Annotated in this window: 47 protein-coding genes and 1 pseudogene (2 of these 48 only partly in view); 38 read left to right on the top strand and 10 right to left on the bottom strand. The window is 45.7% G+C overall.

The window, feature by feature from the left end; all coding sequences use genetic code 11:
- A protein-coding gene (locus MHB46_RS03465) for a DUF6509 family protein (RefSeq protein ID WP_341161620.1) crosses the window boundary here: on the top strand, positions 1-288 show its 3' portion. It extends 12 nt beyond the left edge of the window; 288 of the gene's 300 nt are visible here — the last part of the coding sequence; its start codon lies off the left edge, out of view; its stop codon occupies positions 286-288.
- A gap of 119 nt (positions 289-407) precedes the next feature.
- On the opposite strand, the gene MHB46_RS03460 is transcribed toward MHB46_RS03465, so the two are convergent.
- A complete protein-coding gene (locus MHB46_RS03460) occupies positions 408-770 on the bottom strand; it encodes a hypothetical protein (protein WP_341161619.1) in 363 nt (120 codons plus the stop codon).
- Between the two features lie 255 nt (positions 771-1,025).
- Between MHB46_RS03460 and MHB46_RS03455 the strand changes: the two genes are divergently transcribed.
- The 3 genes from MHB46_RS03455 (at position 1,026) to MHB46_RS03445 (ending at position 6,036) form a co-directional block, all read left to right on the top strand.
- Positions 1,026-1,949, top strand: a complete 924-nt coding sequence (locus MHB46_RS03455; protein ID WP_023988377.1) for a PLP-dependent cysteine synthase family protein — start codon at positions 1,026-1,028, stop codon at positions 1,947-1,949.
- Position 1,950: 1 nt separating this feature from the next.
- Positions 1,951-3,081, top strand: a complete 1,131-nt coding sequence (locus MHB46_RS03450; RefSeq protein WP_069291805.1) for a bifunctional cystathionine gamma-lyase/homocysteine desulfhydrase — start codon at positions 1,951-1,953, stop codon at positions 3,079-3,081.
- Positions 3,082-3,279: 198 nt separating this feature from the next.
- Positions 3,280-6,036: a PHB depolymerase family esterase gene (locus MHB46_RS03445; protein ID WP_341161618.1), complete on the top strand. Its 2,757-nt coding sequence runs from the start codon at positions 3,280-3,282 to the stop codon at positions 6,034-6,036.
- A 140-nt stretch (positions 6,037-6,176) separates the two neighbouring features.
- Here the strand turns inward: MHB46_RS03445 and MHB46_RS03440 are convergent, their stop codons facing one another.
- Entirely contained in the window at positions 6,177-7,094 is a 918-nt protein-coding gene (locus MHB46_RS03440) for a hypothetical protein (RefSeq protein ID WP_341161617.1), read from the bottom strand.
- Positions 7,087-7,239, bottom strand: coding sequence for a hypothetical protein (locus tag MHB46_RS03435; protein ID WP_023988385.1), 153 nt, complete (start codon positions 7,237-7,239; stop codon positions 7,087-7,089). The genes MHB46_RS03440 and MHB46_RS03435 overlap by 8 nt, the downstream gene beginning before the upstream one ends.
- Before the next feature lie 300 nt (positions 7,240-7,539).
- On the opposite strand from MHB46_RS03435, the gene MHB46_RS03430 reads away from it, so the two are divergent.
- The 15 genes from MHB46_RS03430 to MHB46_RS03360 all read left to right on the top strand — a co-directional run bounded on the left by MHB46_RS03430 (position 7,540) and on the right by MHB46_RS03360 (position 33,684).
- Positions 7,540-9,342 carry a vWA domain-containing protein gene (locus tag MHB46_RS03430; RefSeq protein ID WP_272640579.1) on the top strand — a complete coding sequence of 601 codons (1,803 nt, stop codon included), beginning with the start codon at positions 7,540-7,542 and terminating at the stop codon, positions 9,340-9,342.
- A gap of 24 nt (positions 9,343-9,366) precedes the next feature.
- Entirely contained in the window at positions 9,367-12,756 is a 3,390-nt protein-coding gene (locus MHB46_RS03425; RefSeq protein WP_165175448.1) for a tubulin-like doman-containing protein, read from the top strand.
- Positions 12,757-12,759: 3 nt separating this feature from the next.
- Positions 12,760-15,126 (top strand): transcription initiation factor TFIID, encoded by a 2,367-nt coding sequence (locus MHB46_RS03420; RefSeq protein WP_341161616.1) that lies wholly within the window; start codon positions 12,760-12,762, stop codon positions 15,124-15,126.
- Between the two features lie 46 nt (positions 15,127-15,172).
- On the top strand, positions 15,173-16,462 hold the full coding sequence (locus MHB46_RS03415; RefSeq protein ID WP_103047751.1) for a vWA domain-containing protein: 1,290 nt from the start codon (positions 15,173-15,175) through the stop codon (positions 16,460-16,462).
- A gap of 19 nt (positions 16,463-16,481) precedes the next feature.
- On the top strand, positions 16,482-17,135 hold the full coding sequence (locus MHB46_RS03410; protein ID WP_341161615.1) for a beta-mannanase: 654 nt from the start codon (positions 16,482-16,484) through the stop codon (positions 17,133-17,135).
- A 16-nt stretch (positions 17,136-17,151) separates the two neighbouring features.
- Positions 17,152-18,417 (top strand): TRAFAC clade GTPase domain-containing protein, encoded by a 1,266-nt coding sequence (locus tag MHB46_RS03405; protein WP_254351317.1) that lies wholly within the window; start codon positions 17,152-17,154, stop codon positions 18,415-18,417.
- Positions 18,414-21,443 carry a GAP1-N2 domain-containing protein gene (locus MHB46_RS03400; protein ID WP_341161614.1) on the top strand — a complete coding sequence of 1,010 codons (3,030 nt, stop codon included), beginning with the start codon at positions 18,414-18,416 and terminating at the stop codon, positions 21,441-21,443. Before MHB46_RS03405 ends, MHB46_RS03400 begins: the two co-directional genes overlap by 4 nt.
- Positions 21,444-21,670: 227 nt before the next feature.
- Entirely contained in the window at positions 21,671-22,138 is a 468-nt protein-coding gene (locus MHB46_RS03395) for a MarR family winged helix-turn-helix transcriptional regulator (RefSeq protein ID WP_165175440.1), read from the top strand.
- Positions 22,139-22,230: 92 nt separating this feature from the next.
- Positions 22,231-23,613: an MFS transporter gene (locus MHB46_RS03390; RefSeq protein WP_341161613.1), complete on the top strand. Its 1,383-nt coding sequence runs from the start codon at positions 22,231-22,233 to the stop codon at positions 23,611-23,613.
- 80 nt (positions 23,614-23,693) lie between these two features.
- Entirely contained in the window at positions 23,694-24,263 is a 570-nt protein-coding gene (locus tag MHB46_RS03385; RefSeq protein ID WP_250268191.1) for a hypothetical protein, read from the top strand.
- 68 nt (positions 24,264-24,331) lie between these two features.
- On the top strand, positions 24,332-24,481 hold the full coding sequence (gene rpmG / locus MHB46_RS03380) for a 50S ribosomal protein L33 (protein WP_013310116.1): 150 nt from the start codon (positions 24,332-24,334) through the stop codon (positions 24,479-24,481).
- A gap of 203 nt (positions 24,482-24,684) precedes the next feature.
- A complete protein-coding gene (locus MHB46_RS03375) occupies positions 24,685-24,972 on the top strand; it encodes a hypothetical protein (RefSeq protein ID WP_341161612.1) in 288 nt (95 codons plus the stop codon).
- Between the two features lie 17 nt (positions 24,973-24,989).
- Complete coding sequence (locus MHB46_RS03370) at positions 24,990-25,235, top strand: type B 50S ribosomal protein L31 (RefSeq protein WP_013310118.1); 246 nt, start codon at positions 24,990-24,992, stop codon at positions 25,233-25,235.
- A 680-nt stretch (positions 25,236-25,915) separates the two neighbouring features.
- Entirely contained in the window at positions 25,916-29,086 is a 3,171-nt protein-coding gene (locus MHB46_RS03365; protein WP_341161611.1) for an Ig-like domain-containing protein, read from the top strand.
- A gap of 26 nt (positions 29,087-29,112) precedes the next feature.
- Positions 29,113-33,684 (top strand): S-layer homology domain-containing protein, encoded by a 4,572-nt coding sequence (locus MHB46_RS03360; RefSeq protein ID WP_341161610.1) that lies wholly within the window; start codon positions 29,113-29,115, stop codon positions 33,682-33,684.
- A 229-nt stretch (positions 33,685-33,913) separates the two neighbouring features.
- On the opposite strand, the gene MHB46_RS03355 is transcribed toward MHB46_RS03360, so the two are convergent.
- From MHB46_RS03355 to MHB46_RS03345, 3 genes are read right to left on the bottom strand one after another with little or no spacing between them, the layout of a single operon-like run.
- Positions 33,914-35,017: a CobW family GTP-binding protein gene (locus MHB46_RS03355; RefSeq protein WP_165175434.1), complete on the bottom strand. Its 1,104-nt coding sequence runs from the start codon at positions 35,015-35,017 to the stop codon at positions 33,914-33,916.
- A gap of 18 nt (positions 35,018-35,035) precedes the next feature.
- Complete coding sequence (locus tag MHB46_RS03350; RefSeq protein ID WP_165175433.1) at positions 35,036-36,013, bottom strand: TIGR03943 family putative permease subunit; 978 nt, start codon at positions 36,011-36,013, stop codon at positions 35,036-35,038.
- An 8-nt stretch (positions 36,014-36,021) separates the two neighbouring features.
- On the bottom strand, positions 36,022-37,023 hold the full coding sequence (locus tag MHB46_RS03345) for a permease (RefSeq protein WP_235308242.1): 1,002 nt from the start codon (positions 37,021-37,023) through the stop codon (positions 36,022-36,024).
- Positions 37,024-37,257: 234 nt separating this feature from the next.
- On the opposite strand from MHB46_RS03345, the gene MHB46_RS03340 reads away from it, so the two are divergent.
- The 14 genes from MHB46_RS03340 to MHB46_RS03275 all read left to right on the top strand — a co-directional run bounded on the left by MHB46_RS03340 (position 37,258) and on the right by MHB46_RS03275 (position 48,969).
- A complete protein-coding gene (locus tag MHB46_RS03340; protein WP_341161609.1) occupies positions 37,258-38,250 on the top strand; it encodes a CobW family GTP-binding protein in 993 nt (330 codons plus the stop codon).
- On the top strand, positions 38,247-39,371 hold the full coding sequence (locus tag MHB46_RS03335) for a FecCD family ABC transporter permease (protein ID WP_341161608.1): 1,125 nt from the start codon (positions 38,247-38,249) through the stop codon (positions 39,369-39,371). The genes MHB46_RS03340 and MHB46_RS03335 overlap by 4 nt, the downstream gene beginning before the upstream one ends.
- On the top strand, positions 39,368-40,156 hold the full coding sequence (locus MHB46_RS03330; RefSeq protein WP_165175427.1) for an ABC transporter ATP-binding protein: 789 nt from the start codon (positions 39,368-39,370) through the stop codon (positions 40,154-40,156). The genes MHB46_RS03335 and MHB46_RS03330 overlap by 4 nt, the downstream gene beginning before the upstream one ends.
- A 64-nt stretch (positions 40,157-40,220) precedes the next feature.
- Positions 40,221-41,243 carry an ABC transporter substrate-binding protein gene (locus MHB46_RS03325; protein ID WP_165175425.1) on the top strand — a complete coding sequence of 341 codons (1,023 nt, stop codon included), beginning with the start codon at positions 40,221-40,223 and terminating at the stop codon, positions 41,241-41,243.
- A 217-nt stretch (positions 41,244-41,460) separates the two neighbouring features.
- Positions 41,461-42,168, top strand: a complete 708-nt coding sequence (locus MHB46_RS03320) for a metal ABC transporter ATP-binding protein (protein WP_185156274.1) — start codon at positions 41,461-41,463, stop codon at positions 42,166-42,168.
- Positions 42,114-42,962 carry a metal ABC transporter permease gene (locus tag MHB46_RS03315; protein ID WP_341161607.1) on the top strand — a complete coding sequence of 283 codons (849 nt, stop codon included), beginning with the start codon at positions 42,114-42,116 and terminating at the stop codon, positions 42,960-42,962. Before MHB46_RS03320 ends, MHB46_RS03315 begins: the two co-directional genes overlap by 55 nt.
- Positions 42,963-43,017: 55 nt before the next feature.
- On the top strand, positions 43,018-44,016 hold the full coding sequence (locus MHB46_RS03310) for a metal ABC transporter substrate-binding protein (protein WP_165175424.1): 999 nt from the start codon (positions 43,018-43,020) through the stop codon (positions 44,014-44,016).
- Positions 44,017-44,347: 331 nt separating this feature from the next.
- Positions 44,348-44,710 carry a response regulator gene (locus MHB46_RS03305; RefSeq protein WP_023988407.1) on the top strand — a complete coding sequence of 121 codons (363 nt, stop codon included), beginning with the start codon at positions 44,348-44,350 and terminating at the stop codon, positions 44,708-44,710.
- Positions 44,711-44,795: 85 nt separating this feature from the next.
- On the top strand, positions 44,796-45,284 hold the full coding sequence (locus tag MHB46_RS03300; protein WP_165175423.1) for a hypothetical protein: 489 nt from the start codon (positions 44,796-44,798) through the stop codon (positions 45,282-45,284).
- Between the two features lie 104 nt (positions 45,285-45,388).
- Entirely contained in the window at positions 45,389-45,583 is a 195-nt protein-coding gene (locus MHB46_RS03295; RefSeq protein WP_013310131.1) for a hypothetical protein, read from the top strand.
- A gap of 12 nt (positions 45,584-45,595) precedes the next feature.
- A complete protein-coding gene (locus MHB46_RS03290; protein WP_013310132.1) occupies positions 45,596-45,931 on the top strand; it encodes a YolD-like family protein in 336 nt (111 codons plus the stop codon).
- A 116-nt stretch (positions 45,932-46,047) separates the two neighbouring features.
- Positions 46,048-46,392 (top strand): cupin domain-containing protein, encoded by a 345-nt coding sequence (locus MHB46_RS03285; RefSeq protein ID WP_028542344.1) that lies wholly within the window; start codon positions 46,048-46,050, stop codon positions 46,390-46,392.
- A 66-nt stretch (positions 46,393-46,458) separates the two neighbouring features.
- Complete coding sequence (locus MHB46_RS03280; RefSeq protein ID WP_341161606.1) at positions 46,459-47,040, top strand: TetR/AcrR family transcriptional regulator; 582 nt, start codon at positions 46,459-46,461, stop codon at positions 47,038-47,040.
- A 60-nt stretch (positions 47,041-47,100) separates the two neighbouring features.
- Positions 47,101-48,969, top strand: a complete 1,869-nt coding sequence (locus MHB46_RS03275; protein WP_341161605.1) for an alpha/beta fold hydrolase — start codon at positions 47,101-47,103, stop codon at positions 48,967-48,969.
- A 49-nt stretch (positions 48,970-49,018) separates the two neighbouring features.
- On the opposite strand, the pseudogene MHB46_RS03270 reads toward MHB46_RS03275, so the two are convergent.
- Positions 49,019-49,887 (bottom strand): annotated as a pseudogene (locus MHB46_RS03270) (aminoglycoside 6-adenylyltransferase).
- A gap of 640 nt (positions 49,888-50,527) precedes the next feature.
- Here MHB46_RS03270 and MHB46_RS03265 point away from each other — a divergent pair.
- From MHB46_RS03265 to MHB46_RS03245, 5 genes are all read left to right on the top strand, one after another.
- The gene (locus MHB46_RS03265; protein WP_104495528.1) at positions 50,528-51,223 is read left to right on the top strand and encodes a response regulator transcription factor; all 696 of its coding nucleotides are present in this window, start codon (positions 50,528-50,530) and stop codon (positions 51,221-51,223) included.
- Position 51,224: 1 nt separating this feature from the next.
- Positions 51,225-52,280 carry a HAMP domain-containing sensor histidine kinase gene (locus tag MHB46_RS03260; protein WP_341161604.1) on the top strand — a complete coding sequence of 352 codons (1,056 nt, stop codon included), beginning with the start codon at positions 51,225-51,227 and terminating at the stop codon, positions 52,278-52,280.
- 221 nt (positions 52,281-52,501) lie between these two features.
- Positions 52,502-53,662 carry an alpha/beta hydrolase gene (locus tag MHB46_RS03255; RefSeq protein ID WP_341161603.1) on the top strand — a complete coding sequence of 387 codons (1,161 nt, stop codon included), beginning with the start codon at positions 52,502-52,504 and terminating at the stop codon, positions 53,660-53,662.
- Between the two features lie 95 nt (positions 53,663-53,757).
- On the top strand, positions 53,758-54,708 hold the full coding sequence (locus tag MHB46_RS03250) for an ABC transporter ATP-binding protein (RefSeq protein WP_341161602.1): 951 nt from the start codon (positions 53,758-53,760) through the stop codon (positions 54,706-54,708).
- On the top strand, positions 54,708-55,424 hold the full coding sequence (locus tag MHB46_RS03245; protein ID WP_341161601.1) for an ABC transporter permease: 717 nt from the start codon (positions 54,708-54,710) through the stop codon (positions 55,422-55,424). The genes MHB46_RS03250 and MHB46_RS03245 overlap by 1 nt, the downstream gene beginning before the upstream one ends.
- Before the next feature lie 636 nt (positions 55,425-56,060).
- Here MHB46_RS03245 and MHB46_RS03240 read toward each other — a convergent pair.
- From MHB46_RS03240 to MHB46_RS03230, 3 genes are all read right to left on the bottom strand, one after another.
- A complete protein-coding gene (locus MHB46_RS03240; protein ID WP_341161600.1) occupies positions 56,061-56,300 on the bottom strand; it encodes a hypothetical protein in 240 nt (79 codons plus the stop codon).
- Between the two features lie 265 nt (positions 56,301-56,565).
- A complete protein-coding gene (gene hslO, locus MHB46_RS03235; protein WP_341161599.1) occupies positions 56,566-57,447 on the bottom strand; it encodes an Hsp33 family molecular chaperone HslO in 882 nt (293 codons plus the stop codon).
- A gap of 31 nt (positions 57,448-57,478) precedes the next feature.
- A protein-coding gene (locus MHB46_RS03230; protein ID WP_341161598.1) for an RrF2 family transcriptional regulator crosses the window boundary here: on the bottom strand, positions 57,479-57,671 show its 3' end. The gene runs 284 nt beyond the window's last position; only the last 193 of its 477 coding nucleotides appear in the window; its start codon lies beyond the right edge, outside the window — the gene reads right to left on this strand; it ends in the stop codon at positions 57,479-57,481.

Raw genomic sequence — 57,671 nt, 5'->3', positions numbered from 1 at the left:
ACAACGTACACAGTAGATCAGATTAAAGATGCTTTTGGTATTTTGACTGGACAGCGTTATGAATTTATCATTGATGTAGAGGTAGAGGAGGACGACGAGCTATACACTGAAAACGGACTGTATATCCGTTGTCTTTATTTAGTAGACGAAGAAAAGACGGGACTGCTAAAGTATGAATTAATTGAAAAAGTAACGAATCGTTACATTGATCTTGAACTTGAAGATGATGAGTTGCAAGCTGTTGAGACCTTCTGTAAAGAACATGTACAGGATGAAACAATGAAGTAATAGTATAGAACACTTAGCTAGCAAAGCTGGTATATAGCTAACATATAATGAAGATATCAAGGAGTCCTGACATGATCAGGCTCCTTATTTTTATGGCCAATGAAGAGAACTTATTTGCTTTAGCGCAGTCTATCCCACACATTCACCATAAACAGCATAGTCCCCCCGGCGAGTAACACCCATCCTATGACGATCCAAACTCCAGCCTCTGGAACCTTGTAATTTTCACCTATAATCGCAAATATCAACACGGGCAGACCGATATTATGCATCCAAAAATGGATATGTGCCAGAATAGTAACTGAAAGTGCAGGAAAGGTCACATAGATCAGACCTATAATTCCAAGTGCAATCCAACCCAGCAAATGGGTATGAGACTGAACATTGGACAGGCTGTAATCACCCGACACGCCAATAATTACACTAAGCAGCACACTGAGGGCAAAATATACGGCAGCTATCTTCAGAAATTGCTTTCCCATATATGAACTCCTCCTTATGTTGCACGGGGGTATTTTGTGACATCTTCTCTATCATATCGAGTAAGCGGGCAGGGGGTGTGGGTATTGTGACTGGTCCATTTGACAAAAGCTTCAAATACACATAAAATCTTATTGCATCAATACTTACCGTATTACTATGTTTTCTCGGAGATGATAGTGAACTTCTCCGACAATAGGCGTTAATTTTTGACCATTGGTTTATTTTGGATTCGCCATTAAAAGGAGCTTGAAATTATGAATGTATATCAAAATACCCTTGAACTCATTGGACGCACGCCATTAGTGGAGCTGAACAGCTATTCTCTACCGAGAGGAATTCGCCTGTTTGCGAAGCTGGAGTTTATGAATCCCGGTGGCAGTGTTAAGGATCGGGTGGGGAAGGCTCTAATTGAAAAAGCATTAAAAACAGGTCAGCTGAAGCCAGGGGGGACATTAATTGAAGCAACAGCAGGCAACGCAGGTATTGGTCTTGCGATGGCGGCGCTTCATTATAATATCTCGGTTATTTTTGCTGTGCCTGAGAAGTTCAGCCAAGAGAAGCAGGACCTGATGAAGGCATTGGGAGCACGCATTGTTCATACCCCGACAAGTGAGGGAATGAAAGGAGCCATCGAGAAAACAAAAGAATTGGCTGCTGAAATAAAAGATGCCTACTTGCCACGGCAATTCAGTAATCCGGACAATCCCGAGGCATATTATACGACAATGGGACCTGAAATATGGAACGATCTGGACGGCAAAGTGGACGTATTTGTGGCAGGTGCAGGCTCGGGGGGAACATTTATGGGAACCTCGCGTTATCTTAAGGAACAAAATGCAGCCCTTAAAACGGTCATCGTGGAGCCGGAAGGGTCCATTTTGAATGGCGGCGAGTCAGGCCCACATAAAACAGAAGGAATTGGCATGGAATTAATCCCTGAATTTGTGGATAAAGGATATTTCAATGCCATTCACACCATTAGCGATGTCGATGCTTTTGACCGTGTCAAGGAACTGGCTGCACGTGAAGGCCTTCTTGTTGGCAGTTCTTCAGGGTCTGCTTTACATGCCGCTTTACTGGAAGCAGAAAATGCACCGGATGGCGCACATATTGTTACCATTTTCCCGGATAGCAGCGAACGTTATCTGAGCAAAAAAATATATGAAGGCGGGATATAAAATGAAACGCAAAACAAAACTAATTCACGGCGGGCTTCCTACCGATCCCCATACAGGCGCGGTTAACGTTCCTATTTATCAGGTAAGCACTTATGAGCAAGAGGAAATTGGCGTCCATAAGGGATACGAATATTCACGTACAGGCAATCCGACCCGGTTTGCTCTGGAGGAGCTGATCAAGGATCTGGAGGAAGGAAAGCGCGGTTTTGCTTTCGGTTCGGGTATGGCAGCCATTCATGCGGTATTTTCACTGTTTAACGCAGGGGATCATATTTTGCTGACCGATGATGTATACGGAGGCACCTACCGTATTGTAAGCAAAGTGCTCAGCCGTATCGGAATTGAATCCACATTTGTGGATACGACTGACCTGGAAGCCATCTCCAAAGCAATTCGTCCGAATACGAAGGCATTGTATGTCGAAACGCCAACGAACCCGCTTTTGAAGGTTACGGATATCCGCGCTGTTTCGGAGCTTGTAAAAAAACATGATCTTTTATTGATCGTCGACAACACATTTGCTACCCCTTATTGGCAGACGCCAATTACACTTGGGGCTGATATCGTCATTCACTCTGCTACCAAGTATTTGGGCGGCCATAGCGATGTTGTAGCCGGTCTGGCTGTTGTGAACAGCGACGAGCTGGGAGAACAACTTCATTTTCTGCAAAACGCCATTGGTGCTATTCTCGGCCCGCAGGATTCTTGGTTATTGATCCGCGGTATTAAAACATTGGGTCTGCGTATGGAAGCGATTGAGCAAAATGCGAAGGAAATTGCAGCCTTTTTGGAAAAACATCCGAAGGTTAGCAAAGTGTACTATCCTGGACTGGAAAGCCATGCACAACATGAACTGTCCAAAACCCAGGCTGAAGGCTTTGGCGGCATCATTTCCTTTGATGTAGGTAGTGATGCTAACGCGGTTGCACTTCTGAAAAAGGTAAAATATTTTACACTAGCTGAAAGCTTGGGAGCGGTTGAAAGTCTGATTAGCGTTCCGGCACGTATGACGCACGCCTCTATTCCGGTAGAACGTCGTGCAGAGTTAGGCATTACCGAAGGTTTGGTGCGGATTTCGGTTGGGATCGAAGATCTGGAAGATTTGATCGAAGACTTGCAGGCAGCATTGTAAGAAAATAATCGTAATGATCAAGAGAGGTGGCTGAGGCTGCCTCTTTTTTTTGTTTTTTTATCATAGCTACTTTTTTGAGAAGTACAGAGGAGTACGTAGAGGTAATAACGAATAGTTTTATATAGTTCAATTGAATGTTAAACGGAATATTACCGCGACTACGTCTCTGAGGAAACAAAAACCTAGAGGGGGAATGTTATGAGGTTCACACATCTGGAAAAAGCAACAACTGTGCTGTCGGATCATCCGGTACGTCTAAGGTCTGCTTATGCAGTCGGTCCGGTCATCCTCCCGGAGAATTGCGGTGTGGGCAGGGAATGGTCCAATTATTTTGCTCATGAGGATTGGAATTTGGAAAAGGCTTGTGGTGAAGAAGGAATAGAGCTTTCAGCCGGAGGAAAGGCAGCGTGCCGATTATTGACCGAGCTGGACCCTCGGACTGCCGAACTCAATCTAGGTGTTTTTCCGCCTTTGGCCGAACAAGAAAGGCTTTTGCTGGTTTCAAATCTTCGTTGTATGGCTGCACAGGAAGTGATCTTCAGACCCTTTGAAGGAACGGGACAAATTTGGATAGATGGCACACTGGTATATGCGGAATCCGGTCCTTTTCGCTTGTATCTGGAGGAAGGCGATCACACGGTAGTTATCATTGCTGCGTTTATTCCCGAGGAGGCCCGTTCTATTCGTATCAGTGGAAATCAGGTATGCGACGAACCAGATGTGACAGAACTGCATCGTGAATTTGTAGAGCGTAATATACGTTTTCATATGGCATGGCTAGAGGTTGAGAAAAGTGCTGGCAGGGAGGGTGAAGACAGCCCGGTCTTATTTTATTTACTGCGTAAGGATCGGATAGATCTTCCCTTAGATCAAACGTTATGGGTCGAGGTAACAAATGATGAGGGCATGAAGCTGGATCGCTTTCCAGCACATTGGGAGCAGGAGCAAAGCTATGACTGGGATGAGGAAAAGGCCGAGAATACGGGAATGCTGCACTTCACCGTTACATATCGGGATCATGAGGCTGTGGAGCATCATTTTGTGTATTCGGCACTTGTGCGGCCTTTGTCAGTCGTCGTGGAGGGCTTGCAGGAAGAGTATGACCGGTACATTCAAGCCCGCGCTATAGATATTCTTCCTTCTGCGCAGAAAATACAAATAGAGGGCCTGCTTGAGGAATTAAAAAGGTTAACGGATTTGCCGGAAGATCCTTTTGAAATCTGGGATTACCGGGTTGTACGTGAATATATCAAGCTATTAAAACAAATCTTCACAAATGGATATACCGAACAGTCACAGCTCCCATCCTTACTTCAGGAAGAACACATTTTTTTGTCTAATGACGGAATTGGGGAAGGATTCTTTGTCTCCCGTTTGGACAATAGTTTGCAACGCTATACCATTCAGCTTCCCAGAAGCTACTCGACTGACCGACAGTATCCTCTGATCGTCCTGATGCCAGGCAAGCGATATGAGCTGGGTTTGCCGGATTTTCAGAATCGAGGTTTTGGACAAGGCTGGGAAGAGGAAGCTATATTCGTTACTTTTTCGTGCCGTGGTGTAACGTTGGGCAGTTATATTGGAGAAGCTGCTTTTTTGGAGGGGCTGGATGTCATACTGCAAGCGTACCGAGTGGACGAAGATCGGGTCTATCTGACGGGTTATTCGAACGGAGCATATGCGGCCTGGGCGATGGCACAGGCTTATCCTTCTCGTTTTGCGGCTATTGCGGTTATCTCTGGAGCGCCACATCCTAAGCATCTGATAAATCTGTTGAATATGCCAATATTGAATGTATGCGGAGATCAGGATTACTTATTTGCACAAGCATATGCAGCCCCTGTAACAACGCTTCCATCTGATCATTTTAAAGGTGTCGTAGAACGTCATTCTAATCACTGGGACACGCATGAGCTGAGACTTCTGGACGGCGTACTGGGTTGGCTTATGCAATGGAAAAGAGATGTCGTACCTCAGCGTATTGCCTATCGGACGGAACGGGGGAGACATAACCGGGCTTACTGGCTGGAACTGACGCGAATGGATGAAAATGAGGAATATGCCGAGTTGTACGGTGAAATGAGTGCCACAGGTGAGTTGGATATCGAGGCAGTTCACGCCGAAGAATTTATCATTCATCTTTCTCAAGAGGTCATGCCCTTGGAGCTGGCCCAGGTTCGTATCGGAGCCCGTATTTTCGTGTTGGACTTGCGGGAATACAGCCGCTTTCGCTTTGTTAAAACACAGTCACATAAACGCCCCTCACCTGAATACCGTTTGATTGCCGAACGGGAGGAAGAAAGCAGTGGATGCTTTACAAAAGAATCGGATGCCAAAAGGAAAACGGTGGGCTCGAAAAGCGTGGGAAGAAACGTTTTGAGCCACGGTATGGGTGTGCTTGACGTTTATATGGATCGTCTTCACATTGTCCTTCCATCCAGCTATGCTACACCGGAGGAAGAGCAGGCGGTGAGACGGACGGCGAACGCCTTGGCTAGCCCACGAACAGCAACTTGGAATCCGTATATCGGTGTTCATTATCCCGTGGTGTCTTCTAATGATATTACGGAGGAAGCACTGGCTGATAGCAACGTGATTTGTATCACTTCGGGCTTGTCCAGACATGAGCTGCTTCAGAAGCACCAGGCCGATCTGCAAATTACATGTACGGAGGAAGGGTATACATTGGGCGACGACTTTACGGCAGGCGAGTATTGTCTGTCATATATTCAACCTAGCCCATGGTCTGCGTACCAGCAAATGCTTGTCGTAGCGACCAATTCACCCCGTATGCTGGGTAAAAACCTATTTATGCGCAGACTAATTATGCCTGGATATTTTAATGGTCTACACCCATATTTGAATAAAGAGATTATTGTGTATGATAGCAAGGGTGTGCGTGCTCTTAACTTTACTTCCATTCGACATGCGCAGCAAAAACTGCAAGGCCAATAAAAAAGATAACAATGTTATAATAATCCATAATTAAAAAAACCGTCTGGAGGCACATTGGTGATCCTGACGGTTTTTTGCTGATTCATTGCAGTGATTTGTGATCGGGATGACGTCATATAAAGAAGGGCATTGTGGGCAGCTTAGCTTTTATATTGCTCCATCAGGTACATGATCTTTACTTCATCGGCCAAATCTCCAAAGGGTTCTAACGGATTCTCTTGAATGATATGATATAAACGCTGGACTCGCTCCTTTGGCAGTTTGCGTACATATCTGGAAATGAAAGCGGCATGGGTGACTACGTAGCGCTTTTTACGGACAGCTGCACTGGCTACGCGGACGAGAATATCTTCGCCCCCTGCCAATTCCAGAATACGGCGCTCATAAAAGACTACGTATCGGAATGTCCGGTCCTTGATCAGCTCACGATTGAGTCTGGCAATCTCTCCGATATATCTGACCATAAGCGGCTCAAAGCTCTTGATCAGGAGAGGATCGAGCGTTAATTCCATGTCTTTACGGAGAACAAAAGATTGCAGCAGGGCAACCTGCTGGAGCCTTATCCGATCATTATGAATGAGTACAGCCATCTCACGCAGCATCTCATAGGAGACACGCTCACTGAGCTGCCGCAGGGCAACCGCGTTTTTATGATTAACGTTTAGCCCTTCCTGGATCTGTTCTATACGGCCTCTAAACAGACGTATAAGCTGCCTACGCTGCTCATAAGGATAAATACCCTGCTGTAGAAGCACTAAGGGCAGCAGAAGCAGCGCACCGACGATACCGCATAGAAACATTTGTTGCTGCGAGTGGCCGAAAAAGACAGTAGCGGCCAGCAGTATGACGCCGACGGCAAAGTCTTTACGAAAATAACGTTTGGCTCTAAGTTTGGCATATTGCTCTACAGGAACTAGTGTATCCCGACCACATGATGTACACTTCTCTTCCCAAAGGGCGGTGAATTGTCCACAACGCTTGCAGACTCTTAGCTTTTGGAAGGCGTGCTCTGTGCGGGTAAATGGGCGAAATTGTACAGCTTGTTTGGAACTATTCATTGCGTTCACTTCTCCGGTTCAGCAGGGCCAGAAGCTCGGTGTCGATTTGTGTAATCGACGGGGCGCGTTTTTTATGTATATAGTAAATTAGTGATTTGATGGCGACAAAAAGAAACATAATCGCCAGACATCCGTATGAGATCATAGTGTACTTCCTCTTTCTGCTTGGATTTTTACTTCAATATTTTACATGGGCGGGTTTCGCTACTGTCATTTTTGTCGTATAAAGGAGAAGGCTGGTGCCCGATTGCCCTTGTTGGGGTATAATTATATCATTACTGCAGGATATTGGTAAAATCTTGCGGTATAACAGGCTTTTTGGTTGGGTTCAGACCATTCGGGCAGTATTTTCAGCTGGCGCTCATGTAAAACTCATTATAATTTAATAGTAGGGGAGTACAACTGTAATTTAGAATGAGAATTAACCGGCAAAGGGGTACAAGCGATGTTTAGTAGAGACAGAAAATGGTTTTTGGTCATCGGAATCATATGTACAATGATCATGACCTCGATTTTGGCATGGCAGCCACAGATGGCGAATGCCGCTTCACCCTCTGCTTCTAAGGTGGATGCGGTGCTGGTCGTCGATGTAAGTAATTCAATGAACACCAGTGATCCTGGGAAAATTGGCAATGAAGCCATGAAAATGTTCATTGATATGCTGTCGACGCAAAATGACAAAGTCGGGATTGTAGCGTATACGGATGTCGTACAGCGCGAGAAAGCCTTGCTTAATATTACATCCGAAGCGGATAAGCAGGAACTGAAGACGTTTATTGACGGACTGAACCGGGGGGCGTATACTGACACCTCCGTGGGTGTCAAGGAAGCGATCCGCATTTTGCAAGATGGTAAAACAGCTGGACATGCGCCTATGATCGTCATGCTGGCCGACGGTAACAACGATTTTAATAAGACGACAGGCAGAACCGAAAGCCAATCCGATCAAGATATGGCACAGGCTGTAGCTGAGGCTAAAAATAGCGGCGTTCCAATCTACACCATCGGTTTGAATGCAGATGGAAAGCTGAATAAAAACAAGCTCGCCGACATAGCGCAGCAAACGGGTGGCAAGTCCTTTATTACAAGCTCAGCGGATGACCTGCCGAACATTTTGAGTGAAATTTTCGCCAGCAATTTGAAGTTGAAAGTGGTGCCTTTGCAGTCCATTACGGCAAACGGCGACTATCAGGACGTAACGGTAACCGTACCGAACGATAGTGTGCTGGAGGCTAACATTTCGATCATGTCCTCGAAACCGGTGGATGCGAGACTGATAGACCCGTCGGGTAACACCAAGCCGATTCCTTCGAGTGATGTGCTGCTGTCCAAGTCCAAAAGCTACTCGCTGATTAAACTGCTTAAGCCTGTGGCTGGTGACTGGAAGCTCCAAGTCAAGGGAGTCCAGCAGGATCAGATTGATATTAATCTGGTGTTTAACTATGATTTGGAGCTGAAAATGGACGCACCGTCAGCCAAATCATACAAAAAAGGCGATGCAGTTCAAATTCGTTCCTACCTGACGAGCAATAGCCAGCAGCTCCAGGATCAGGAATTGTATGCGAATATGAATGCTGTTCTGAAGGTCAAGGATCTGGATTCCGGTACAACGAATGAGGTGCCGTTAACCAATGCAGGGGATTCTTTTACCGGTTCCTATACGATTCCAGATGAGCATGACTACGAACTAACCGTTAGAGCAGAGGAGAAGAGCTTTTACCGTGAAACACAGCCTGTAACCATCAGTGCTAAAGCAGGGGCGACGAGCGGTACGAATACGGGCACGACGCAGCCAACAACACCTGCTGAAAAGTCCAAGCTAATGCCACTCATTCTTTTAGGGCTGGGACTGCTCGTTCTGCTGGTTGCCGCGTATTTCATCTGGAAGGCTGTCAAAAAGGCCAACCGTGGCTTTGTCGGTCAAATCGTACTGGAAATCCGGGATGAGAACACCGGCGAAAAAACGTATCCGCAATACAAGAAGCTGAACACCTTCCGAGGCAAATTTAATCTGCACCAGTTGCTGCAACTGGCACCGGAATTTGCTGGAACCGACAAGGTCGTGTTCACACCAGCCAATCAGGATCGTATCATTGTGCGCAGTACCCCCGAGATTACGATTGAAAAATCCGGACGGGCTGTTGACACAGGCAACGGTCTTGAACTCAAAAACGGTGATCGTCTGACGATTCCGTTAGCCAGTGTGGACAAAACCATTTTACTGGAGTTTATTTCAGTAAACAGCTAAACGAACCCTTAGGAGGTCATATCTATGAAACCAGTAGTTAGAGAGCATATCCAACAATTAGACGTATCACTCGGCGGAGGGATCGTAAGCGATAAGATCAGAGTTGATACTATTGATAATCCTATTTTAATTATCGGACTCGGAGGAACGGGGATTGATGCCCTTCTCCGCTTGAAATATCAAATTAACCGTAGATTCAAGCTTCCAGCAGATCCGATTTCCAAGAAAAAGAGTGATAAACCGGACAATGTGGAATTTCTCGCTTTTGAAACGAATGAACAAGACCGCAACAAAAAATACAAGGGGATTGGTTTGGACCCTATCAATGAGTTTGTACTGCTATCCAATGCGGAAATCGGTGGATTGCTGCAAAACCGCAGCATTCTTGAGCCGTACATTACCGATTGGCTGTCTCCCGAACTAAGCATTACCGATGGTATGAATGGTGCGGCAGGGGTGCGGCAGGCAGGACGATTGCTGCTGTTCACCAAAATCAATCAGGTCGTACAAAGCATTGACAAAAAAATCAAAACCTTGTCTGAAGGCACCAACAAGAAGCTTATGGTGTTCCTGCTGTCCGGTTTGTCCGGCGGTACAGGAAGCGGTACCTTCCTCGATATTTCATATATCGTCCGAGGAATTATTGAGCGCGACTATGGCTCTGCAGGCGTAGACCGTGTAAATACATTAGGTTATCTGTTTACACCAGATATTAATTTGGCGAACAAAAGCCTGAGCGAGCATACCCGTGAATATATTAAAAAGAACGGCTATGCTGCACTGAAAGAACTGGACTATTGGATGAATGTAGACAGCCGTGGTGAACGTTTTAAGCAGCAGTACGGAAATATTCTGACCGTGAACTCGCCGCTTCCACCGTTTAATCTGTGCCATCTCATTTCGGCCACGAATACGGAAGGCAAGCTGTTGGAAAATGCTTACGATTACTGCATGAATGTCACCGCTGAGAACATCACTAACTTTATGGCGAGTGAGGAAAAACAGTCGGGCGAAGAGTTTGCCATTCATGACTATATCAGCAATATCCGTACCAACATCGCACAAATGAATAAGGCGTATCCGGCAAACTACGATTACAATATTATCGGGGCTTCCTCGGCGGTACTGCCAATGGAGGAAATGACGACATATCTGGCCTATCGAATGTTTGGCAAAATGTCCAAAATGTTCGAGCAATCGCCAAATCAAGAGGATGTAGAGAAGTTTGCCCGCAAGCTGGGCGTGGATCTGGATAGCATGATCAAAAACTTTGAATCCCGTGTACCTGAGCCACTTCCTGGCTTTGAAAACAGTGAACGGTTAAGTTATAGCAATGTCGTTAAAATGCAAGTTGTCAATATGGACACCGAGCTTGAGCAAACGTTCCTGACGCGTGCCCGCGAAGAGTATATCAAAGCGAAGAAGCAGCTTCCTGGTGAAATTACTGGACAGTTTACGGATCAAATTCGCCGGATGTTTCTCCATCCTGAGCAAGGGCCGTTTTATGTATCCCGCATGATTTATACTGAAAAAGGATTTAGCTTGCTGAAAATGCTGCTTTCATATGTTGAAACGTTGCGTGAATCACTGCACCGTATTCCTACGGACATTGAATGGGCACGTGAGCAGGCGAACGAAAAGCTGGGCGATGCCAAGAGCGCGTTTGTGTCTAAGGATAAAAAGAAAAATGCGTACATCGAAGCGAAAATTAATGAATATTGGCTGCGGGCTGATGTGGAACGTACAGAGCAGCTCATTGAATTTTATGAAGACCTGTATGACTTGTTGAACAAGGAAAATAGCCGCATTTATAATGTATTTACTGAAATTTTGAACGCATTGAGCGCAATTTTCGAGAAGAATGGCGATCTGCTGATTAACGGCGAGGAACAGTCCGATCACAAAGGCAACAAAACGTACTATTGGAATCTGGTAAGTGTACCGGATATTTCTGAAGTTGTGACCAAGCTGCTGGATAACCGCAACGGTGATGATTTGATTCGTGATTTTGCCCAAGAATTGCTGGAAAATTCAGATCAATGGGTGAAGGATCAGGATATGGACATCATCAGCTCAATCTCCAATTTCTTGACTGATAAGTTCGGTGATCTCATTACCCGTTCCATGGAGGATTTCCTCGTCATGAAATACGGGCAAGATGAAGCCATTGAAAAGTTTGTGGAGCGCTACATTGCGAGCAAACTGGATGAGGAAGCTGTACCAGTGTTCCATCTGAGCAATAGCTCTGGCAACTTGTACTTCCCGTCATGGGGATTCGTTTCAGTACCTGTACAGTCGCCTAATATCCTGAAGGGCGTTCGCAATTATCAAAATAATGCAATTGGCAAATCACACTTTACTATTAAAGAGAGTGAAGTTCGTAACCGGATTTTCTGGCTCAATACGCGTAATGGTGTTCCTCTGTTTGTATATACGCCGCTCAAAGTGTATGAAGAAAGCTATGAAAAAACGATTCTTGACCGCGAAGGTATTGGCCGCCATCTGGTACAAACAGGTCAGAACAACTGGACTAATCTTCCGTCGCCGATTCCTGAAAAGTCATGGGGCGAAACTTACGTCAATTCGCGTGTGCAAGCTTACAATGCCCGCATTCGTAATGATTTTGACCGTGCCAAGTCACTTGGCGTGATTCGAGAAAAGGATGTCGATCAGAATACGAGCAGCCGCTTCACTGTAATCCGTTCACATGCGCTAGATCTGAATGCGATGCTGGCAGGCTACGATATGCGCTTGCAGGAATCCAAGCCGAATTTGGGTGAGGTGAAAAGAGCATGGTCTGAGTTGAAACGTCTGCTGGCTGAAGGGCTGGAGCAGGCCGGAAGCAAGGACATCTTTGGCAGCATCAATGAAGAGATGGCGAAGGAAAACCTGATCCGTTCACCAGAGTTAACACAGGTGGTTCGTGAAGAACTAGCGAAATATACACAAATTGAAGCGAAAGCCACTGAACTGGAAGCTTTGCTGGGCAAATATCAGGATGAAGAAAAATGGCTGGATCAGTTCATTCAGGCACTCTATACGGATACGATTACGAAAAAAGGTGCTTTGTACGTCTATGATCGTGACGAAGAAGAAGAGGCTTGGGAGCCGTTTGCCAATGTCATGAAGAGCCGTAATTATGTGGAGTTTGAAGTGTTTACAAACTTCCGTGGTTTGGATGAAAAGAAATTCGCAGCTCTAATGCGCAAGGCGGATCGCCGTGATGCTGTATTGACTTCATCGGAGGATATTACACCACTGCTGTCGAAGCTAGATGAACTGGCTGCTACTTACACAGAGGCCCGCAATCAATTGGAATATGAAAAGGTGGAGCTGGCTAACGGAGCGGAACTATATGCATTTTATGCTCAAATGGCTGGAAAATTAAACGACATCCGCAGAAAGTTGAAATAAAGTATGAGAGAGCAGCTGTTACGTTATGCGGCTGACTATGCAGCCGCAGAGGACCAATTAATCGGAAGCGGGGATGGACGCAGCAGCATCCATTTCCCGTCCGTGTTTCTTTTTATCGGTGATCGCATGAACCCGGTGATGAACACCATTGCAGATATCAACCGGACCAAGTGGGATAACAGCACGGGAGTAACGTATATTCAGATCCGCTCGCAGGAAGAACATGCGGCTGTAGATCGTTCGGTGGATGCTATTGTTCATACGATAGCGGTACCGGAGGAAAGTGGCCACCAAACGATACGCCGTGACTTGCACCAGGCTTTTTATACACATGAATCGCAGCTAATTGAGCTTAACACCGCGTTGCGCCGGGCTAGTGGACATCTGGCAGATTACGGTCGGTTGTATTCTTCGTTCGAGCGTGTCCATTTGTCGATTTTGACGACAGCGGATGACCCCATGAACGTATTAATCCCTGAAATTACGCTGTTGGCGGAGTATATTTTTGCACAGTCTTTTAAATCGGTACAAATGGATCTGTATGTGTTGGTGAATGAAAGCGATCAGGCTGTCCAATTCGGTTACAGTAATGCAACGTCCGTTGCTTTCATGCGGGAGCTGGACTATATCCAGAGTCCAGAGTATACGTTTACGGCACCGCTTCATATGACCGAGGACAAATTGACCATTCCAGTAACCCATGCTCCATCACCGTTGTTCGACCTCGTCTATGTGCTGTCCGACAAGAACGAACGCGGCGTAACGGTGCCGAATAGCCTGCGAGAAAGCTGTGACATCATTTGCCATATTCAGCTTCTTAAAAACCGCTATCAGGCAGGAGATTCCTATCGGTCACAGGATGGGGGATACAACAATACATCGTTTAAAAACAACATCATGACGGAATCCGGGCGGCAGGGTTATGTGTCGGCTGGATTTTCCCGAGTCAACCGCCCTAACCAGTCAATCGCACTTACGGTGCTGTATCACTTTTATGTGAAGCTGTTAGAGCGTATGAGAACAGAGCAGGAGTGGGACATACGCGATAAGCTGAATTATTTTGGTTTAGATGCTGCTGAGCGTGGTCGCACGCGAAATGATCTCGTTCCTGGTAATGAAGCGATCACGGACATGAGCGCACTGATGACCAGCGGAACCAGCTACGGCTCGTTGAAGCGAATGACATTACGTGAGGCGGAGGAAGCCTTGTTTGGTCAGGGCTGCGAAGCCTTTTTCCGCGATAACTGTGAACGGATTGTGCACAAACGGTTGGGAGATTTTCAGGCGGAATCAGGTCTGCAGTCGGCTGTGAATGCAGCTGCCAAGGAATATCCTGAAATCGGCTTATTCGAGTTAACAGACTGGACAGATGAAAATAAAACAGGAAATGTGCTTACCGCCATTCGGGGGCTGATTCGGGATACGTCCAATGACTTGCAGATTAGTGCTGCTGAACTGGACACCCTGTATAGCGGGCGAGTGGAGGACCAACCTTTTCAACGACTGCCACTCATGGATAAGCATAATGTGCGCAGCTTGATTCGTTACCTGACCGAGACGGTTTACGGGCACAAACTGCACATGCTGCGAATTCAAGCCGATTTGGAGCTGCTTCGCCGCTATGAACTGGCACTAGAAAAATGGCATGCACAAGCGAAGCATATTACAGTACAGCTTTCCAGCCTGGAGCGTGAATTACATCAAGCTGCAACAGACAGTATTCGGCAGGCCGACAGTTACACAGGTCAAAACCTGTTCGAGTATTACGAGCGTGTGACGGAGGATGTCATGCGTGAGCTGGAAAGCAAGCGGGGAAAATCTATATTCTTTGATACCCGGCATATGGGGCCTGTATCTGGATTGCTGGACGGGGGCCTGTCCGCATTGGTGGATCGACTTACGCAGACCTGTCGCACCTTGATTCTCAGTTCACAGCCGTTTAATCAGACCTTCGAAGAAGAATTATTGCGGCGTGCGAATGTAGCTGCTGCATATGAAAATCGGCTGGTCGTTCCGAAGGATGAGCTGTTTAAGAAACTGTATCAAACGTTAGAGGAACATGGTGGAATTAACGTACGTTTGCTCGACTATACCCATGAGCATCGGTATGAAGAAAAGTACTTCTTTGGTGACTACGAAGGTGAATTTCTTCCTTATGCGATGGATGTGGACATTACTTCGCGTATTTACAAGCTGGGTTTTGTACATGAGCGTCGCAGCAGCGGGGTGGAAAAGCTGCATTTGATGGGCGGCTTCCATCTGGAGGATCTGATGGTTTACCGCAACGGCAAAACGTATTATGAGACATATACTGCGAATGGTTTCGTGTTTCACGGAATCGACGTGGACCGGTTGCCGGAATTGCGGTAGCCACATATTCATCCTACTTTAATGATGGAAGGAAGCAACGATTCTTATGAAGCAGCGTAAATTTAACGTTCTCCTATTGCTGTTCGGCTTGCTGGGCGCTGTAGTAGGCTTCATCTTGGGAGAGCTTATTCTTCACAAATTGATAGGGCACTGGCCGCATATCGTCGTGATCGGGCTGTATTTTGGCATCATGGCACTGTGTATTGGCCTAGGTTGTCTGATCGGCGAACTAATTTCGCCACAGTTAAATGGGCATTCATGGCGGCAGCGCTACTCCGGGTTATCCTGGAAGTTACTGGTGCCTGCAACGCTGGTGATGTTATTCGTCGCAGGTCTGCTATTGGAGTTGGGCTATCAGGTTAACCCTGAAGGGCGCAAGAGCGTACAGGACCTCGTGCTAGTGATTGATAATTCCGGGAGTATGCAGCAAACAGATCCCGATAATGAACGCCTAACGGCTGCCAAGAGTCTAATTGGCCAAATGGATGGAGACAAGCGGGTAGCCATTGTTTCATTTGATTCTACTGCGCAGTTGGTTCAGCCGTTTACTCCCATTCGCACAGATGCAGAGAAGCAAGCGGTTTATTCCAAAATTGATAGTATGCAGACTATAATGTCAGGCGGTACAGAGATCGGACTTGCTTTGGATGAGACGATCAAGGAGATTGAAACCCAAGGCAATGCAGAAAAAGGTTCTCTCGTTATTATGCTCTCTGACGGCTTTAGCGAGCTGGATACCCAGACGGCATTGGCTCCTTATATCGCCCGCCAGATTCCGATCAATACGATCGGGCTGAAGCTGGCAGAGTCGGATGGTATAGCCTTATTGCAAAATATTGCTGACCTGACAGGCGGAACTTATTCTAATGTAGCCAATGCCCAAGGACTTACTCAGGCGTTCGGTAAAATATATAACAAAATCGGTGATCGCACACTGGTAACGGAGCGGACAGGTGAGTATGCCGACAGTCTGTATTTTGCCATTTATCGCGTAACGGCTCTGGTCATTATCGGCGCTCTATTAGGATTAGCTCTTGGGCTGATGTTTGATAACCGTTTTCTCGCGCGGAATTTTGCGATTGGAGGAGTCCCGGCAGGCTTGCTCGCTGGCTTTATTTTGGAAAAGGGATTATCTGGCTCGCCTATAGGCGACTTGATGATTCGTTTGGTGGCAGCGCTCGTACTGGCAGCCCTTATCGCTGTCTTTTCGCTTGTTCTACCGATTGCGGAAAATACTCGCCGATCTTCCGGTGGAGGAAGTCAGGGTGCGCCGTCAGGACGCCGGAGAGGGGCACCGGAAGCCCCGACGCGCAATCGACGCAGCAGTGGATTTTAGAACGGGAGGCCTGGAACTTATGCAGTATAGGGAAGCACAGCCCGGTGATCCTGTTATTTCGGAGCTGAGCCACAAAATTGATGACAACCGGGTTGTGTTGCGCTGGCAGTGGCCTGAGGGCGCAGCCGTGGTATATATTGCGAAACAATCAGCCGATGCAGGTGTGAATGGGCAAAATGAGGGTGAAGTTTTACCGCCTTTTTCAAGCCTAAAACTGTTTACACGCGAGGAGTATAAGGCTGCTGGTAGCTATCGTGACCGAATTGATGGTATTGGACGCGTACGGTATATCGTATATCCGGCTGTTCGGGAGGATGGAGACACTTACGTGATCCGTCAGCAAGACGGAGCCAACCAACTGGAGTTGAGTACGGGGAGGGCTAAAATCAGATATGCGGTTCACCATAAAAAAAGCTGGTTTCGCAGCCGCAAAACCGTCCAGATTCAGGTGACAGCCGAAGTTCCTGTCCCGCAGGAGGCGCTTTGCTACGTGAAGAAGCGCGGGGGCTATCCCGCAGACCGGGACGATGGAACCTTGTATCCATTCACGGCACCCTTTGCCGCGGGACGGAATGTTTTACCCGCTGTTGAAGTGGGGGGAGATGAATATGTGCGGCTGTTTTTTACAGACGGCCAGAAATATGGCACGGTATTTGAATTAGTTCCTGAATGAAAGGAGGCCGCAACCGATGAGTTTTCTTAGCAATTTATTCAGAAGAAAGCCACAGGCAGCGCCAAGGCCGTTATTTTATGATATTGTGTGCCCTTATTGCTTTAGTAAATTTTCCCCGGAGGACGTGGTATTCCGCGCTTCTCATCACCGTGAAGATGACGAGGACTACGCTTTAGGTGAAGATGAGCTATTGAACAAATATCGGGAGCGTTTTGGCTTGGATAGTGTGCATGATATGGAGGCGATTTTGCATCCCCATGATGTTCCTGAGGAACATCGATTGTATTCTGATCATGTACTGACAGGACTGACGGACCGTTATGGCGAGCTGACGCGCCACCGACTGTGCCCGCACTGCCATAACGAGCTGCCCGTGACGGCGGGTAAGGTGCCTAGCAATATCATTTCGATTATTGGGGCTTCGCAGGCGGGGAAATCTGTCTATATGACCTCCCTGATTCACACGTTGCAGCATGTTACGGCCGATCATTTTGACGCGGCTTGCATGCCGCTCAATGCAGAGATCAGCCGAAAGTTCCGCACCATGTATGAGGAACCCCTATTTGAACGAGGCGATCTGCTTACATCGACACAAAAAGAAAAGATGCAGGAGCCTTTTATCTTCCAGTTTGTATTTAAGGATGAGGAAAAGCCGCCACTGACGCTGGTATTTTTTGATGTCGCCGGTGAGGGAATGGTAGATCAGGACTATCTGGGACTGCATGGACAGCATATTAAGAATTCAGCAGGTATTCTCTTTATGGTCGATCCACTGCAAATCCGCTCTATTCGGGAGCGCATTAAGATTAACCTTGGCGATAAGCCGGGTGAATGGGTCTCACAATATGATGAACCGCGTGATGTCGTACTTACGATGTTCGGTGATTTTATTGCTTATCAGGAAAAAGGGAAAACGGACATTCCGACCGCTGTCGTCCTGACCAAAAGTGATATGCTTACTGCATTGGCAGATGAAGAAGGCACATACATCAAGAGGAATAGCAATATTTTTAATCCGATGGAGCATCGCAAATATATGGATTTGGATGAGTTCGCGAACATTGATGGCGAAGTTCGACGCTTCATCGAAAAGGTGGATAAGCCGTTCAAGGGCACGATGGATGTATATTTTACGGATACGGCCTATTTCGCGGTTTCCGCGCTGGGTAGCAATCCAGTGGAGCAAAAGCTGCAAGGATTGGTTAGTCCGATCCGTGTGGATGAGCCATTCATTTGGCTGCTTTACAAGTTGAAGTACATTGAGGGGAGAGAATCACAGTGAGTTATTCTACCTCTCATTTGATACAACAGCAGATGTACACACGGGAACGGCGTGGAATTTTCCGTTCTACGGAAGGCTTCGATACAGTGGCTAATTCCAAAGGATTGGATGCTTCTTTTATTAAAAAGGTGCTCCATCCCTTATGTGTATATGATGCGCCTGCTGCCTTGACGGCGCGTGGCGAGAAGCAGGAAAGCGTCTATCCGGAAGCCATGCATCTGGTACGGACGGAGTCCGGGGATGTAGTGCTTGGCCGCAGTATTTATAAGGTTGCGGATTTTACTGGGCTGCGGAGCGCCTTTTTCACGCACAACTATGTGATTCCAGCCGGACATGGTGAATCTCCGTCTGACTATAAGCAGTGGCTGAACACATCATTTGTTGATACCTATGATATTGAGCAGGGAACGGATTTACCGGAATTGGAGCGTCTACCGGGTGGAAGTGTATTTCCGGCTGTTGACCCGTCTACAGTGCTGGCTCAATTGCAGCTGAGCGAAGAAGTGTTCAAACAGCTTTTATACGCAGTCATGATGTCCGCAGCGGGTCGCAAAAAGGTATATGTAGCGCTGAATGTTCCTGTAGAAGCGGTCGGTTCTTCAGCCAAGCAGCTGCTGGGTGTGCTGTATGCGGCACTGCCTTATGCATTTCGTAACAGACTCGGATTTCTTACATATGCACAGGAACCGAACAGCAGAAAAGGCATTCACTTAATGTTCGTTGAGCCTTTTAGTTTGCGTCCCGGTGATCGGAATGTGGAAAAGGACTTTGTATTTGACCTGTCTAACCATAGTCGAATACTTAATGTGGATGCAGAGCAGGTGAGACAGCCGTATTTTGACTGGATTGTCCGTACGTTGCTGAATGGTGAGACGCCGGATGATTTCTTCAAATTTGCCGAGCAGATGCTGACAGGTATGGAGGCAGGGCGTGATTTGACGCCATCCAGCTATCATGAGCTCATTACGTTGTACAGAATTGAGCAGGGAGAGCGGGCATTATACAACGAACAACGAATCGCTGTATTACGAAGCTTGACTGATTATTTATCGCCACCCGATGCGCTGCCACGTAAAATGAGGCTGAATGATCTGTTTCTATCGTTTTTTGATCATGAATTTGATCGGGTGAAGGATGGATATATTCCAGATGTAGGTCTAGTCGATAGTTTCAAGGACTATTATAAAGTTCATGCACGCAGCAGCGAAAATCGGTTGGTGGAATATTTAATCCGTTCGCTAAACAATGCTTATACTGCCAGAAATACGGAAGCAGTCACGTATATTTACCATACGATTGAGGAGAATCCGTCATTAGGCAAGGCATATTTTACGAAAGTGCTGGGTAATCCGGCGCTTACAAAAATGCTGTTCATTCCCTACATGGACAGTCAGATGAAAAGAACACCGGATGCCAAGGGGCTGCTGGCCGTTGTGCACGAATGGGGCAGTCGGTATATCGAAGTGTCGGCGAATGCCGATTTTCAGCTTTTGGCAGAATCTGCATTGATGGGCAGACTGCGTGCCGAAAGAAAACCAGTAGAGGCTGTGGCTGCCATTCACCAACGCTTGCGTCAATGGGACAGCAGCTCTGCCGTAGGCAAACTGTCCCCGCTGGAGCAATCTGGATTGACAGAGCGCTTGCAGGAAGCGTCGGATCGGTATTTACTTACCGAAGTAGAGCTAAAAGAAATATCACCCGATCAGGTCATACAGATTCCATTTTTTACACGGCCCGATTTGGTGCAGTGGGTTGGAAAGCTGCCTGCTCCTCTCAAGGGACAAGCAGTGCGATTGATTGCAGCTTACGATTGGTTTAACACGGAGGAACCGGAACCGTCGGTACTGGATGGCCTGGAGCCTGGCGAAGTAGAAAAGGTACAGGATTGGGCTTATGGCTGGCTGCCCCAGCAGCTTGCGGAAGGCCATTTTGCCCGTCTGTTGCCTGCTTTCTATCGTTCTGACGGGCCGGGAGAAGGAATATTGGACTTTGCTCGTCTGGTCAGTTCGATCCGCAAATGGGCGAAGGATAACGATACGATGTACCGCTTTATCCGATGGTCGGAAGAACACCCCGAGTTTGCTACTCCACGTGGCGGTTTCGAACCGTCGTATCGACGTGCGCTACTTCTATTCTTCCAAAAGGAAGGACGAGAGGGACTGCATAAAAAAACGCTGTGGCGTCAATATTTTGAACCTGCAAAGCCTGCTTTTAAAAATTTCTATTTGGCAGCAAAGCGGGAGACGGACACACCGTTGGTTAAAACACTTCGTCGTTTTCGTAAAGGTGGGGTGATTTCCGGGATCGTGCTGATTGTCATTGCAGGTACGCTCGGCGGCCTGAAAGCAACCGGGGTGATCGGATCTGGTGACACACCTGCGCCTGTTGCTGCTCCGAAGCCTGTACAACAGCCTGTAGAGCCTACAGTGCCCGTAAAAGAGGAGCCTACGGCGATAGTGACACATGTGCCTAATACCAAGTCCACTACGAAAATGGTCAAGCTGTTGTTTGCGTTTCAGACATCGACAGAGCAGGCAGAATTTAAGCCGAAGAAGCTCGTCATTGTTGGGGCGGATCAACAGGAGCACTTATACGAAAATTTTACGCTTGCTGAACAGAACGACAAGGAAGCTGCCAGTAATGCGAACAATGATCCATCCGGTGACGTAATCACTGGGAGCGCCACTACAAAAAGTACGACAGCAGATGGACAATCCACGGACAGTGGTTCCACAGCTCGTGGTAGTACATCCAGTGGAACAAGCGGCGATCAGTCTGGAGCAGTGACAGGCAACACGGACGGAGGCTCGACTTCGGAGATTTCTACTGAGGGTAGTGGTATAGCAGCCGATAAAACCATAGGTAGCACGTCCGGTGATGGTACAGAGACAAAGGAGTACGATCTGAAGAAGTATCCTTATCGTACGTTGTTAACCATTTGGCAACGGCTGGAGCTGAATGATGCTAGTACGGTTACCGTTGATGAAGAAGAATATCCGCTAGTTCAAGTGAAAGCCGCGGACTAAACAACTATAAAACAAATGAATGATGAATGAAGTAAAAGACGGGTTTCCTTCAAGGACTCGTCTTTTATTATGCCTATATTTCCATAAAGGATGAATCCGTAATTTGAAATTCACCTTATCTTAGTAAACATCATTTTACGAAAGTATTGACACCAAGTAGGCAGCTGATTAAAATTAGTTGGAATTCAAACTATTAAAATTAGATGGATATGGAGGTTCGTAGTGAGATGGGAAGCGAGGTGTATCCCGTTTGTCTTCCTTGGGAGGAAGAGAGCACGATGTATTTAATTAAATGGATTTTCACTACCGTCCGGCGCGAAATTGAAACGGCACTGCGCCCTTTGGGACTCACCTCCCCACAATCGCAGACGCTCTATATACTGGCGGTGTCGCCTGGAGTCACCAATACGGATTTGGAAAGGCTATTGCTTATTGATAAATCAAGCGTTACCAGCCTGGTTAACGGGATCGTTAAGAAAAACTGGGCAATACGCAAAAGTCACCCGGAAGATGCACGAATGAAGCAAATCTATTTGACTGAGGAAGGCTTAGAGATTCACAAAGTAGCTGAACGTACTATTGAGGCAATTAAAAGCTCGGTAGGTGAAACATTATCTGTCGGAGAATCGGAGACGCTGCGCGGCCTGCTTAAAAAAATTCTCCGCGACTACCACCATGAGGACACCCGCGTTTGAGCGGATATATAGAGAATTTGCCCGGATAGGGGTATCAAAAACAGTGAAATATGATCTTAGATAAGAGGTTTACAGGAGAGGGAGACAACCAAATGATAAATGAACAAACTTATCCCAATGCGGATAAGCTTATGCGAGTGCTAGCTTTCACACTTGTTTTTTCAGTGATGAACGCTTTTATGTTTAATGTCGTTATGCCTGTGATTCGAGAGGAGTTTCATATTAGTGCTTCCGATGTAAGTTGGTTGCTGACTGGCTATATGATCGTGTATGCAGTTGGCTCGGTGACCTACGGCAAATTGGCAGATAAATATCGTCTTAAGGATTTGCTGACGTTTGGGATTATCTTTTTTGCACTGGGTTCGCTTATTGGACTGTTGGCCAATCAATTTTGGATGCTCATTGTAGCTCGTTTGCTTCAGGCTGCAGGGGCTGCTGTTATTCCGGCAACTGCTATGATCGTCCCAGTCCGTTATTTCTCGGCTGAAAAAAGGGGACGTGCTTTGGGCGTCACAGCAATCGGCTTGGCGTTAGGTACTGCACTGGCTCCGATTATTTCCGGTTTGATCACAGGCTTTGCAAGCTGGCGTTTTTTGTTCGTCATTTCCATGCTGCCACTGATCGCATTGCCGTTCTTCCGCAAATATTTGGACGATCAGCGTGGAGAGGATCAGAAGTTCGATTTTCTAGGTGGATTATTGCTGGGTGGAACAGTAGTCTTCTTATTACTTTCGATTTCGCAAACCAATATGATGTTTTTTCTGGTCGGTATGGTGTTATTTGCACTGTTTATATGGCGCATTAACACTGCGCATGATCCATTCATCCAGCCGAAGCTGTTCCGTAACAAGCAATATTCATACGGGCTCCTTATTGCTTTTTTAGGGACGGGGATTAGCTTTGGATTGCCGTACTTGGCACCGCAGTTTCTAAACAGTCTCAATCAGCTTACGCCGGCAATAATTGGACTGGTTATGTTTCCGGCTGCTATTGCTTCGGCTCTATTGGGTAAAAGAGGAGGGCGTTTGGCGGATAGCAAAGGAAATTCGTTTCTCGTCTATACAGCTGTATCGCTTTTGTTTATCTGTTTTATCAGCTTGTCTACATTTGTGGGTGCCTCTCCGTATCTGATTTTATTTTTGCTTATTTTCGGAAACGTAGGTCAGACCTTCATGCAAATTGCCATGTCCAACACGATTTCTCGTACCTTGTCGAAAGACCAGATTGGTGTTGGAATGGGGCTGCTATCTCTGCTGAATTTCATTGCCGGGGCGATCACGACAAGTATTTTGGGCAAAACGCTGGATAGTTCGTCGTCCTTTCATTTGAATCCTGTCGTATCTAATGTGCAGGTATTCAATTTTAGCAATATTTTTACGGTGCTTGCACTGATTGCGCTTGTGACGATGGCACTTTATGCGTTGCAATTCAGAAGGGGTTCACGCCGTAATACGCCTGCTGTTGAACAAGGATAAACATTTGATGTAAACTCATGCCAAAACAAGGGTATAATATAGAAGGAAAAGTTCATCTATGGAAGGACGGAGTGTCCGGCATGACAAGAAACCTTCAATATGTACCCTATGGTTATGAGCCTCCGATCGAGACGCATAAAGGGACCATGGTCTACTATGATACGTTCGAGCAGATTACAGCCAGAGAGCTGGAGCTTTTTGCCGAAACAGGGGCTGCATTATCTTTTACAAAGCTGGTGTTGTATCCGCTACATGAAGAAACCGTCAGAAGAATGTGGAAGCAGCCGGTACGTTCGTATTACAAGCGGGTGGACGAGCTGGGAGAGTGGCAGCGGGAGCAAGCTTTGAGTGCTGTTGTGATTGAGAACTGGGAAGGTAAGCGTAAAAAGTATACACCGATTGAAGCAGCCATCCGTTTTTTGGCGGAAAAGTATACGACCCCACTTTTTTTGTACATGAGTCCTGAAACTGCAAATTTGTGCGCTTCCTATGCATCGTTTGGAGAATGGATTAGAAATGTCAGATTGGTGCTTTCGAGCGCACCCCAGGAACTTCATCCGAAGCTTGCACAGTACCGTAATCGCTGGAACACGGTCGAAGAAGCGACAAACCGTGACTCTAAGGTTGACAAAGCGGAGCATGAATTATAGAATAGAACTAATCGTAAAAATTACTATTGTAATTGTATACCATGTATTCCAATTAAGGAGGAAGAGAAATGCGCGTAATTGTTACCTTGGCATGCACCGAATCCGGTGACCGCAACTATACAACAACCAAGAACAAAAGAAATCATCCGGACCGTCTTGAAATGAAAAAATACTCTCCGCGTCTGAAAAAGTACACGATCCATCGTGAAACTAGATAATTTTAGGTCTGCTGTATAGCAACCTGAATGATTCTGCTTCCTGAGCGAAGCCTGTTAAGTTTGCAAAAGCCTGCGTTATGGAACCGGCGAAAACTTGAATTAGTCCAGTGGACAGAGCGTCTAAAGTTAAAGCTTGCATCTAAGAGAACGGCTTTTTTCATGGCTGTATGATAGATGCTGAGCTATATGGCACGCTTTGCCTTTTGAATCGAAAGCACGTGGCTACCGACTTCTCCTGTGCTGGTGTCAGCATTTGGGACGAGCCGGAGGACCATTCACTATATGCTTATATAACGATGAAGGCTGACGAAAGATCCGGAGCGTTCGTGCAATGGGCGATGCGATATATGCTGCATCGTTTGCTTGTCGTTTACGAGCTTGAGCGTAACCGTTATGATCTGTCGTCTTTTTTTCTGGGACATAACCGTTCCTTTTGCCAACTGATGGAGTATTGCGCCAGTACGTTTGAGTTTGAAATTAAAACTACATGAAAGATTAGGTGAAACTAATGAAAAAAGATATTCATCCAACATTGAACAAAGTTATCTTTTTGGACCCTAGCTGTGGATTTACTTTCCTGAGTGCTTCCACTAAATATTCGCAAGAAACGATGGAATGGGAAGATGGCAACACATACCCAGTTATCCGTGTAGATACTAGCTCCGCTTCCCACCCGTTCTTCACTGGTAAACAAAGAAACGTGGATATCGGTGGCCGTGTGGATCGCTTTAACAAAAAATATAACCTTAAGTAAGAATCGTCGAGAGCTAGGTTTACGGATTATGCCAATAATTCGTAAACCTAGCTTTTTTATTTTTTACGGATAGTTACATCCGAAACAACGCGAATAACAAATGTATTTTCAAGTCTCGAATTTAACATTCTTCTGGAACAAGTCCGTGAAGCTGCTGCTTTTTAATGCTAAATGAAGCTGAACAATAGTCGACGAGGGCTATGATGAAAAAAAGATACGAATATAACGTTTTAAGATATTCAGCAGCGGCATTGCTAATCTTGGCAACTAATCATTTTAAAACGTAATTCTATACTTCGCATAGGCTGTCTTAATTTAAAAATAATCGCAGGTATCTAGCCTGCGATTATTTTTTTTAGCACAAGAGTCGCGATTAAGGGAGGGTTCCGATAAATCATTTACGGAAATAAGTTATTTGAAGGATATAGTTAGAGACTTGATACAACTAGGCATCATTATAGATAAGCTTTTGTTCAGAATTGGTTCAGTGGTTTCATGTATATTAGTTGAAAACGACATAAATCACTTATTTTCGACAAATATATGAATAAAAGATTAATATAAACACATTTTTATCGGTAAATACAGTGAATAAGCTTTATTATCTTTGAATTATGTAGAAACATTTCGAAGATCGAATAGGGTCGTTTTACTCAAAAGTAAATTAGGAGGTAGAACCATTGAAAGTTTATTCACTTAAGTGGGCAGCCGCTCTTGTTGCTCTTCAGGCGGCGTTTGGTACTTCTGCTTACGCTGCAACGCCTACCAATAATTTGTTTTCAGATACATCCTATGTGACGAGTGATAAAATGGTGGCCATCCAAGAAGCTGTACGCCAAGGGCTTTTATCGGGAGATCCTCATGGAACTTTTCGCCCTGCAGCAACATTAACTCGTCAGGAACTCGCAGTATTATTGGTCAGAGCTTTAAAATTGGACCCTATTTCGAGTTCTTCTACTTTTAAAGATGTGCAAAGTAAACAATTTGCTGCCCCATATATAGAAGCCGCACAAAAAGCCGGGTTTCTATCCGGGGATGGATTAGGAAACTTCCGTCCGAACGATCCTGTTACACGTGAAGAGCTGGCAGCTGTGTTTGTCCGTGCAGTCGGAGGGGTTAATGCAGAGGGCGGATCAAGCATTTTACCCAAAGATCAGTCCTTGGTAAGCCAATGGGCGGCTGGATCGGTAGATACAGCACTTCGTCTAGGTTTAATTGACATTCATGACAGCAAGCTCAATCCCACGGGTGAAGTAAAAAGGGAGGATATTGCTCCTTTCCTGCTGGATATTTTCAAAACTCAAGAGCAAACAGCTACGATCAATAGCATTGATGGAGACATTGTAACAATCGATAATGTTCCTTATTTAATAGAGGGAAATTTGAAAGAGTTAATCGGAAACTCCAATAAAGATGCGTTAAAAGGAGCTAAATTAAAGTTTAATTCGCGCAATCGTAATGTGGACGGGCTGCAACAATTAGAAATCGTACAAAAAGATGTTGTGTTAAACACCAATGGTCTACCGGAAAGCAGCCTGCTTCGAATTTCAGGTGATGGTGTTCAGATTAAAGGGGATATCAAAGGAGTAATCGAGCTTAATGACGGTGTTTCTAATATCCAGCTGAATGGAAACGTAAACCATCTTAATGTGAATTCCGGCAATGGTATTTCTATTAAAGGAACCGGAACAATCGGGGAGCTTCAAGTTGCCAACGCAAACGCTAAAGTGACATTGAACCCGAATTTTAAAGTTGAAATGATTCAGCTGCCTAAAGATGCATCCGTTTCACAAGTTATCCAAAATTACAACGAAGTACAAAAGCAGATTGGACAAATTCAGTCCGCTGACGGAACGGTTCAAGAACCGACTACAGTTACGTCGAGCAGCGTGACATTTTCCTCCGGAGGTGGAACTTCAACAAAATCAGTGACTAACCATGCGCCAGGCGTTACTACCGGGTTTACTGATATTACGTTAAATGCAGCAGATGAGCCTAAAGAGATTAATTTGGCAAATAGTTTTGCTGATGCTGATGGAGACACACTGACCTACACAGCGAAATCTTCAGCAACGAACGTAGCGACAGTATCGGTGAATGGAAGTCAGCTGACTCTCACGCCGGTGAACGCCGGAACAGCCACGATCACGGTTACGGCGAACGACGACAAAGGCGGGACCATAAACAGCCAGTTCAACGTGACGATCACGCCGGTGATCCCGGAAGCCGTGAACCATGCGCCGACGGTGGAAACGTCGATCAGCAATGTGACGACAGGAGCCGCGGATGGAGTTAAGACGGTGAGCCTTGCGAGTGTGTTTGCAGATGAAGACAGCGACGCGCTGACATACACGGCAACCTCGACAGATACGGGCGTGGCAACAGCAGCGGTAAACGGAAGCGATCTGAAAATTACGCCAGTGAACGCGGGTACGGTCACGATTACGGTAACGGCAGATGACGGCAAGGGCGGCACGGTGGATACGCAGTTCAACGTGACGATTACGCCTGTGATCCCGGAAGCCGTGAACCATGCGCCGACGGTGGAAACGTCGATCAGCAATGTGACGACAGGAGCCGCGGATGGAGTTAAGACGGTGAGCCTTGCGAGTGTGTTTGCAGATGAAGACAGCGACGCGCTGATGTACACGGCAACCTCGACAGATACGGGCGTGGCAACAGCAGCGGTAAACGGAAGCGATCTGAAAATTACGCCAGTTAACGCAGGTACAGTCACGATTACGGTTACAGCAGATGACGGCAAGGGCGGCACGGTGGATACGCAGTTCAACGTGACGATTACGCCTGTGATCCCGGAAGCCGTGAACCATGCGCCGACGGTGGAAACGTCGATCAGCAATGTGACGACAGGAGCCGCGGATGGAGTTAAGACGGTGAGCCTTGCGAGTGTGTTTGCAGATGAAGACAGCGACGCGCTGACATACACGGCAACCTCGACAGATACGGGCGTGGCAACAGCAGCGGTAAACGGAAGCGATCTGAAAATTACGCCAGTGAACGCAGGTACAGTCACGATTACGGTTACAGCAGATGACGGAAACGGGGGTACAGTGGATACGAATTTCACTCTAACGGTGACTCCTCCACCTGCTGCTAATCACGCTCCTGTTGTTCAAAGCACGATTAATGATGTTTCTACAGAAGCAGGTGCTGTGGACACAACTATTGGACTTGCTTCAACTTTTGCAGATGAAGATTTGGACTTACTGACGTATTTCGCTGATTCATCGGACCCTAGCGTAGCAACGGTTTCCGTTACAGGCGACCAACTGAGTATTACTCCGCTTGCAGTGGGAAGTGCTACAGTCACAGTTACCGCAGATGATGGGAAGGGGGGAACCGTTCAAACGATCTTCCAAGTCACTGCTGGAGAAAAGAAGGGACTTTTCTTCTCTGAGTTGGCATGGGGGGAGAGCGACTCTATGATGCAGATTATTGAGCTTTATAATGCGGGTTCTGAGGAATTGGATGCTTCAAAAATTAGAATTGAACGCAGTGATAGTGGAAATTCGATCGAAATAAGTCAAGACGCTGGTGCTTTTATTCCAGGTGGAGCTACTTTCGTGATAGGAGATACCATGTATTTTGGTGATGCGCATGTAGATTACTTCACAGACATGGGATTTTATAACGATGATTCAGCACCTGTTACTTTATCGCTTTATTACGATAATCAGTTGATTGATACGGCAGTGTTTCAGCCTCATACCACTTTAGCTAGACAATCCGATGTTACCCATGGAAATGCAGACTACGAGGCAAGTGAATGGTTTGATGAAGGAACCGATTATACGGATAATATCGGCATCTTTAGTAGTGAGGCACCATAATGAATAAAAAGAATAGAGGGAACATCATGAGTTCTAAACCTAATAAATGGCTGATTACATTAGCTTTGGCTGCACTTGTTGCTCCAACGGCTTTGCAGACGATTGCATCTGCTGCCAGCGGTGCATCAAACGGAGCAGCTCTGGCCAGTCTGCCTTTTAAAGACATCAATAATATTGCTTCAGAGCAAAAGACAAACATCCTGCGAGCCATTGAAGCTGGACTTCTGCATGGTGACCCATCTGGATCCTATCGGCCAACGGATTTGTTGACCCGTCAAGAAATGGCGGTTCTATTAACTCAAGCTCTGCAACTCTCTATTTCTAAAGCAGTAAGCAGCAGTTTCTCGGATGTAGACCCGAAAAGTTGGTCGAGTCCCTATATTGAGGCTGTACATCGTGCAGGACTCATGAATGGAGACGACGGCTCCAAATTCAGGCCCAAAGCGGCAGTAACCAGAGAGGAGGCTGCGGTTCTGCTTATGCGGGCCGCCGGGCTTCCTATTACAGCTGACGCCACGGAGTCTGCTAAACTTACTGATTGGAATCGGGTCAGTCCGTGGGCACGGCCTTACGTTAATACGGCTTTACAGTCGGGCTCCATGAAGACGGATCAGTCCGGTTTCAAACCTAAATCGTCCGTTCAGCGCCAAGATATAGCCCAGTATATGATGTCTACCTTTTTCCCTAAGGACCATGTAGTCCAACTCCAAAAAGTAGTGGATGGAAAGGCCTGGATTAACGGGATTGAATATAAACTCTCGGATTCAGTTAAAGGAATCCTGCAAACCTCTAACCAAGAGATTCTCAAAGGAGCAGATATTCAATTTGTAGCATCACAGCGGACCATTGAATCGATCACCAAACTGGTCATCCATGCGAGCGGGCAAGCTACGATAGGGCAAGCTTCCGAATTCAGCGGCAATCTTGTATTAGATGGTCATAACTCCTCGATTGACGGAGATTTAACTATTGACGGTGATTACATTTCGGTTATGAATTTGAATGTCAAAAATAGTTTTACAGTTACGTCAAGCCTTGAACATGATTTCTATGCCTCTAAATTTACGGTACAAGGAAAAACATATATTCAGGGCGGTGACCAGAACACCGTATTGTTTAACACATCTGAGCTGCAGGATGTCGAGGTATCCAAACAGGATGTCCACGTAGTCATTCAAGGAAATTCGACGGTGGATCAAATGTCGTTGATTTCCAATGCAACGATTGAAAATGATTCATCCTCAACGATACAGCAGTTGAATGTTCTTACCGGTGCCAAGCAAGTAGAGTTGCAGGGGATTATTAAGCAATTGTCGGTCAACAGTGATCAGCCCGTAGCTCTGACAGGCCAGGCCTCTATTAATACATTGGCTGTGAACAGTTCCTCTCCGGTCAGTCTGGAGGTAGCTGGAACTATTTCAAATTTACAAGTAAATAACTCTGCAGCAAATATTAGTGTAAGCTCCTCCAGCCAAGTCACGAATACTTCATTTGCAGTAGGTGTGTCTTCTTCGACGGTATCAGGAGTCACTGGAGTCACTACAACTTCTTCTGGTAGCTCGCGTTCTACGGTTGTGACCAATACAGCACCGAAGTTAGTGACCAAATATGACGATCAAGCCGTAACGGTGGGCGATTCTGAACTTCAGATTGACTTACTTGGTCATTTTATGGACGAGGAGCAGTCCGAGCTCAAATATACGGCAGTGTCGTCTAGTACAAAAATCAGTACAGTCCGAGTAGAGGGAACAAACCTGTTTATCAAGGCTGTTGGCAAAGGGACTGCGACCATTACGATCGCCGCAGATGACCAGGCCGGGAAAAAAGCGGGAACGAATTTCAAGGTCCGTGTCAATGAATCTCCTGTTTCATTGAGTATCCCCGATCAAAACGAACAGTTGGGGAGCGACGACGTAACCTTATCTTTAGGATCGTTTTTTACGGATTCTGAAAATGATCCTATGACTTATGAGGTTGCGATCGATGATCCTTCCATTGCCACCTTTACCCTGACGGGTGATCAATTGGTATTAACTCCGGCAGCTGTAGGGCATGCCCAAATTACCGTCAAAGCATCCGATGGTCGGGGAGGCAGCGCAAGCCAGTCGTTTCAATTGGTTGTAACTGCAGTACCTAATCAAAATCCGGTTGTAAATCAGAAGCCGGGCAACCAAACGCTCACTGTGGGCGATGCGGACTACATCCTGGATTTATCTCCGGTGTTCCTTGATTCGGACAGCAATCCGCTAACCATCTCGGCAGAATCCTCGGATCTATCCATTGCGACAGTCTCCGTTAACGGAAACCAGGCCACAGTTCATGCGGTTTCCTCAGGAACAGCAAACATCCAGCTAAAAGCGGCAAATGGCCTTGGAGGCGAGGTTAAGACCGATTTTGATATTACCGTTAATGAACCTCCGGTATCCTTGCGAATTCCGGATCAGACGAAACAAATCAATTCAGACGACATTCAATTATCTTTAAACGACTTCTTTACCGACCATGAGAAGGATTCGTTGTCATACAGCATTGATATTTCCGATTCTTCGTTTGCGACTGCAGTGCTAAATGGGGACACGCTTACCATTACACCGTTAAAAATTGGCAGCACATCAGTTTCTGTTAAGGCATCTGATGGCCATGGAGGTAGCACAAGCCAGTCGTTTCAAATGGAAGTAACTGCTGTATCTAACCAAAATCCGGTTATAGACCAGAAGCCGGGTAATCAGACACTGAATCTAGGCGATGCGGATTATATCCTGGATTTATCTTCGGTATTCCACGATCCCGATGGCGACCCTGTGGACGTTCTGGCAGAATCTTCGGATTCGTCAGTTGCTGTTGTATCCGTTAACGGATACATAGCCACGGTCCATGCAGTTTCCTCAGGAATGGCAACGATTCAGCTTAAAGCAAAAGATGGCCGTGGGGGCGAGGTCACTACTGATTTTGATGTTACCGTCAATGAATCCCCGATTTCCACAGGGATTCCGGATCAGATGAAAGAAATAAATACAGGCGATATTCAATTGTCCTTAAATGATTTCTTTTCCAGTCCTGATAGCGATGTTTTAACTTACGATGTTCATAGCGTTTCTGACCCGACTGTTGTGACGGCTGCCGTTTATGGGGATATGCTTACTCTTACACCGTTAACGATCGGTAGCACATCGGTATCGATCAAAGCAACAGATAGCCGGGGAGGGGAAGTGATCGAAACTTTCAAAACCACCGTCACGGCTGGAACTCCACAGAATCAGTATCCAGTAGAAACTAAACCTGCCGACCAGTCGCTTACTGTAGGTGGTGCGGTCTACTCACTCGATTTAGGTTCCGTTTTTACTGATCCTGATGGGGATACGTTGACCTTTAAGGCAACCTCTTCTGATCCGTCCGTTGCTTCGGCGGAAATCACTGGAGCTCAATTGGAAGTACAGGCACTAAGTGCAGGGACGACAATCATAGAAATCAAGGCTATGGATGGCCGTGGAGGGGAAACTTCAAGCACCTTCCAAGTCAGTGTCCAATCATCCGGTTCATCTAACCCAACTTCTAATCAGCCGCCTCAAGTAGATGCGACCATTTATGAACAAGTGTTGACTGCAGGAGTTACGAATGCAAGAAGCTACGACCTATCTCAATTGTTCAGTGATGCTGACGGGGATGCCTTGACGTTTACTTCTACTGTTGAATCAACCGGTATGGTAAATGCAGAGGTTAACGGATCAACGTTGACTCTTACTCCGGGTAATCAGGCAGGAAGTACCAAGGTAACGATTACTGCGAATGACGGGCATGGCGGAACAGCCACCTATAATTTTCAGGTAACGAATGCTCCTCTTGCGACGAATGGAATTGTTCAAATCCGAACCAAGCAAGGGGTTAAAGATCCGATTACTTATGACATGTCAACAGTGTTCCCGGGTGAAACTTCATTTAAAATCTATTCGGGTACGGCAGATTCCACCTTTACTGGGCCAATCCCTCTTAATGGGACGGTTTGGACATGGAACGGGGATATTTTTCAATACTTCTGGGTAATCGGGGCGAACGGATCTGCCGCTATATTCCAAGTGACCTCAAATCCTCAAGGACCGGAGGATCTATATTTTTCCCAGTATCTATCTGTGGATAAAACCCGTACTGCTATTGAGCTGTTTTACAATCCGGTAGGAGATACTTCTAAACCTATAGAAAATGCAGGATACTCACTTGAGATTCATCAATACAATTTAGCTACAAATACTCCCAAGGTGTGGAGCCAGCCTATTAATTCGTTTTGGAAAGGCATGCCTTATATATATATCGATTCCATCTTTTATGACTTTTTCGACATTGTTCCTGCGACATACTATAATGATGAATTGATGTTACTAGAAACGAATACAAATGTAACGACAGGTTATGTCCTGAAAAAGAACGGCGTAACGATCGACGTCTTAGGTGATCCTAACGGAAAAACGCAATTTATGCCGAATAATGGGACTATTATCCGAAAATCGGGGATTAAGTCCGGTTCCTCCTCTTATAATCTTCCAGGAGAGTGGAACTCTTATCCAACCGGAACGCTTCAATACTTTAGTCATCATACTCCATAACATTTTGTTGAATTAACGGGAAGCCCTCCAGCGCCGATGGTACTTGGGCCGAAGGGTCCCGGGAGAGTAGGATGTCGCCAAGCAATTAATGTATAACTCTGCATAGTCGTACTCAAGCTGTCGAGACATTCTCGACAGCTTTTTTTATTCCCAATCTTTCAACATGGCATCCTATAAGGTACATACCATACCAAAAGGAATTTTCATCATTACGAGCCGAATATGTCGATTACAGCGACACGAAGCACTGTTCCCATTGGTCGGTAATGGAGGCTTTGTCAAGCTGTTCTCCAATGAGTGTAACATATCCCTGGCTCACAGGAAGTGCAGTAGGCTGCCACTCCAAGTGATTTCCTGAAAATTGCAAAAGCATTGTACCTTCCTGAGGAAGCACGCAATAACCTTTCGCACGAAGCAACGAGGAACCTAACCCGGTCAAAAAGTTTTCCAATCGTTGTTTTTCGAGTGGCTGAGGAGAATATTGATGCAGAGTTAAGCTCTCCAGACGGGAGAACGAATGAGGCTGCTTAGGATCGTGGTTATGACTGTGTGCCGCAATAACTTTGAAAGCCGTACTTCTGGAGACACTACTGGTGCTTCCGATACTTTTGACGGGAATGGAAACGGACGGTACACCTGCATCGGTGGACTGGAGTTGTGCAGGTGCTGGTTGAAGTGTCTGTACAGGTTTTGCGGCAACGGATGCGGAGGCCAGAACAGGCTCTAGTAGTGGTTCAAGGTCAATCCGGCTATATTCAGTAGTTTGCAGCTTGGCCGTATCGTTGAGCTTGCGGATGCTCTTGACGACCTTTGTCACTTCACGGCTACTTGCTGCATCCGTCTTGTTCACCACAATAAAGTCTGCGGTGCGCAGTTGTCCGTGCAGGGTGCGAACCAGTTCTTTATCAGCCGTAAAGCGGCTATTGTATTCATGGAACAGCTCAGCATCCACAACACTGATGCTGTGAACCAGATAAAGCCGATCTGCCAGTAGAGGGGAGCGAAGCTCCTCCAGTACTTGTTCGGGGTTGGCTACCCCGGTGGTTTCCATGAAGATCAGGTCAGGCTTCTGACTGAGCAGGGTATGCAGAGCCCCTGCTAGCTCATTTCTTTTGCTGCAACAAATGCAGCCTTCTAGCAATCCTTCTACTGTTACGTCAGGCATTTCCTCTGAAATTATAGCGCTGTCTACATCATATTCACCCATTTCGTTCATTAAAACAGCAGCACGAAGGGGAATTTGGCGAGTATGGGCTAATAGGCGCAAAAGTAGTGTTGTTTTGCCGCTTCCAAGAAAACCACTGATTAAAATAACAGGAACTTTGTTCATCATTTTTCCTCCTTGATGGGTTTAGTGTGCTGTGTTCAAGCGATCAAAGGTAGCTACCGAGTCTGCTTGGGTATAGACATAAGGGGATTCTGGCTGCTCGACAGCGGTTATTTTTTCGGATCGAATTTCAAGTACTGGAACGTTGCCCTTTTGTGTGGCATGCAGTGTTCCTTCAATGGTCACCCAGGTATCCTTGTCAAAGGACGGGGCCTTCTGGGATTGGACGATGATCCCGAATGGCATGGCATCGGCAGTACAGCACATGACGAGGAATCTTCCTACTGCAAATAGGCCTTTACCCGGCAGGTTGTCGTCTTTATAGACAAAGCCAGTCACCTGTACTTTTTTTCCTTCAAAAGCTTGTTTATATAACTCAATGGCTCCAATAGTTTCGGAAAAAATCTCAGGCTTGATCTGTATGACAGGTTGCTGATACAGGCGTTTCGCCAGCTCGGCGAATTCTACATTGTACTTGTCAGGCGGAACGAACAGCTTATCCAGCGTTTCCTGACTCCATTTTCCCTCTGGAGGGGACGAAGTTGGGACGGAAGATGCAGTTGATAAAAGGGAGGCGGTGGATGCTTTCGTGGTCTGTGTATCTGTTTTTCGTCGGATATCCGGGTTGGGATACGTGAAGGACATGCCTTTTTTGGCGGCCATATCACTACCTAGTGCCTGATTGGGCAGTAGAGAACCGAACAGGAGCGGGATGAGCAGCATTCCATATACGAGTGTTTTTTTGAACCAGCTTTGCGGCAACGGATGCTCACAATCACATACATCCTCACCGTCCCGCTCCCCGACAATTCCGTGCCATGCCATTGCCAATGCGATGAACAAGAGTGGTACAGGACAGAGTAGGAGCAGATTTTGCATATGGGGAGCCAAGTAGTAATGAAGTGCATTCGTACGGTTTAATGAGATAATGTACATAGCTAATCCAATCAGGAGCAAGGAGCGCATGCCATATTGCCAGCGGATGCTAAAGGTTGAATTCACGTTTGTATTCACCTCCCCAATAACCATTCAGCAGCTATAGAACCCACTAGGACGAGTGAAACAATAAGCAAGCCCAGGATGGCGACAAATTTGGTGCGGAAGGTGCTTAGCAGCATGAGCGTGCCTTTGAAGTCTAGCATCGGACCGAGTACAAGAAAGGCTGCCAGCGGACCTAGTGTAAAGGTGTGTGAAAAAGCAGTGGCTACAAAGGCATCGGAGGTGGAACATAGCGACAGTATGTAGGCAAAACCCATCATAAAGGCGTACGATCCGACCGTTCCGTTGCTTAACGAAAGCATCTCATCACGTGGGATGAAGGTTTGGATGCAGGCTGTTAATAATGCGCCGATAGTGAGATATTTACTCATGTCCAAAAACTCGTCACCAGCATGTACAAAAAAGCCCCGCCATGTGCGACTATGCCGATGAGTCTGATTGTTCTGCTTTTGCTGGTTAAAAGAGAGCAACGACCGTTTGAGCGGATGCACTCGCACAAAGGCATACACGATCAGCCCGATGATCGCGGAGACGGCAAAAGCCAAACCCATTCGAACGGCAGTGACCTCGGGATGGGAAGGGAAAGCCATCATCGTCGCAGCCAGTACCACGGGATTGATAATGGGCCCGCTTAAAATAAAAGTGATACCCATATAGGCAGGCATTCCCTTGAGCATTAATTGGCGAACGACAGGGATCATGCCGCATTCACAGATGGGAAACAGCATACCTAGTAAGGAGGCCAGCAGGACACCCGGTACAGGATGCGCAGGCGCTATTTTGCGAATCCATGTCTCCGGTACAAGCCACTGCAAAAGGGATGAGACGAGTACACCGATAAGGAGAAACGGAACAGCTTCCAGAAAAATACCCATAAATACCGTTTTTAACGGTTGCAGCTGGCCCATATCTAACAAACGAAGCCACTGGGGAGATAGCGTGACAAGCACAGGGATGAGAAAGGCAAACGGAATCATAAAAGGCAGCATCTTCAACAGCGTACTGTTTTTCATTCCACGTCTCCTTGGGAATAAGGGTTCTTATCTACATCCTATGTCTGTAGAGGGACAATCATGCCCGCTGGATTGTGCTTGTCTCACCTCCTATATTGACAATTCAAAGAGTGGTCATATATATTTATGTTTGTTGTTAGTAATTATTACGATTAAAATCCGATAAATGATTGCAAGAAGGAAACTTTTACGGTACGATCCATATTAAATGTTGTAAAGACAAGGAGGGGTTATATGATACCGATAGTTGTTTTATCCGGTTTTTTGGGTAGCGGTAAAACCACTCTTCTTCAGCAGGCGCTGGCTTACTACAAGGAGAAGGGCCTCAAGCCAGCCATTTTGATGAATGAGTTGGGTGATGTTAATCTGGACGGCAGTTTGGTGAATGGCCAAGCACCCATGAAGGAAATGCTCAGTGGTTGTATATGCTGTACTATTCGCGGGGATTTGGGCGTCGAGCTCATGAATCTTGCTGAAGAATATAAGCCGGACGTGATTATTGTAGAATGCACTGGAGTAGCTAACCCGATGGAAATTGTAGATGCAGTGACAGACGCCTCCATCTATTCTTCTATGATATTACAATCCGTTATCACGGTCATAGATGCGCGTCAATTTCTGGATTTTGCCTCGGGGAACGAGAGAGGCAAGTCGCTTCGTTTGATGCAGGATCAGCTTCGGTGCGCTTCCAAACTGATTATTAACAAGACCGATTTATTGGCTGCGGGCGAGTTGCAGAAAGTACAGGCCCTCGTAAAAGAGTTAAATCCATATGCTCTGACTGTGAGTACGCAACGAAGTGACGTGGACGCGGGTATTTTTTTCTCCACTCAAGGAGAGGAGCGTATGGACGTTGACCATCAGTCTCATGATCACCATGACCAAGCCCATGACCACGAACATGGGGAGCATTATCATTCCTACGACCACGTAGTGGTTCACACGCATTTCTTTGGACAACCTGTGCGACGCTCCGAGTTTGAACGGTTGTTCCGCAGTTTGCCAGCTGAAATATACCGGGCCAAAGGAATTGTGCGGTTTCTGGAATCAGAGGGCCAGATGATGTTTCAGTTCGCCTATCGGGAGCTGGAAATCATTCCGATCCGCCCGCAAAAGCCAGTGAACGATGTAGCGGTTGTCATGGGTGAGAATTTCTCTGCTTCCGAGATCGAGGAACAATTGAGAAAGTTGGAAGCGGCCGAAAAGCCATTGAGTAGTAGTTCATGACTTCGAGAACGAGTAACCTTAATCCATCAAGACCTAATCCATCACAACATAATTCTCGCGCACACCTAGCTGGCAAGTCTACTTGGGGATTTACAACAATTCTGCTGCTGACTGCTGGGCTGTTGCTTTCGGTGACACTCGCAGTCCTGCTCGGTCCTGTAGCTGTCGCACCGGGGACGATATGGCGAATTGCACTGTCTCATCTTCCCTGGCTGGACCAGTGGATACCCGTGACATGGACCAAGCCTGAGCAATATATCGTTTGGGAAATCCGCTTTCCACGCGTGCTGCTAGGTGTTGTCGTAGGAGCAGGACTTGCTGTTACAGGGACGACTATACAGGCATTAATTCGTAATTCGTTAGCGGACCCCTATATTTTAGGAGTCTCGTCTGGGGCTTCGGTGACAGCCACGTTGGTAATTGTGTTCGGAGCTTTCGGATTTTTAGGACGACTTGCGCTGCCTTTATCTGCTTTTATAGGCTCGTTAGCTGCAATGCTTATGGTGTTCGCGTTGGCTCGTGTGGCTGGGAGCATATCGACGACCCGCTTATTGCTGGCAGGAGTGGCGGTGTCCATGATGCTGTCGGCTGTGACTAGCTTTATCGTTACGATGGCCCCGAATGAAAAAGGCATTCGTGACGCGATGTATTGGATGATGGGAAGTCTGGCAGGTGCTCAATGGGACACGCTTTTCATTCCAAGCCTCATTGTAGCCGTTGGAACGGTAGTCCTCCTGACCCGATACCGTTCGCTGAATGCTTTGCTAACGGGTGAAGAAACCGCAGTAACGCTAGGTGTGAACGTACAGACGTTCCGCGTATTACTGGTTGTTGTGGCGTCTCTTTTAACCGGGGCAGTCGTATCAGTTAGTGGCTCGATTGGCTTTGTGGGGCTTATGATTCCGCACATCGTTAGGCTGATAGTGGGATCAGATCATCGGCGTGTACTGCCCGTCAGTCTGTTGGCGGGAGCTATTTTTGTCGTGTGGGCTGATGTATGTGCCCGGCTCGTGCTGGCTCCACAGGAGCTGCCGATTGGTATTGTGACGGCTGTGTGCGGAGGACCCTTTTTTGTGTGGCTGCTGCGTCGTAGTTCCTACTCGTTTGGAGGCGAAAAATGAATATAGAAGTCGAAAGCGTGACCTTCAGTATTCACGATAAACGGCTGATCGACGGCATCTGTCTCCAGGTAAAAGCAGGGGAGCTGGTCGGATTGATTGGTCCGAATGGCAGCGGGAAATCGACGTTGCTCAAAAATATGTATCGTGTGCTAAAGCCTGACAGTGGTTTGGTTACGTTGGATGGTCAAGATATGCTGCAGATGAAGTATAAAGAGACGGCCCGACAAATGGCAGTGGTGAGTCAGGATGCGCCGCAAACGTTTGATTTTTCAGTACGTGACATTGTCCTGATGGGTCGCCATCCGCATAAGAAACTGCTGGAAGCAGATACTGTCGCCGATCATGAATTGGTCGAGCAGGCGCTGGAGCGGGTAGGCATGAATGCTCAGGCGGATCAGGGCTTTGCCACCTTGTCTGGCGGCGAAAAGCAACGGGTATTGATCGCCAGAGCTTTGGCCGGGCAGGCGAAATTTCTTGTTTTGGATGAGCCAACAAATCATCTGGACATCCGGTATCAGCTGCAAATTCTGGATTTGGTCAAAACACTTCGGATAACTACGCTAGCTGCACTACATGATTTGAATTTGGCTGCATTTTATTGTGATCGAATGTATGTATTAAATGAAGGCAAAGTGGTCGCTTCCGGCATAACAGAGGATGTGCTTCAGCCAGACCTGCTGTGGAGTGTATTCGGGGTGGAGACAGAAATCTGTATTCATCCAAAAACCGGGAAGCCGAATATTACCTTTTTACCGGATTCTCTTAGGAGAGGAGGCTATCCATGATGCTAACAGAAAAGGTGATATGATGAGGTAAGATAAACTACAAATAAAAGAGGAGACGGTACATATGAAAAAATATAGCAAGCTCGCGTTACCGTTGGTTATGCTCGCTTTGGCGATGATGCTGTTGTTATCAGCCTGCGCAGCAGGAAACACGGCTCAAACAAGCGATCCATCGGCAAACGGGCAGCAACCTGCCGCATCGCAATCGGCAACCAATAAGACGTCGGTAGAGCTTGAGAACATGGGCGTTAAAATGGCATTTCCCGAGGCGCCCAAACGCGCGGTTACACTGAACCAGCACGCGACTGAGGTTATGCTGGCTCTTGGACTGGAATCCTCTATGGTAGGAACTGCGTATTTGGACGATCAGATTTTACCGAAATATAAGGCTCAATATGACAAAATCCCCGTACTGGCCGAACAATATCCGTCCAAAGAGGTGTTTATGGCCGCTGCACCGGATTTTGCCTATGCAGGCTGGAAGAGTGCCTTTAATGATAAAAATCTGGGTTCCCGTGAGGAACTAGCCAAACAAGGGGTGCTGACCTATGTACAGGAGTCCTCAAACAAGCCGGGTCCCATATTAGAAGATGTATATCAGGATATACTAAATATTGGGCGTATTTTCAGGGTTGAGGAGCGTGCAGAAAAGCTGGTAAATGACATTCGTGAACAAGTGAAGTCCATTCAGACTCAAATTGGTACTGTTGAGCAGGCACCCAAGGTGTTTGTTTATGACAGCGGAGAAGACAAGCCCTTTACGGCTGCCAACAATTATCTAACGTCTTTGATTGAAAGTGTGAAGGCGAAAAATATTTTTGATGATATTGACAAAAGTTTCACCGAAGTAAGCTGGGAAGAGGTTGTGAACCGTAACCCCGATGTGATCGTCATTCTCGACTATGGTGATACTTCACTGGCTGATAAAGAGAAGCTGCTCCTGAGCAAGCCTGCGCTGGCTGGTGTGGAAGCGATTAAAAACAAACGGTTTATAGTCCTGCCATTATCCGCGGCAGCTGAAGGTGTACGTGCACCGATTGCACTGAAAACCTTGGCTGCAGGCTTGTACCCGGACAAAATGAAGTAAACAAACAAAAGAGTTGCCAAAACATTGACGAACCTTGCCTAAACTGTTAAACTTGCTAATGCGTAAAGGTTACGTTTATCAAACGCTTATTTTTTTATTACCAAATCGTAATAATTACGGTAGATGGTTTAATGATCATAAACGACCTGGAGAATCTGCGCAAATGATGATCGCTCAGATGGCTCCAGGCTTTTTAAAGGAAAAGGAGATTTGCGTCATGTTATTGGCCTCATTGGAACAGGTCACATTTGGCTACGGAGATGTTCCTAACTTGGTGGATGCCAATGTTGAAATTTTTTCGGGAGAATTTGTGGCTATTACCGGACCGAATGGTGCTTCCAAATCAACCATGCTCAAACTATTGCTCGGCTTGCTTCAGCCTTGGAAGGGCAAGGTGTTTATGTCTAACCGTACAGGTGAAGGCAAAAAGCTCGTTGTCGGCTTTGTATCCCAACAAATTGCTGCCTTCAATGGCGGATTTCCAAGTACGATTTTAGAATTTGTCCGTTCAGGAAGATATACTCATGGCTCTTGGTTACGCCGTATGCGGTCTGAGGATCATGATCTGACTGAGCAGGCGCTGCGTCAGGTAGGCATGTGGGATTTGCGTCACCGTAAAATCGGCGAATTGTCCGGTGGACAGAAGCAACGCATTTGTGTGGCGAGAGCGCTCGCTCAGGAATCGGATTTGCTCATTTTGGATGAGCCCACGACCGGCATGGATCAGGAAAGCCGCCATCATTTCTACGATCTGATGAATCAGCAGGTTAAGAAATATGGAAGAACCGTGGTCATGGTGACCCATGGACTATCGGAAGTGCAACATTATCTGGATCGAATTATTGAGCTTGAAAGGAAGGAAGATGGCGGATGGAAATGCTGCACTACGACTTCATGCAGCGGGCATTTTGTGCCGGTGGGGTAATTGCACTGCTGGCCTCGGTGCTTGGAGTATACCTGATGCTGCGGCGTCAGGCTCTCATGGCGGACATGCTATCGCATGTATCGCTGGCAGGGGTAGCAGCGGGTGCCTATTTAGGCATTAACCCGACGATAACCGGATTTGTTGTTGCCGTAATCGGCGCGATTATCGTTGAATACGTCCGCAGGTCTTATAAAACATATAGTGAGATATCTGTGGCTATTATTATGGTAGGTGGCCTCTCGACGGCCGTTATTTTAATGAATCTGAATCAGAGCATCAACAAAGGGTTTTCCGCTTATTTGTTCGGCTCGGTCGTAGCGGTCAATCAGACAGAGCTGATGTTGATGATTGTAGTGGCTGTGATCGGAGGTATTTTCTTTTTTGTATTCCGGCGTCCTTTGTATCAGATTACCTTTGATGAAGAAACGGCGAAGACCAATGGTCTTCCTGTCAAGTCCATTTCATTTGCATTTAGTATTTTAACAGGGATGATTGTAGCTGCTGCAATGCCGATTGTCGGTGTGCTGCTTGTCTCCTCACTCATCGTGCTCCCTGCAGCGCTGGCGATTCGAATTGCACCGAGCTTCGCGGCAGCCATCTGGATATCTATGGTCACTGCATTGATCGGCGTATTTATAGGTTTAACGGCATCATATGAACTCAGTACACCCCCAGGGGGGACGATTGCCATGGTGCTGTTATTATTCCTGATTGTAGGAGCTGGTATTCAAAAGCTGGTCCGCAAGCTGGGCAAGCAACAGGCTTCACGGCGGAAGAATGCGACAGGCCAGTGAGTGTAATTACAGTGGGAATTAACTAAAAAATCTAACGCATAAAGGAGTAATGAATATGAATACATGGTTCAAAAAATCATTTGTATTGTCTGCGGGACTAGCACTTATTTTATCTGGCTGCGGAGCCAAATCTGATAATACAGCTACAAATGCTTCCCAAACCGAGCCGAATGCGGCACAAACAGCAGACAGTGGTAAGAAGCTGAATGTAGTCACCACTTTTTATCCAATGTATGAATTTACCAAGCAAGTTGCTGGAGACCATGCTAACGTAACCGCGTTGATTCCTGCTGGTGCTGAACCGCATGACTGGGAACCGAGCGCCAAAGATATGGCACAGGTTAAGGATGCTGACGTATTTGTGTATAACGGTATTGTCGAAGGTTGGGCAGAACAGGCTTTGAGCAGCGCGTCCAACGATAAGCGTGTAGTAGTGGAAGCGAGCAAAGGGTTGAACCTGATGGAAGGGACTGCTGAGGAGGAAGAAGGAGAAGAAGCACACGCAGAGGAAGGCCATGATCACGATCATGTGCTGGACCCTCATGTATGGCTTGATCCGGTCTTAGCTCAAAAAGAAGTAGAAGCTATAGAAGCAGGGCTTGTAAAAGCCGATCCTGCAAACAAAGCAGACTATGAGAAAAACGCCGATGCTTATATCGCTAAGCTGAAAGAACTGGATACCGAGTTCAAAACGGGTCTGAAAGATGTAAAACGTAAAGACTTTATTACGCAGCATGCTGCTTTTAGCTATTTGGCTAAGCAATACGGTCTAACCCAAGTACCCATTGCCGGTTTATCTCCAGAGCAAGAGCCTACACCGGACAAGCTGGCGGGTATTATCAAATTTGCCAAAGAAAATAATGTTAAAACTATTTTCTTTGAAACTCTTGTTGATCCGAAGGTCGCTGAGACCGTAGCTACTGAAATCGGTTCAAAAACCGATGTACTGAATCCGCTTGAAGGGTTGACAGATGAAGACAAACAGAAGAATCTGGATTACGTTGGTGTAATGAAAAACAATCTGGAGGCTTTGAAAAAAGCCTTGAATGAATAGGTAGACTTTAAACGAATAGTACAAAAAATGACGTTGGGAACGATACCAGCGTCTTTTTTTATGTCTGTCTAAGAAGATTGTACTTTTTTAGCTAGTGCTCTAGATACAGTAGATATATAGTGCTTTGTGATTTGCTTTACAGGAAAGATTTACGTCATTGTGAAACGTTTTTTTGAAAACTAATGCTGTAGTAGCTAGTTTCAAATTTCTTTTATAATTCATTGGTAGCGTTTTTATTTTTACAGATTCTTTCTATTAATATTACTAGTTTATTCACCGATATTGAAGTTTGGACGTGCATATCATTTGACAACGGATTGGAGAGGTTAATTTGGCAACAGTTATAGTAGTGGATGACTCTTTATTTATGCGTTCTGTGCTTAAGGATATTCTTTTGGATTTAGGTCACGCTGTTATCGCGGAAGCAGAAAATGGTTATGATGCTGTTTTGAAATACGCACACTTTCGTCCCGATTTAATCACCATGGATATTAATATGCCTAAGATGGACGGACTTGAGGCTGTTAAAAAGATTGTAGAGCTTGATCCCCAAGCCAACATTTTGATGTGTTCTGCTTTGGGGCAGCAGGAAGCGATTATAAAAGCATTTCAGGCAGGTGCAAAAGACTTTATTGTTAAACCATTTGAGATGGAAAGGGTCGTGAATGCAGTCACAAAAATGCTGGGGAGTTAATGAATCAAGATTTTTAATACATAAATATTGAACATGTTAAAGCGAGAATTCCATGCTTATTTTTACGAATATGGAGATGAATAGGATGAGCAATCGAGTGTTGTCTCAAAAAGTATTTATAGACGAACTGATCGCTACGATCAAGAATGGAGGGCTTGTCCCTGTAAATTATGAACACCTCATCAGCGAACAAAGAGAAAGAATGGATGCTCTTAACAATGAACTTACCCTTCGTATTGAGGGACTAGAGACCGATTTGATCTCTGCTTCGACATATTCTATTCCTTTTGCCAATGGCGAAATTATGTTTCTTGCTCGTTATATTGTACTCATTGGAGATCATACCGAGGGATACTTTGTGTTCTATCGAGCAGAAGACTGTGAAAGTCCAGAGGAATATCAGTTTTTAACAAGCTCCTATCAACTTCCACATTTATTACTTGAATTATCTCTTTCTTTAAAGGAACATGGTACTAATGAGCCGCTTGATATTCTGACTTATTGGAATGGCCCTGTCTATCCGCTGAAAGATTTGAATAAAGAAGATATTAAGCTATCCACCTATGAATTTTAATTCCCTTGAGAGAGTCAAATCCCTCAGGGGATTTTTTTACATTGATAATCAAACGCATGTTCGCATATAATACAAACAAACGTTCTGATAAGGAGTGAAGGATCATGTTGGAAAAATACGTGGGGCAGATCGTGGAAATCGTGTATTTGGATCGGAAGGGCAAGCTGTCTCATCGGCGTATCGAGGTGCATCGTGTGCAGAATGGCTTGATACGAGCCACCTGTCTACAGACAGGCCAGCCACGTGTTTTTCGATTAGATCATGTATTGGCATGGCATCCGGTAACCAGAACAGCATAGGAGGGGCTTATGATGGGGAAAAAGCTTGAAGGAAATGGCATATGGGAAAGCTCGCGCATGATTTTGCCTGAGCATCGGGAGGCATATTTAAGACTGATGAAGGAGCAAGGAAGGCGCGGCAAGCCAGCACTGGACGATCAGGAAATGCAGCAGATTGAACAGGCCATCATCGTATCCTATAACGAACGGAAGCCTATTACGCTAAAAGTGTTCAACCCGTTTGATGATGAGGAGCTTCGTGGATTGGTCACGGTGATTAATACAAGTCGGCGAGAAGTGAAGCTGTCCCGTGGGGAGGAGGATTTTAGCTGGATTAAGTTGGAGGAAATTATCGAGGCGGATATATAAAAAAGTCTGACTAAGTCGGACTTTTTTACATTTGTCCTGCCGTTTTATAATTAAGATTGTAGCTCTATGAATTCATATATAAAATAAACTGTAATTGCAAAAGGAGGAGTTCAATAATGAAAATTAGTAAAAATAATGCCGAACATTATATATGGGGAGATCAATGTGATGGTTGGCGCTTGGTGAAAAATAATGATTTGAGCATTATTCATGAGCGGATGCCCGGAAATACACATGAGGTCAGACATTATCATCATCATGCGCGCCAATTTTTCTTTATTTTATCAGGTACAGCGGTACTTGAAGTGGATGGTGAACGAATCCAATTAGGATCTCAGGAAGGGTGTGAGGTTCCTCCTATGGTGCCTCATCAAATGTTTAATGAAACGAATCAGGATGTTGAATTTTTGGTTATTTCTCAGCCTGCGAGCAGAGGTGACCGGGTTCTGGCCGAAAAATAATATTTTGGAGCAGACATGTTCCAGCGAAGGTTGACAAGTCTTTTTTAGTACCGTATAGTGCTAAATATGATGAAAAAAAATAAAATCACGAATCGGGATGTTGTTCTGCGCATCGCCACCTCATTGTTTCTTACCCAAGGATATCATGCAACAAGTATGGATGAAATTGTGGCTGTGAGCAATGTGTCCAAAACGAACATTTACTATTATTTTAAAAGTAAAGAAGAGCTACTTTCAGCCATTCTGGATCAACTGATTCAAACGTATAATGAGATGATTTATGAAGTTGTTTCGCGTAAGGATCAGTCTGTTCAGGAACGTTTTGAAATCCTTCTTCAATTGCTGACAGAGCAAGAGACAGATTATTTGGGAGGCTGTCCCTTTATTACTCTTTATACGCAAATGCCTCAAGATAGCGCCTTGTTTCGGAATAAAATAAGCCAGTTCTTCCAAAGCCAAATCACTACCGTAGAAATATTGTTGAACGAGGGAAGGGAAAGATTAGAGATTCAGGCTGAACTTCCTGCGAGGTCGACGGCCCAATTCATCGTCTCGGCCATTGAAGGTGCGCTCTTTCTGCAGCATGCAAGCCAGGACCCGAGCATACTCGAAAATTTAAAATTTACTTTAGCACTTCTGCTAAAGTGATTTTTTTAATCTTTATTAGTACTACGAAGTACTAAAAATTAAAAAAGGCAGGTTTCGTATATGGCACATATCTTTATCACGGGCGGCACAGGATTTATCGGCATGCATACGTTACGACAACTTTCCAAGGAGGAACACACTATTACCGTCCTGGTTCGTTCGCAGCAGAAGTGGGAACAAATATGCAGGCAAATGGATTTGGAGACAGCATGGCATATCGGGAAATTAACACCGGTTATTGGCGATTTGAGTATACCTGCTCTAGGACTAAATCCTGCTGACAGGCAGCTCGTGGAGACCGCAGATGTGATAATTCATGCAGGAGGTCCGATGGATATTCTGCTGGGAGAGGAGGATGCGAGAGCAGCTTTTCTACAAGCGGCAGAAGAAATGATAACGTTGGCTACATATATTCATGCGAGCAAAGGGTTACGACATTTTATTCATTTGGTTGGGTACAAAAGCCCTTTTAATGATCATAACTGGCTTACTCCCGAGCCGGTCATCGCTCATTTGGAACAGGCACCTCCATATGAACGGATGAAATTTTTGGCTGATTTGCGTATCCGTCAAGGAGCACACAAGGAAGGATTTCCGCTTTCGGTTGTCCATTTGAGCGTTGTCATTGGTGACTCAGAGTCTGGGGATACGCCCCAAACTGGTGGGCTAGGCATTCTCGTAGGTTCTACAGCGCGCAAGCTTATGGGACTTGTCCCCGGCGGAAAATCTCATTGGCTCCCCTTGGTCCATGTAGATCATGCAGCCGAATTGATCAGTGCTCTTACGAAGGAATCACATCCTGCCAGCGAAACATACTACTTGATGGATGACAGACAGCAGAGTCCAACGATGATAGAGCTGGGAACGAATATGGCGAAGGAGCTTCGTGTACGTAAACCGCTCGGTTCGATTTCGCCAGCTTGGCTAACCAGTATACTGGGTACTCCTCTGGGCCAAAAGTTAGGTATTCCGAAGGAATCACTCGATTTTATCGTAGATGTGGACTACCCACTGGATGCAGCACGAGAGATTCAACGTAAATACGGGTTGTCACAGGCGATGAACAAAAGCGTGTTCCCATTTGTCATTACTGATCTTGATTTCAGGATTGCTCATTCCACCATAGATACAGATGGATATGTCCGCAACAGACGTGGGCCATTAGCTACACTGGAGCGAAGGGTGAAGAATGGAAATCCAACGATCGTATTAGTTCACGGTACTTTCAGCGGGGCAGATTGTTTGATACCGCTGGCAAATCAATTTCCGGAATCCTCTGTTTGCTTGGTGGATCTTCCCGGTTTTGGCCGTTCCCCATACCATCATAAGGAGGATGTACTAGAAGGCCACATTGAATCGTTAGTGCAGGCTATTCAGGCTTTGGAAACGCCAATCTGCCTTGTAGGTCATTCGTTCGGCGGACTACTAGCTGCTAAGGCATGGGAACGCGTACCTGAGCGTATCAGTAGCTTACACCTATTGCAGCCTGTATTGCATACTGCTCCGCGCAGATATCGGAGCGCACGAATTACGGAGAGTATGCTAGGCAGATTCAGCGATTCAGGCTTACGCAAGCAATTGCTTGCGCAGACTTGTTTTGAAAGTATCGACGATATCCCGCCAGCATACATCACGTATGTTCTTGAAGAAATGCGTTCCCCACGCGCAAGAAAGACGACTGCGCAAGCCCTAGCCATGCTAACGAAGTCCGATAGCTTCCGGTCGGTTCCTGAGATATCCGAAAGAATGTATAAAGAGGAGGTTTCGATTCTATGGGGTGTGAAGGATCAGATCTATAAGTTGCCCGAGCCATTTCATGCCCTGCATACGCTGAATATTCCGGCAGCTCATCATTTTCCGATCTCGCAACCGGAACGAACAGCGCAATATCTAAAGCAGCACATAGGACAGAATAACGTTAGTGTATAAAAATAAAACCAGCTTAGCACATATAAATCAAGTGCCGACTGGTTTTTTATCAATAAATGTCCTTAGCATCTGCTGGGAGAGCTTTTACGTGATGGAGATAGTTTGTAACACGTTGATCGTCCAGAGTCGGATATTCGTAATCATAATAGTTGGCTACTTCCAAGGCAACTTTTCTAAATAAATTTCCCATGATCAAAAGAGACTGCCACGTATGTTCATAATCTGCATCCGCAAACGTTTGGATATAGAGTGTCCAAAGATCAGGTTCAAGGTGGTTCTCGAAATATTTTCCCTGTTTACCCGGATCTGCAGCGAAGTCTGTTCGTATACCAATATGCCATTCCAGCATCAAGTGAAGCGCATCTCTCACAGGCCGATCCAGCATAAATTTGGCATAGGGTAGCTCCTGTCGCCATAACCCTTTAGCCACATAAGTACTGACCCACCAAAACTCGTTGCAGGAATTCGCATAGACTTGGGCAGTTGGAGGTATCGTCTTATAATCTTGAAGACTGGCGGTGGGAAAGGCTCCACAAGCCCGTCTTTATCCAGCAGCAGTACACTTAAGCTGTCTCGGGTCCAATTGGCGATGTTATTCGCAGGGTAGAGTGTAAGATCTATGCGATTGCCGTCCGTAAATAACATGAGAAAAGCAAAGCGATCGCGGGGCATCGGGATAGGTTCCATATGCTCATCGGGCGTCTGCATAATGATCAATTCACCAAAATGGTTGATCCAGCGACGTTCCTGAATAAAGCTGTCCATGGAGGATACGAGAAAGACGATATCATAATCCTGAAAAATGTCCCGTGGAGCATGTGGATTGGCGCGTGAACCATTCAGAATCACGGCACGTACCCGCTCGTCCTCTTGAGCAAAATGGAGAATGGTATGCAGCATTTCATGTTCACTTCTCATAATGTTGTCTCCATAAGCGGAAGGATCATCAAGGAAAACAACCTCCTGTAAGTTCTTTTATCTGGGAAAAGTCTCCTACCCTTACAATAGCCTATACACAGAAGCCATTCAATTGTGCTGCCGAGGCCTTCTTCATTACCCAAAGTACACTTGACCGAATTGTATGTTTTATCCATAATGAAGCGAGGCATCAAGTACAGACCATCGAAACTCTCATAGGCTTATGGGAGGCAAATCAGACAGATGTGTGCTCATCACATGATTCAAGGAATGGAACTCGCAGAATCTTATTTTTATAAGGCATTCGGTCTTTTTAATACAATGAAGCATCACATATCGATTCAAGGTAATCATTAGAGGCACCATACCGGGTAGAATTTTTTTATCTAATAATGGGGATAACGCTGTATTGAGCAACCCCCCAGGCATTTTTCTGGGAGGAAGTCCGGACAATAAAGCCTTTTTAAAAGAAATCAACATGTTGCTTCAAGAAATCCTATTACCTCAACTGGCATCCAAAGGAGAAATATCCGGAACTGGAGAGGCGCTTTGAGCGCGACTTTTTTTGTCAATTCGAGTCCATGCGGCTCTTGTGTGTTATATAAATGCAGTCCCTTTAAAGAGGTTGGGAGGTATAAAGATGCCAAAAACGATATTAGTTGTAGACGACGATGAAGAAATCGTAAAACTCATCACAAAGAGTTTAAGGTACGAGCAATTTGCAATAATTTCGGCATGTTCCGGGAAAGAAGCCTTATCTGCATTGGAAGAAAATCACATTGATTTCATCGTTCTTGATATAGTAATGCCTGATATGGATGGACTTGATGTCTGCAGAAGTATCCGAAATTCTTATAATGTCCCAATTCTGTTTTTAAGTGCACGTGATAAGGACATTGATAAAATCGTCGGGCTCGAAATAGGAGCAGACGATTACATGACCAAACCTTTCAGTATTCAGGAGCTTGTCTCCAGGATAAAGGCTCACTTCAGAAAAGTGGACAGGCTTTTTAAAGAGTGGGATGAACTTAGTCCCAGTAACGAAAAGGCGGATGCTCCGCTCATTTTGAACGATAAGACGTTTGAAGCATTTCTGAATAGCAGGAAGCTCGACTTATCAACGAAGGAATTTCAGATTCTGTCTATCCTCATGCGCCACCCCAATCATGTATTGACTCGTGAGCAGATATATGAAAACGTCTGGGGAGACGAATACGGAGAAATAAATACCGTAACGGTTCATATAAAAAATATCCGTAAGAAACTTGGTCCTGAATATCACTTTATTAAAACAATATGGGGCATAGGATATAAATACACGGAAAGAGAGCAATAGTATGAAACTGAAAATAAAGCTTCCTCTTTTGTTCCTGCTGATGTTTATAATATTCATGTTTTCGATTGGAATGTATCTGAAGCTTGTCTTTGCAGTATATTCCCCTATACGCAGTTCATTGCTGGACTCGCGATATATAGCATTGCTCCTGCCCATATTTGCAATTGCCTGTTTCATATTTATTATTCTGATTATCTATATTCATTTTTGCATAGAGAAACCCATTCAGCTTCTGAATACCAGGCTTGAAGAAGTAAATATTGTACATCCACTGCCTCCGCTAGCTCTGAGAAGTAATGATGAGATCGGAGAACTTTATAAGCACTTTAATAAGATGGAGCATCGGCTTCAACTCGCGCACAAAGAGCAGATCGATATGATTGCGGCGATTGCCCACGACTTGAAAACACCCTTGACATCTATTAATGGTTTTACTGAACTGCTGGCCACACACAAGGATTTACCAGAAACTGAAAAGCAGGAATATTATGATTTGATTCAAAAGAAGTCAGGATATATGGTCGAACTCATCAATGATTTCTCCAGCTTCACCAAAGAAAAACTGGAGTTGGAATCTATGGTAGCTAAACCTGTAAAAGCTTCAAAATTATTTGAAAACATTGCCCTTGAATATGAGTATGAGTTGGCGGGACTTGACAACGAGCTTACTTGCCGCCATTCATTCACGGAAAATATATTGCTGATGGTCAATGAACCGATGATACGTCGGGTTTTCGGCAACCTCTTTAGCAATGTTGTAAGATATGGAGGGAAAAATAAACTGAAAGTGTATATGACCGGATACCCGCTAGGACAGTATGCCTTTTTTCAAATCGAGGATAATGGAATTGGAGTGCCGGATAAGGATATATCTTCTCTGTTCCTCAAATTTTTCACTGTGGATAAATCGCGGCAAATCCAAAAGGGCGGGCTGGGTCTGGGTCTTGCAAGCTGTAAATCCATTATTGAACATCATAGGGGCGAAATTTGCGCCTACCCTTCCGAATATGGCGGTTTGGGGATAAGATTCAGCCTTCCCTTGGCCGCACAACACTGATTTTATTTTTGCACATTTTCTTTTACTACAGGAGTTAAAGGCTGCTGCCAGGTGTGAACACCCAGGCAGCAGCCTTTTTTGTTTTTTCAGCGGTTTATAGTTTTTTATATTCTCTTTATAAACATTTATTTTTCTTTTAAAGAAGCTTTATCTTTGTGTTGTAAAAATTACTTGTAGTAAAAAAACTACAATCACATGAACTGGAAAAGGAGGATGTTGCAATGTCAATTGAGTTCAGCCGTTGGCCCAATCACTACATGATGTCATACCAAGTCACCAAAGCTTTGGGTATGGCAAGCCTCGGTGCTACGGACGTCACCGAGATCTACGAGGCCTGCAAAAAAATCGACCCCGATGACAAGGACACGTGGCACAGGGAATGGCTCATAACGGCTCAGGCATTGGAAAGACACGGCAAGGAGGCCGAAACGGCTGGAAACTGGTATACAGCACGAAACTGCTACATTCGTGCCTGCAATTACTACAGAATTGCGGAATATGCGGTGATGGATGATGACACCGAGAAAATCCGTATATTTAAGAAAGTAAATGAACTCTTCGAAGCTGCCGGAAAGTACTTCGATGTCCAACCGGAGAAGATCCAAGTCGATTACGAAGATGTCAAGTTGGATGGTTACTTCTTCTCCCCTTCCTGGATAAAAGGTCCGAAGCCGACCCTTTTTGCTCTCAACGGTGGCGACGAGTGGTCCATTGAAAACTATTTCTGGCTAGGTCCCGCTTTTATTTCGTGTGGATATAACTTTCTGGTCTATGACCAGCCTGGGACCGGCCTCTCGCTGTACGAAAAGGGAAAAGGAAGACGAGCGGACAGTGAGGCTTTCCATTCCCGAGCAATCGACTTTCTTCTAACGCGGCCGGAAGTCGATCCCGATAAGATTATCGTGCACGGGGAGAGTTTTGCGGCTTACGACTCGCTGCGATTCGCTTCGTTCGATCACAGGATTGCTGCCGTCATCTCCGACGGCGGTACGCACGCCTTCGACTGGGATGCCATGCTTAAATGGATGCCGCCGAGTCTGGCCGCACACGGCATGAGAATTCTGGGGGCAAAAAGCTTGGAGGATTTTGCGGGGAATCCGCGTTTTGCCTATGATCTTGAGGGCGTGCTCCACCAGATAGAATGTCCGCTTCTTGTAATGCACGGAGCGGAAGAGATATTGGTTCAGCCAAATCCGCTGACACAAGCCTTGAAGAATTACGAGCAAGCGGGGTCGAAAAACAAGACGTTCTACCCGATAGAGGATAGACGACTTGGCGGATTAGAACACTGTCAGGTAGACAACATCAACGTGCTGCATGAGGTAGCGCTGAATTGGCTCTGCTCAATTGGGCTTGGGCCAGCCTCGCCTCGCACATCATAAAGTAGATTTATTGAAAAATTTCTGATTGAGCTTGTTCAGGAGTGTCGTACTTAGAATCCTGAATAAGCTCTCTGTTTATGGAGGAGTTGAAGGCTATGAGTATTTTATCAAAGGTAAAAAATGGAATAACGCCCGCCATACAAATTGAGGGAGTGCACAAAAAATTTGGCGACTATATCGCATTGAACAATCTTTCGCTGGAGGTGAGCCGAGGAGAGATATTTGGATTTTTGGGACTGAATGGCGCTGGAAAGACAACGACCATAAAGATGCTCTTGGCGATGCTCAAGCCAACCTCCGGCAAGCTCTATATGTTAGGTGAAAAGGTCGATGCCGGAAACTATAAATTATGGGACAAGGTTGGATATTTGGAGGAGGCTACTTTTTATCCCGATTTAACTGTAGTTGAAAATCTTGACATAGCACGACGCATGCAAGGGGTGCCTGACAAAGATTCCGTAAATCGGGTTATCTATAAGTTGGGGCTTGAGCTGCACAAACAGAAGAAGGCAAAGAATCTTTCTTTAGGAAACAAACAGCGCCTGGGACTTGCGAAAGCAATGATTCACAATCCGGAAATTCTAATATTGGATGAGCCGATAAATGGCCTCGATCCCGCAGGCGTGGCGGAGATACGGAATATGTTATATAGCCTAGCGAAAAATTTCGGCGTAACTGTTTTTATATCCAGCCATCTGTTAGAGGAACTCTCGAAAGTTTCCACACGCATTGGGATTATTCACAATGGCCATCTTGTTAAAGAAGTCGCAATGGATAAGCTGGAGCAATCGTTACAGAAAAACTTAGTGGTGAATGGCCGCGACAAACATGCCTTAAAGAAGGTACTTGAAGAGCATGGATATGCATTTGAGGAGACAATAGACGGCTATATTAAACTAACCGATGCCCACGCAGCGGATAGTCCTGAACGACTGGCCGAACTGCTGGTTAAATACAATCAACCGCCAACATTGCTTCGAGTGATTACGGAGGATTTGGAAGGATATTTTCTCCGCACAATTGGTATGACAAGGGGGAATATATAATGAATATTTTTTCTGTCTTATATTGTGAGATTCGCAAGATTATCCGCGCCAATGTGTTTTGGTTGGTGTTTCTTATTTTTGCATTTGGGCCAATCATGATGGGAGTCGGAATTATTTTATCCAGTGACGCCGGCGGCATCAATTGGAAAATGTATTTAACCGAATTGCTTGATAGTCTTGCCCCGCTGGGACTTATCGGGTACACCTTTATCGCGGCATGGGTATTTGGACGAGAGTTTTCGGATAAAACAATTAAAGATTTGCTTGCAAAGCCCGTTTCCAGATCGAAAATTGTACTGTCCAAATTTCTTGTAATTTTAGCATGGAGCCTATTACTTTCCGTGTATATGTTTGCCATAGGTTTTGCCGTGGGGGGTATTCTAGGAGTTGCGGGCGGGTTAGCTTCTTTTATTTGGAATATCTTCTTTAAATTCATTATAACATCGCTATTGTTTATTATTGTTACCACACCAGGCACTCTTCTGGCCAATGTGAGCAAGGGATACTTGGCACCATTAGGACTCATCCTGATAATCGTCATTCTCTCAAATGTTTTGGCCTCTTTTGGATTCGCCCCCTATTTTCCGTGGACCATCCCGTCGGTATTTCAAAGCACCGGGTTTTTAAAGTTGAGTAGTATAATCATTCTTGCGTCTACGGGAATAGCCGGAATAGTCGGAACATTTGCCTGGTGGAGATTTGCCGAGCAGCAATAAACGCGCTACATGCACTGAGTTGTAGATATATCAATTATGAAAAGGAACAACAATCTCTCCGCTGCTCGCACGTTCATGCTTGACGATAAACTAAGCGCTGGATTGGAGAGTGTACCACCATATCTATCAAAGCGGCCGTAAACTTTATTTTTCTCCACATTCGGTTGAGTGCACAGCGATCTTCGATTTAACGGATTCATCTTTTCAGTATATAAAACTGCCAGTGACAAAGGGCATAAATATAACGATCAGAGCAAGTTTTCGAAAATTATTGAATGCAACGGCTCGCATTATTTCATGACATTAAATTATCCCGGTATTGTTAAATTGAATATGGAAGATCACCGTATAGAAATTATAGACGAGCGGATAGAACCCGTTTAAAAGATGATCTTTGACCCTGAGCGCGGCTATTTGTCCAACAGTGTTTAGGAGGAGGCGCTGTTTGGATGGAGGAAGCCGGTCTTGCAGTGGAACTGAAAAACATGCCGAGTAAACGGTTCCCGAAGAACTGCGGCTTGAATTCGAGGAGCGACCGGACCTAAAAACGGCGTTTGAAGCGTTGACGCGGAGCGGCAACCCTTAAATTATGAGGGGGGATATGATGTGTTCTTATGCTGAACCTGTTTCCGGTGTTCACCAGCATCGGCTGATCATTCCGATAATGCCGAAATTCATTAATGAACTGGGGATTGCCGGAAGATGTGTAATACTCCCATTGAGCCAGTCGACTTCAACGGTAAGTTGATCGACCAGCTTTTCTAGGCGCTCCTGTTTGCTTGCGTATTCCTTTCTTATCTTGTCCGCTTCACTCGTCCCTTTCTCGAATACCATAGACGCCTGGCTCAGAAACTCGGCTTTCCACCAGCTAATCATCACGGGCTCATTTCATATTTGGCGGCAATCTCGTTCACGGTCTGCTCTTCCTGCAAGACCTCCAGCACAATCTTCGTCTTAAAATTTCCTGCGTATCTTTTTCGAGCATAGCGCACCTCATTTCAAGTGATTGGAATAATATAACATTATCACTTACATCATGAACAAGTCTACCGTGTTTAGGATTAAGAAATCATCGGAAGCATTGGGAGAGAAAAAAGCTGTTCCCCAGTAGCTAAACCAACTTTTTGGGAACAGCCCATATTTAAATGATGTTTGTTTCCAGCATGCCTTCGAGATCTTCTTTGGTAAGATGGTAGTGTGCGTTACAAAAGTGACAATGAGCTTCAGCCTGTCCATCGGTATGGATCATATCTTCTATTTCCTTATTCCCTAAGCTGATAATGGCATTGGTAACGCGCTCTTCTGAGCAGGGACAATGAAATTGTACAGGCATGGTTTCCAGTATGTTCAGGTTGCTTTCTCCCAAAATCTGACCCAGAATCTGCTCTGGCGTAAGACCTTCCATGACCATTGCGGAGATGCTTGGAATGCTCTCAATGCGTCTCTCGATAAAACTGATAACCTCCTCCTGCGTATCTGGCATCAACTGAATAATAAAACCTCCAGCCGCCTGAATAGAGTTATCCGGGTTAACAATAACTCCCGCTCCTACAGAAGAAGGAATTTGTTCGGATTGGACGAGATAAGATGTGAAATCCTCTCCCAATTCACCCGAAATGAGAGGGACTTGTCCAACAAACGGGTGTTTTAAGCCGATATCTTTAGATACAATTAGCGCTCCATCTATTCCTACAGCTCTGGCTACATCTAATTTCCCTATCTGATTAAGCTCAAAATGGGTTTGTGGATTTTTTACATAACCTCTAACTTCACCTTTGGAGTTGGTATCGACAAGAATAGTGCCGATAGGTCCGCCGCCATTAATCCTGATCGTCAGTTTATCTTCATCTTTAAGCATGGCTCCCAGCATGACGCCGACCGTCATAGAACGTCCCAATGCAGCCGATGCTGTGGGCCAGGTATAATGACGCCGTTGAGCTTCACTTACTGTATCCGTTGTTCTCACGGCATAAGCCCGTACCTGGTTATTGTAGGCAAGAGCTTTTACTAAATAATCGTTCATGTTCATATTCCTTTCTGTTCATTAGAGTTCTTTACAAGACCATTTTTTTCTGAATCCAGTTCTCTAAAGAAGTCATTTTGTCATCATATCCTTCCTTAAAAAAGTCAGCAGATAGTGACGCGATAGTTTCTCTTTTCAGAACGGCTTTCCAGGAGGCTTCCGCTTCTTCCATCAAATTTGCCAGTAAACAACACTGATCGTCTTTCTTTAATTCAAGCATTTCG

Origin of the sequence: Paenibacillus sp. FSL H7-0703, from assembly GCF_038003485.1 — a bacterium.
Classification (GTDB): Bacteria; Bacillota; Bacilli; order Paenibacillales; family Paenibacillaceae; genus Paenibacillus; species Paenibacillus polymyxa_B.
This window is presented reverse-complemented; position numbering and strand designations above follow the sequence as displayed.

Bases quoted from the DNA above. Each gene is read 5' to 3' on its own strand.
- hslO (WP_341161599.1), bottom strand. From the start codon at position 57,447: ATGAACGATTATTTAGTAAAAGCTCTTGCCTACAATAACCAGGTACGG.
- MHB46_RS03445 (WP_341161618.1), top strand. From the start codon at position 3,280: ATGAGGTTCACACATCTGGAAAAAGCAACAACTGTGCTGTCGGATCAT.
- MHB46_RS03285 (WP_028542344.1), top strand. From the start codon at position 46,048: ATGAAAATTAGTAAAAATAATGCCGAACATTATATATGGGGAGATCAA.
- MHB46_RS03290 (WP_013310132.1), top strand. From the start codon at position 45,596: ATGGGGAAAAAGCTTGAAGGAAATGGCATATGGGAAAGCTCGCGCATG.
- MHB46_RS03405 (WP_254351317.1), top strand. From the start codon at position 17,152: ATGAGTTTTCTTAGCAATTTATTCAGAAGAAAGCCACAGGCAGCGCCA.
- MHB46_RS03450 (WP_069291805.1), top strand. From the start codon at position 1,951: ATGAAACGCAAAACAAAACTAATTCACGGCGGGCTTCCTACCGATCCC.
- MHB46_RS03245 (WP_341161601.1), top strand. From the start codon at position 54,708: ATGAATATTTTTTCTGTCTTATATTGTGAGATTCGCAAGATTATCCGC.
- MHB46_RS03240 (WP_341161600.1), bottom strand. From the start codon at position 56,300: ATGATTAGCTGGTGGAAAGCCGAGTTTCTGAGCCAGGCGTCTATGGTA.
- MHB46_RS03410 (WP_341161615.1), top strand. From the start codon at position 16,482: ATGCAGTATAGGGAAGCACAGCCCGGTGATCCTGTTATTTCGGAGCTG.
- MHB46_RS03260 (WP_341161604.1), top strand. From the start codon at position 51,225: ATGAAACTGAAAATAAAGCTTCCTCTTTTGTTCCTGCTGATGTTTATA.
- MHB46_RS03315 (WP_341161607.1), top strand. From the start codon at position 42,114: ATGGAAATGCTGCACTACGACTTCATGCAGCGGGCATTTTGTGCCGGT.
- MHB46_RS03310 (WP_165175424.1), top strand. From the start codon at position 43,018: ATGAATACATGGTTCAAAAAATCATTTGTATTGTCTGCGGGACTAGCA.
- MHB46_RS03265 (WP_104495528.1), top strand. From the start codon at position 50,528: ATGCCAAAAACGATATTAGTTGTAGACGACGATGAAGAAATCGTAAAA.
- MHB46_RS03360 (WP_341161610.1), top strand. From the start codon at position 29,113: ATGAGTTCTAAACCTAATAAATGGCTGATTACATTAGCTTTGGCTGCA.
- MHB46_RS03255 (WP_341161603.1), top strand. From the start codon at position 52,502: ATGTCAATTGAGTTCAGCCGTTGGCCCAATCACTACATGATGTCATAC.
- MHB46_RS03295 (WP_013310131.1), top strand. From the start codon at position 45,389: ATGTTGGAAAAATACGTGGGGCAGATCGTGGAAATCGTGTATTTGGAT.
- MHB46_RS03275 (WP_341161605.1), top strand. From the start codon at position 47,101: ATGGCACATATCTTTATCACGGGCGGCACAGGATTTATCGGCATGCAT.
- MHB46_RS03390 (WP_341161613.1), top strand. From the start codon at position 22,231: ATGATAAATGAACAAACTTATCCCAATGCGGATAAGCTTATGCGAGTG.
- MHB46_RS03320 (WP_185156274.1), top strand. From the start codon at position 41,461: ATGTTATTGGCCTCATTGGAACAGGTCACATTTGGCTACGGAGATGTT.
- MHB46_RS03395 (WP_165175440.1), top strand. From the start codon at position 21,671: ATGGGAAGCGAGGTGTATCCCGTTTGTCTTCCTTGGGAGGAAGAGAGC.
- MHB46_RS03280 (WP_341161606.1), top strand. From the start codon at position 46,459: ATGATGAAAAAAAATAAAATCACGAATCGGGATGTTGTTCTGCGCATC.
- MHB46_RS03415 (WP_103047751.1), top strand. From the start codon at position 15,173: ATGAAGCAGCGTAAATTTAACGTTCTCCTATTGCTGTTCGGCTTGCTG.
- MHB46_RS03345 (WP_235308242.1), bottom strand. From the start codon at position 37,023: ATGAAAAACAGTACGCTGTTGAAGATGCTGCCTTTTATGATTCCGTTT.
- rpmG (WP_013310116.1), top strand. From the start codon at position 24,332: ATGCGCGTAATTGTTACCTTGGCATGCACCGAATCCGGTGACCGCAAC.
- MHB46_RS03335 (WP_341161608.1), top strand. From the start codon at position 38,247: ATGACTTCGAGAACGAGTAACCTTAATCCATCAAGACCTAATCCATCA.
- MHB46_RS03355 (WP_165175434.1), bottom strand. From the start codon at position 35,017: ATGATGAACAAAGTTCCTGTTATTTTAATCAGTGGTTTTCTTGGAAGC.
- MHB46_RS03250 (WP_341161602.1), top strand. From the start codon at position 53,758: ATGAGTATTTTATCAAAGGTAAAAAATGGAATAACGCCCGCCATACAA.
- MHB46_RS03300 (WP_165175423.1), top strand. From the start codon at position 44,796: ATGAGCAATCGAGTGTTGTCTCAAAAAGTATTTATAGACGAACTGATC.
- MHB46_RS03385 (WP_250268191.1), top strand. From the start codon at position 23,694: ATGACAAGAAACCTTCAATATGTACCCTATGGTTATGAGCCTCCGATC.
- MHB46_RS03435 (WP_023988385.1), bottom strand. From the start codon at position 7,239: ATGATCTCATACGGATGTCTGGCGATTATGTTTCTTTTTGTCGCCATC.
- MHB46_RS03440 (WP_341161617.1), bottom strand. From the start codon at position 7,094: ATGAATAGTTCCAAACAAGCTGTACAATTTCGCCCATTTACCCGCACA.
- MHB46_RS03455 (WP_023988377.1), top strand. From the start codon at position 1,026: ATGAATGTATATCAAAATACCCTTGAACTCATTGGACGCACGCCATTA.
- MHB46_RS03340 (WP_341161609.1), top strand. From the start codon at position 37,258: ATGATACCGATAGTTGTTTTATCCGGTTTTTTGGGTAGCGGTAAAACC.
- MHB46_RS03330 (WP_165175427.1), top strand. From the start codon at position 39,368: ATGAATATAGAAGTCGAAAGCGTGACCTTCAGTATTCACGATAAACGG.
- MHB46_RS03370 (WP_013310118.1), top strand. From the start codon at position 24,990: ATGAAAAAAGATATTCATCCAACATTGAACAAAGTTATCTTTTTGGAC.
- MHB46_RS03460 (WP_341161619.1), bottom strand. From the start codon at position 770: ATGGGAAAGCAATTTCTGAAGATAGCTGCCGTATATTTTGCCCTCAGT.
- MHB46_RS03425 (WP_165175448.1), top strand. From the start codon at position 9,367: ATGAAACCAGTAGTTAGAGAGCATATCCAACAATTAGACGTATCACTC.
- MHB46_RS03325 (WP_165175425.1), top strand. From the start codon at position 40,221: ATGAAAAAATATAGCAAGCTCGCGTTACCGTTGGTTATGCTCGCTTTG.
- MHB46_RS03420 (WP_341161616.1), top strand. From the start codon at position 12,760: ATGAGAGAGCAGCTGTTACGTTATGCGGCTGACTATGCAGCCGCAGAG.
- MHB46_RS03430 (WP_272640579.1), top strand. From the start codon at position 7,540: ATGTTTAGTAGAGACAGAAAATGGTTTTTGGTCATCGGAATCATATGT.